Raw genomic sequence first — 56071 nt, 5'->3', positions numbered from 1 at the left:
CGGCGCGATGGGCGACATCCCAACCGGTGGTTGGTTCGCCGGCGGTATCTGCGCCGGCGTCGTGCAGGCGCTCCGCACGGGGAAAGGTGTCGTCGTCGACACGTCGCTGCTCAACGGCGCTGCGTGGCTTCTCGGTCCCGACCTCGCGTACACCTCGGCCACGGGTAAGGAAGCCGCACGCGGCACCCCGGCGGCCGACAAGATGAATCCGCTCGCGTATCCGTACCTCACCAAGGATCAGCGGTGGGTGTTTCTGGCGATGGTCGAGTGGCAGCCGTACTGGCCGCGCTTGTGCCGGGCACTCGGCCTCGACGATCTCGTTGGCCGGTACACATTGGAGAAGACCGAGGACGGCGCGGCGTGGGCGGCGGCGAACGCCGCGATCAGCGGTGCGATCGGTGCGCTCACGTATGACGAGCTCGAGGAGCGACTGCAGGCGGAGCGGTGCATCTACGCACCGCTTCACGCGCCGCACGAAGTCCTCGCCGATCCCGCGGTGCTCGAGAACGGTTACGTGATGCGCCACCCGGAACATCCCACCGCGGTGCTGTCGGCCGCCCCCGCACAGTTCGACGACGAACTGCCGTCGATCCGCCGCCCGGGTCCCAAGCTCGGGGAACACTCGCGTGAAGTGCTCACCGAGCTCGGTTACACCTCCGCCGAGATCGACACCCTTGCTCGCGAGGGCGTTGTGCTCGAAGCTGAGTACTAGTCGCCCTTGAGGGCGACGGCGTTGGGGGTGACGTTCATCTTCGGCTCGTACTCGGCGACCTCGATGGTGCGTGCCTCACGGTCGAACAGGTCGTGGAGCTGGGCGCGGCACTCGGTGCAGATGCCGTAGAAGCGCATCGGCGCGGTCTGTCCGCAGCGCATGCACTCCATGTCGATCGGTGTGAGGTCGACCGGCTTGTTCTCTCCTGGCACTCACGCTCCTCTGTCACGCCGCTTTGGACCCTCGGCGAGCGGAGAGTGTGGCGCGCCCGGGGTCGTGGTTGGGGGATGGTCGTCCCACGGCTGCGTAGGGTGTCGGCGTGGCCGAGTCGTTCGAAGGTGTGTACTTCGCGTCGGCCGATCCCGCCGACCTGACATTCCTCACGGAAGCAGACCGCGCGGCAGCTGCACGCTCGCATCTCGACCTTGCCGCGCATCGAGCTCCCGGCGCCGAGGTGGTGCGGGTCGTCAACGCGACACGGGCAACCGAGGGATGGCAATCGCCGCACACCGTCGTCGAGATCGTCACCGACGACATGCCGTTCGTCGTCGACAGCGTGAGCGCGCTCCTCGCGCGCGCGGGCTACGAGATCCACCTGCTGCTCCATCCAGTTGTCGGCCGTGAGTCGTTCGTGCACGCAGAGATCGATCGCGAGAGCGATCGCGCGGTCCTCGACGCGCTCGCGGCTTCGATCGAGTCGGCCCTTGCCGATGTGCGCGTTGCGGTAGACGATTGGCAGGCCATGCGCGATCGCGCGCTCGAGCTCGTGGCCGAGCTCCGCGACGCGCCACCACCGCCGATCGATCCCGGAGACGTTGCCGAGGCGGCCGCGTTCCTGGAGTGGCTCGTCGACGACCACTTCACGTTCGTGGGTGCCTGTGATGACACCGGTGGCGCCCCCCTCGGCATCGTCCGCAGGCGCGTGCCATCAGGCCTTCCGGGCAACGCCGCCGAGCCGTACGTCCTCACGCTCACGAAGGTGCTCGAGCGTTCCACGGTGCACCGTGCGGTCCCGCTCGACTTCGTCGGCGTGAAGCGCTTCGACGCACGCGGCGCGGTGGTGGGCGAGCAGCGCTTCTTCGGGCTCTACACGGCCACGGTCTACAGCGAGCAGACGAGCGAGCTTCCCTTCGTGCGCCGGAAGGCCGAGGAGGTGACGGCCCGTGCCGGCTTCCCCCCGACGAGCCACGACGGTCGCACACTCGCCAACGTCATCGAGACGATCCCACGCGACGAGATGTTCCGACTGTCGACGGATCGCCTCTTCGGTCTGGCGATGGGGATCATGCATCTCGGGGATCGGCGCCGGGTCCGCCTCTTCGTCGGAGGCGACGACTTCGGCCGGTTCGTGACCTGCCTGGTGTACCTGCCGCGCGACCGGTACACGACGCCCGTACGCGTCGCGATCCTCGATGCCTTGCAGCGTGCGTTCCGCGGGAACGAGATCGACTTCACGGTGCTGGTCAGTGAGACGGTGCTCGCGCGGCTGCACGTTGTGGTGCAGACGCCGCGGACGCCAACGGTCGACGAAGCCGCGCTCGAGTCCGAGCTCGCGACGCTTGCACGGGCGTGGCCCGACGACCTGCGCGACGCGCTCGTCGCCGCGCGGGGTGAGGAGCGGGGGCTCGACACCTTCCGGGTGTGGAGGAACGCCTTTCCACCCGCGTACCAGGCGGACGTCGCCGCGGTCGACGCCGTCGCCGACGTCGCGGTGCTCGAGCAGGGCGATGACCTCGCGATCCACCTCGACCATGCGGCGAACGGCGACGGCGTCGCGCGCCTGCGGCTGTACCGCGCGGGCTCGCCCTTCCTGCTGTCCGACGTGATGCCCGTCCTCGAGCACCTCGACGTGATCGTCGTCGACGAGCGCCCCTACGCGATCGTGCCCGCCGGTTCGCCACCCAAATGGATCTACTCGTTCGGGGTGCGCGCCGCGTTGGGCGACCCCCTCGCGGAACCCGACGCGCAGGTGCGTGCTGCCGAGCTGTTCCTCGGGGTCTGGGCGGGCGAGATCGAGAACGACGGACTCAACCGCCTCGTGCTGCGAGCGGGGCTCAGCGCTCGTCAGGTGGTGGTGGTCCGCGCACTCGTCAAGTATCTGCATCAAGCCGGGATGCGCTTCACCGAGGCGTCGTTCGCGGACGCGCTTGCCGCGAACCCGCGCCCGGCGAAGCTGATCGTCGACTTGTTCGAGGCGCGCTTCGAGCCCGAGCTCTCCGATTCCGACCGCGTCATACGTGTCGAGGGGATCGACGCCGAGCTCGAGCGTGAGATCGACTTGGTGCGGAGCCTCGACGAGGACCGCATCCTGCGCGCTCTCGTCGAGGTGGTGCGGGCCGCGGTGCGCACCAACGCGCGCCGGAGCGGCGCGACGGCAGCTCTCTCCGTCAAGCTCGACCCCACCAAGCTCTCTTTCCTCCCCGCCCCGCGTCCGCGGCACGAGATCTGGGTGTACTCGCCGCGCGTCGAGGGTGTGCACCTCCGCGGGGGCGACATCGCGCGCGGCGGCCTGCGCTGGTCCGACCGGCGTGACGACTTCCGCACCGAGGTGCTCGGGCTCATGAAGGCGCAGACCGAGAAGAACGCCGTGATCGTGCCGGTCGGCGCGAAGGGCGGGTTCGTCGTGAAGCAGCCTCCTTCCGACGCCGCGGCACTGCGCGAGGAAGTGCTCGCGTGCTACCGCACGTTCGTGCGTGGCCTGCTCGATGTCACCGACAACCTCGTCGACGGTGCGGTCGTGCCTCCGCCCGGCGTCGTGCGCCACGACGATGACGATCCCTATCTCGTCGTTGCCGCCGACAAGGGCACGGCCACGTTTTCCGACGTCGCCAACGAGCTCGCGGCTGAGTACGGCTACTGGCTCGGCGACGCCTTCGCGTCGGGGGGATCCTCGGGCTACGACCACAAGGAGATGGGCATCACGTCGCGCGGGGCGTGGACCTCGGTGCGCGCGCATTTCCGCGCGATGGGGATCGACGCGGACGCGGCCGAGCTCACCGTGGTAGGTATCGGCGACATGTCGGGCGACGTGTTCGGCAACGGCATGTTGCGCTCGCAGCATCTGAAGTTGGTCGCAGCTTTCGACCATCGCCACGTGTTCCTCGATCCCCACCCCGATCCCGAGGCGAGCTACCGCGAACGCGCTCGCTTGTTCACGCTCCCGACGTCGTCGTGGGCCGACTACGACCCCGCGGCCATCTCGGTCGGTGGTGGCGTGTACCCGCGCGACGCGAAGTCGCTCCCGATCTCCACGGAGGCGAGGCGTGTGCTCTCGCTCGACGTCGAGACGCCCACCCCCGACGAAGTGATCTCGGCCGTCCTCCGCGCGCCGGTCGACCTGCTGTGGAGTGGGGGTATCGGCACGTTCGTGAAGGCGACCACGGAGGCCCACGCGGAGGTCGGCGACCGTGCCAATGACGCAATCCGCGTAGACGCGACCGCACTGCGGTGCAGGGTGGTCGCGGAGGGCGGGAACCTGGGTCTCACCCAGCGCGCGCGTGTCGAGTTCGCGCTTACGCCATCGCCGTTCAGGCACGGAGCCGGTGGGCGCGTGAACACGGACGCGATCGACAACTCCGCCGGGGTCGACTGCTCCGATCACGAGGTCAACATCAAGATCCTCCTGCGGGCCGCGATCGTCGCCGGGCAACTCGCCGAAGCAGACCGGGTACCGCTCCTCACGGCCATGACCGACGACGTCGCCGCGTTGGTGCTCGCCGACAACGAGGCGCAGACGAATGCGCTGGAGATCGCCGCGGTCGAAGCGCCCACCCTCGTCGGTGTCCACGCGCGCCAGATGGAGCGCCTCGAGCAGACCGGCCTCCTGGATCGCGCGCTCGAACGGCTGCCCGACGCCAAGGCGCTCCAGGAACGGCACTCCGCCGGTTGGGGACTCACTGCGCCCGAGCTTGCCGTGCTCCTCGCGTTCACCAAGCTCGATCTGCAACGCGCGCTCGTCGGTTCCGACGTCCCCGACGATCCGTACTTGAGGCGCGAACTGCACGGTTACTTCCCTCCACCGCTGCGCGACCGCTTCGGCGAGCTGATCGACGCGCACGCCCTGCACCGCGAGATCACCGCCACCGTCGCCGCCAACGCCGTCGTCAACCGTGCCGGTATCAGCTACCTGTCGCGCTTGGCCGATGAGACCGGCGCGAGCCTTCCCGTGCTCACGCGCGCGCACATCGTCGCTCGCGACGTCTTCGAGATGAGCGACACGTGGTCGGCGATCGACGCGCTCGACCTGGTCGTTCCTGCTGCCACGCAAGACAACATGTTCCTCGCGGCGACACGGCTCGTCGAGCGCGCGGCGCGTTCGCTGGTTCGTTACGGTGGGAACCTCGATCTCGGGCCCACGGTGGCGCGCTACCGCGAGCCGGTCGCCACGGTCGTCGCCCGGTTGTCGGATCTGGTGATCGGCGCCGACGCCGAACAGCTGGTGGCGGAAGCCGAGCAACTGCGGGCCGACGGCGTGCCCGCGGAGCTCGCGACCCGCGTTGCCGGTTTCAATGCCGCGATCGCGGCGCTGGCGATCGCCGAGTTGGCCGCCGCCCGAGGTGCCGACGTCGAGGAGATCGCCAGGGTTCACTTCGCGGTGCTCGACCGATTGCGGCTCGACTGGCTTCGCGATCGCATCGCCGCGCTGCCGCGTGCGGATCGCTGGCAATCGGAGGCGCGAGCCGCGCTGCGTGACGACGTTGCCGACCTCCATCGCGCCATTACCGAGGATGTGCTCCTGACGACCGAGCCCGGCGCGGCGCCCGCGGCCCGCGTCGACCAGTGGGTCCGCGGCCACCCCGACGCGGTGGGGCGTTACCTCGAGGTGCTGACCGATATCGAGGCAGACGGTGTGTTCGACCTCGCGACCCTCGGCGCGGCCCGCCGCGAGCTCCGCGAGCTCCGCGGCCCACGCGAGCCTGCCTAGCTGTAGTGACCCGCGCTGAAGACTCGGCGTACGCGGTCGGCGAACAGCGCGGCCCGCGCGGCGTTCGCGCCACACGCGCCGTGGACGCCGCCGCCGGGGTGCGCGGACGCCGAGGCGAGGAACAACCCGCGCACGGGGGTCTCGGCTCGGCCCAACCCCGGCACCGGCCGGAACACGAGCTGTTGGGAGAACGCCATCGTGCCGCCCCCGAGCGCGCCGCCGACCAGGTTGGCGTCGCGCGCTTCGAGCGCGGGGGGCGGCAGGAGGTGCCGGGCGGTGATGAGCGCGCGGAAGCCGGGCGCGTGCTCTTCGATCACCGTTTCCATCCGGTCGGCGAACAACTCGGCGTCGCGGTCGTCCCAGGTGCCGGTGAGCTCGGCGCCGGCGTCGCCGCGCGGTGACTGGGGAACGTGGGTGTAGGCCCACACCGTCTCGGTGCCGGGCGGTGAACGAGTGGGATCGGCCTTGTTCATCTGGCCCATCAGCACGAACGGGTGCGCGGGGATCTGGCCCCGGGCGAGGTCGGCGGCGTAGGCGATGACGCGGTCCATGCTGTCGCAGAGGTGGACCGTGCCCGCTCGTGTCGCGGGCTCGGCGCGCCAGGGGATCGGTCCCGACAGCGCCCAGTCGATCTTGAACGTCCCGTGGTCCCACTGGAAGCGGTCGAGCGATCGCACGAATCGCGCCGGGAGGTGGTCTTCGCCGACCAGATCCCGATAGAGCGCGGGCGCGGCCACGTCGGCGAGCACGCCACGCGGTGCGTCGATCGTGTCGCCGTCGGCGAGTTCCACCGCGACCGCGCGCCGCCCGTTCACCACCACTCGCACGACCGGTGACGAACACCGGATCTCACCACCGCGCGCAACGAGGCGGCGGACGAGCGCGGCGGTGAGCTGCCCCGCGCCCCCCTCGGGTACGGGGAAACCGTGCTGTTGACCGATGCAGCTGAGGAACCAGCCGAGGTAACCGCTCGGTGGCGAGTCCGGATCGACGTCGCTGTGCAATGCGTTCCCCGTGAGCAGGAGCGCGCCACCCTCCCCGCGGAACTGCTCACGTGCGAGGCGGCGCACGGACAGGAGGGCCGTGCGCGAGAAGTCGAGGAGGCCGCGCGGGCCGAGCGCGAGCGCCAGGCGCGAGGCCGCGCGCACGGGTGGCATCGGCGTGAGCATCGCGTCGAGCAGCGGGTCGGCGATCCGCTCGAAGCTCGCGTAACAGTCGCGCCAGGCGTCACCGTCGCCATCCGAGTACGTCTCGAGCGACTGCGCGGTCTCACCCACCGCGGTGGACAGCACCGCGCACCTGCCGTCGGCTGTGGGGTGCGCGAGCGCGAGGGGCGCCTTCCGCCACCGGAGTCCGTACTGGGCGAGGTCGAGCGACCGCATCACCGGTGACGAGATCCCGAGCGGGTAGAACGCGCTGAACACATCGTGGACGAAGCCGGGATGCGTGAGCTCCGCGCTGCGGACCGCGCCACCGGGCTCGGGCTGGGCCTCGAGCACCAGCACCTTCCATCCCGCGTCCGCGAGCAGGTTTGCGGTGACGAGCCCGTTCGGCCCCGCCCCGATCACGACCGCGTCGGCTTGCACGGGAGCGACGGTACTTCAGCCCTGGTGGCGGGGGCGTATCAGACCGTAGAGTCCTCTTCTGACCGTTCGAGTCGTGAACGGGCGAAATGCGCCTCCCCCGGCTGTAGACATCGCGGGCCCGACCACTACCTTGCCGGCCGGAGCACACCACCCGTGCAGCCCCCGGGCCGGCGTTCTCCTTCCCCCAAACCCAAACCGTCTCTCCGCGCGCGCGCGGCGAGGCACCGACAACCGAAAGGAACACGACCGATGCGAAAGCGGACGTTGCTCATCGTTGCGCCGCTCTGTGTCGTGGCGCTCGCGGCCGGCGTTGCCGTCGCGGCACCATCGAGCAGAGCAAGCGCCAGCGATCCAAGACTCGACAACCCCAATGCGGTGCGGCCGATCGCCGCTTCCGCCAGTGCGTTGGAACTCAATGCGCTCGGCGCGATGTTCGATCAAGTCGTTGCCTACGCGCTCGACGTTCAACTTCACGAGCTGGTTGCCTTCCTCGATGGCCTTGCCGCCGATGAAGCCGCCGCTCGAGCTCAGCTCACCGTCACACGGCCCTTTACGCCGGCTTCGGTGGGCAACGGTGACTTCCTCTCGTGTGTGAAGCAACGCGAGAGCGGTGGTGACTACACCATCCACAACACCGGCGGGTCCGGTGCATCGGGCGCGTACCAGTTCATGCCGGGCGCCTGGAACTCGATCGCCGGCTCTGTTGGTCGTGACGACCTCGTCGGCACCGATCCGGCGGCAGCATTGCCGGCAGACCAGGACGCCATGGCGGCTGCCCTCTACGCCCAGCGTGGTGCCGGGCCCTGGGGTGGCGGCTGCTAGCCCGCACCTTTCAGACCGGCCCGCGCGCGTGAGCGCGGGCCGGTCCCACACATGGGTCGCTCGCTGCTCGCCGGGTTACCCGGCTCGCCGCCGCTCGCTCTGCGGCCTCGAAACCGGCCGGTAGCGTGGCGTGCGTCATGACCACGCCCAGCGCTCTGCCGGACCCTTCCCCCGATCTCGAGTTCGGTTCGTTCAGTGAGTGCGGTCCCTGGGTCCTCGACCCCGACGAGATCCCGTGGCGCTGGGAGATCGACCGCCTCCGTCGTGGCACGCGCCGGGAGGTCCCACGACTCCTTGCACCGGGGCGGCTCCCCCCACTGGGTCGTCTCGCGCGCACGATCACGGAGATCTCGAGAGCGCTCGCGGGGTGGTTCGTCTTCGAGTACCGCCGTCCGCAATCCCGTGCCGGGATCTCCCGGCGGCTGCGCCGCGCGTTCGGGCACCTCGGCTCGAGTTATGTGAAGCTGGGTCAGATCATCTCGGGCGGCGAGGGGCTCTTTCCCGACGAGCTGGTCACCGAGTTCAAGCAGCTCCGCGACCGCGTGCCGCCTGAATCGTTCGACGACGTCAGGGCGGTCGTCGAGGTCGACCTCGGGGGCACGCTCGAGGAGCTCTTTGCCTCGTTCGACGAGGTCCCGATCGCCGCGGCCTCGATTGCACAGGTGCACGCGGCCCGGCTCGTTACCGGCGAAGAGGTGGTCGTCAAGGTGCAGCGCCCGCGGGTGGCGCAGCTGTTCCGCGACGACATCGCCGCGCTCTCGTGGCTGGCACCTCGCCTCATCGGCCGCATCCCGGTCACCGCACTCGCTAACCCGCCCGCGCTCGTCGAGCTGTTCGCGGAGACCGTCATCGAAGAGCTCGACTTCCGCCTCGAGGCAGAGAACATGCTCGACATCGCCAACGTGCTCGCGCGGACACAGCAGCGGGGCATCATCGTCCCCCGGCCGCACCCCACGATGGTGACCCGGCGCGTCCTCGTGATGGAACGGTTGCGCGGGTTCGCATACGACGACGTCGAGTCGATGCACGCGGCCGGCATCGACACGCACGCGATGTTGCAGGCCGGGTTGATCGCATCGCTCGAGGGCGCGCTGATCTTCGGCGTGTTCCACGGCGACCTCCATGGCGGCAACATCGTCGTGCAGCCCGACGGCCGCACCGCGTTGTTCGACTTCGGCATCACCGGTCGTCTCGACGAACCGCAACGGCTGGCGTTCTTGCGGCTGCTCGTGCTCGGCACCACGGGCGACGTGCGCGGGCAACTCGCGGCGCTGCGCGACCTCGGCGCGTTCCCGCCCGACGTCGACCTCGACGTTGTGGTCGCCGACCTCGACCTCGACGGGCCGGTCAAGGACCCCGCGCAGATGTCGGCCGACGAGCTGGTGCGCGAGATGCGCGAAATCACGAAGAAGCTGCTCGGCTACGGCGCACGCGCGCCGAAGGAGCTCATGCTGTTCGTGCGGAACATGATGTTCCTGAACAGCGCCACCGCGATCCTCGCACCCGACCTCGACATGCTCCAGCAGATGGTCTCGATCTACATGTACTTCGCGCAGACACACGGCGAGCAGATCATGCGAGAGGTCGGTGTCGACGCGAAGTTCGCCACGCCCGACCCCGACGCCCTCCGTGCCACGTTTATGGTGGATCCCAGCGTCGAGACGCTCACGTTTCGCGACCTCCAGGAGCGCCGCCAAGACATCCGCCAGAAGATGCAGCAGTCCCGTCGCGGGTCACGTCGCCGCGGCCGCGCCGGGTAGCCACCGATGCCCGAGCTGCCGCAGATGCAGGCGCTGGCCGAACGGCTCGACGTCGAACTCGCGGGCTCCGCGCTCGAAGCGGTGGAACCACTCGGTTTCTCGGCGCTGAAGACGGTATCGCCGTCGCCGGACGCGCTCGTCGGCGCGACGCTCGAGCGCGTCGGCCGGTACGCGAAGTACCTCATCCTCGATTTCAGTCCTTCTCCCCGTTCAGGCACGGAGCCGGCGGGTCGCATCCTCGTGCACCTGTCACAGGCGGGGCGGCTCGACATCGAGGAGCCGCCGAAACGCACGAAGGGCAAGGGCTCGGTGGTGCGGTTCCGGTGGTCGAACGGGAAGGCCACGCTCGTGCGCGAGTACGGCCACGAGCGCAAGGCCGCGTGGTGGGTCCTCGCACCGGGCGACGACGGTCCGCTTTCCACGCTCGGTCCCGAGCCGGCGTCCGACGAGTTCGCCGAGTTCGTCCTACACGGCGACGACCGTCGCCGCGTGCACACCATCCTGCGCGACCAGCACACCGTCGCCGGTGTCGGGCGCGGCTACGCCGACGACGCGCTGTGGCGCTCGCAGCTGTCGCCGTACGCGTCGCTCGCGTCACTCGACGACGACGAGCGGGCGCGCCTCCTCGACGCGATCCGCGGCGTGCTCGCCGACGGCCTCGAACTCGAACGCGGACGCGAAGGTGGTCTGTCGCAACCGAAGCTCGGCGACCACTTCGAGGTGCACGCCCGCTACGGCACGCCGTGCCCGCGCTGCGGCGAGACGCTGCGCCGCGTCAGCTACGAGAGCCACGAGGTCGCGTACTGCCCCAAGTGCCAGACCAACGGCAAAGTCCTCGCCGACCGCAGGCTGTCCAGGTTGGTGAAATAACAACGAACCTGCGTCGTTCGTGGGCGCTCTACGACCATGAACGACGCAAGGTCTAAGGATTACTCGATCGACAGCTGGATCGCGCACGCGACGTCGTCGCCCGCGATCCGCGCCGCCACCAGCAACGCCGTGTCGATTCCCGACGACACCCCTGCGGCGGTGACGATCTTGCCGTGTTCTACGACGCGCTCCGCGACCGGGATCGCGCCCAAGCGACCGAGGTGTTCCATCGCGAGCCAATGCGTTGTGGCGGGCACACCCTGGAGGATGCCGGCGGCTGCGAGCACCAATGACCCCGTGCACACCGACGTGGTGTACCGCGACGTCCGCCCGGCACGAGCACGATGTCGGGTGCCAGGACATCCTCGAGCACCGTGTCGGCGACGATCGCGAGCGAGCCGTCTTCCGTGCGCTTCACACCAGGCTCGGCGGCGGCGAACCGCACGGTCATTCCGGGCACGCGCTGGAGCACCTCGTACGGCCCGACCGCGTCGAGCGCGGTCACCCGGTCGAACAGCAGCACGGCAAGCTCTGTCGCTACCACGCTGTCACCACCCCCTCGAGCCAGGGCCGCCCTTGAAGGGCCCCACGATCTTCGACGTGATCCAACCGCCATAGAAGCGGCCGGGTTGCGGCACGACAAGGTCGTCGTCGACGAAACACGCATCCATGCGTCCCGCGTAGAACGCGACGTAGGTGGCGATCGACGCGAACGCCTCGTTCGGACGTTCGTAACCCCATGCGGCTTCGTGCGCGACCTCGGTGCCGCCGCGCACCGTGAAGTAGTGGGCGCGGCCCTTCCATTCGCAGAACGACACACCCTTCGCGGGATCGAGCGCCCCTGCCGCGACGTCGTCGGGCGGGAAGTAGTAGTTGGGTGGGTGGCTCGTCTCGAGCACGCGGTACCCACGCGTCGTCTCCGCGATCGTCTGGCCGCCGAACACCACCACGAGCCGTGCGGTCACCGGCTCGAGCCGCGGCGGCCGCGGGTAGTCCCACACCGACTCCTGGTCGGGACCAGCGCGCTCGGGTTCGGGTCGCGTCGAGAACATCGACGTCGATCGTACGGCGAGGCCGACCGGCTCAGTGGTGGAGAGCACCCCTACTTGTCCACCCCTACGATGCGAGGTCGTGCTCGCGTCGATCCCGAGCCCCGACAGCGGGAACCTCGGGCCCTTCCACATGTACGGCGTGCTGCTTGCCGTCGGCGTTCTCGTTGCCGTGCTCATCGCGGAGCGACGGTGGCGCCGGCGCGGCTACGGGTCGCCGGGAATCTCCGACATCGCCTTCTGGGTCGTGATCTGGGGCGTCATCGGAGCGCGCCTCTACCACGTGATCACCGACTACCAGAGGTTCGACGACGACCCGCTGCGCGCGTTCCAGATCTGGAAGGGCGGGCTCTCCATCTGGGGGGCCGTCATCGGCGGCGCGATCGCGGTGATCGTCATCACACACCGACGGCACATGTCGACGCTCGTCGTGATGGATTGCATGGCGCCCGGCATCCTCATCGCGCAGGCGATCGGGCGCTGGGGGAACTGGTTCAACCAGGAGTTGTTCGGGAAGCCCACAACGCTCCCGTGGGGTCTCGAGATCTCGCCCGCGCACCGGCCGTTCGGGTACGGGCAGTACCCGACGTTCCACCCCACGTTCCTCTACGAGTCGCTCTACTGCATCGCGCTCGTCGGCATCCTGTTGCTCGCGGAAAAGAAGCTGCCGCTGAAACAGGGGCAGACGTTCGCGCTCTACGTGATCCTCTACACCTTCGGCCGGTTCTGGTTCGAGAACCTGCGCATCGACCCCGCGCACGACATCGGCCCGTTGCGCGTCAACGCGTGGGTGAGCGTTGCCCTCTTCGCGTTCGGGATCGGGTGGTTCTGGTGGCTCGGCCGTCACCAGCCGCCCCAACGCCGCCCCGGTCAGGAAGTGTCAACGGCCGAGTCTTCGGAACCGACCGCGACAAAGTCGGAAACTAGGGTGTCACGGTCCTCCCCAACCGAGGAGTCTGCGTGACCGAGACGACCACCGCTCCCCACACGAGCACTGCGGCGCGTACTGTCGACGCGTCCAAGATCTATGGCGAGGGCGAAGCCGAGGTGCGCGCGCTCGACGGTGTGTCGGTGGACTTCGAGTCGGCGCGCATGACGGCCATCATGGGTCCGTCCGGATCGGGCAAGTCCACGTTGCTGCACTGTCTGGCTGGTCTCGACCGGCTCACCTCCGGCCAGATCTTCCTCGGTGACTCGGAGCTCAGCTCGCTGAACGAGAAGCAGCTCACGCTCATCCGGCGCGACAAGATCGGTTTTGTCTTCCAGTCCTACAACCTGATCCCCACGCTCAACGCGCTCGAGAACATCACGCTCCCGATGTCGCTGGCGCGCACGAAGCCCGATCCGGAGTGGCTCGACACCGTGGTGAAGACGGTTCGCCTGAGCGACCGCCTCACGCACCGGCCGGCCGAGCTCTCGGGTGGGCAGCAGCAGCGCGTCGCGGTCGCGCGCGCGTTGCTCGGCCGGCCCGAGATCGTGTTCGCCGACGAGCCCACCGGTAACCTCGACCGGCGCTCGGGTGCGGAGATCCTCACGTTCATGCGTCGAGCGGTCGACGACCTCGGTCAGACCACGGTGATCGTCACGCACGACCCGGTCGCGGCAGGTTACGCCGATCGCATCGTGTTCCTCGCCGACGGCAAGGTCGTCGACGAGATGACCGACCCCACAGCCGAGCGCGTGCTCGACCGGATGAAGAACCAAGGCGAGTAGCGCGCGGAATGTGGCGCGTCACGATCAAGGGGCTTCTCGCCAAGAAGCTCCGGCTCGTCCTCACGTCGATCGCGGTCGTGCTCGGAGTCGCGTTCATCTCGGGCACTTTCGTGCTTACCGACACTCTCGGCAGCGTGTTCGACAACCTCTTCACCGAGGCCACCAAGGGTGTTGACGCGATCGTGCGGTCGAAGCGCGAGCTCAGCAGCGATCGCGGCTTCGCGCCGCGGAACCCGGTACCGAACAGCGTGGTTCCGGTCGTAGAGGGCGCGCCCGGAGTGAAGCTCGCGCGCGGCAACGTGCAGGGCTCGGCCTCCGTGGTCGACGAGGACGGCGACGTGGTCACGAACGGAACCGGCCAGTCGTCGGGGTTCTCGTGGCAGCAGTTGCCGTTCGGCCAGGCGAACCAGATCGCCAAGGGGCACAAGCCGGAGGCGCCCGACGAGGTCGTGCTCGACGAGAACACGGCTGACAAGTCCGGGTACCGCCTCGGCGCCGAGGTGCCGATCGTGTTCCGCGAGGCCACGCCGGAGAAGTTCACGCTCGTCGGCGTGTTCACGTTCGGCGACAGCAGCAGCCCGCCGGGTACCCGCGCCGGGTTCACTCCGGCCACCGCGCAGCGGGTCGTCGGCCGGCCTGGCGAATGGGACTCGATCTACGTCGCGGCGAAGCCGGGGGTGTCGCAAGACGAGGTGGCGCGCAACGTGCGGGAGGCCATCGCCACTGCCGAGCAGTCCGAGTCCTACGAGGTGCTCACGGGTAAGCAGTTCGCCGACGAGAGCGCGAGCAACGTGAAGGACCGTCTCGGCTTCCTGAACACGTTCCTGCTCGTTTTCGCGTTGATCGCGCTGTTCGTGGGGTCGTTCATCATCTACAACACGTTCTCGATCATCGTGGCACAACGGTCACGCGAGCTCGCGCTGCTCCGTGCATTGGGTGCGTCCGGGAAGCAGGTCACGCGATCGGTCGCCGCGGAGGCGTTCGTGGTAGGGCTGCTCTCGTCGATGCTCGGGCTCGCGCTCGGCGTGCTCGTGGCGATCGGGCTGCAGAGTCTGCTCGCCGCGTTCGGCTTTGCACTGCCCACCGAGTCTCCGGTCATCCTGCCCCGCACGATCATCGTCGCGGTCTTCGCGGGCACAGTGGTCACCTTCGTGTCGGCTTTGTCGCCCGCGCGCAGCGCGGCGCGCGTCCCCCCGGTTGCCGCGATGCGCGACACCGCCGTCATCGCGTCGAGCGGATCTCGCCGGTACCGGATCGGTGGTCTCCTCACGATCATCGGGATCCTCCTGTTGGCGCTCGGCCTGTTCGGCGATGTGGGCTCGGATGCGGTACCCGGTGGTGCCGCAGGGCTCGTGGGCTTCGCCGCGTTCCTCGTGTTCATCGGCGTCGCGATGCTCAGCCCGCTCGTCGCACGGCCGGTCTCGCGATTCCTCGGCTGGATCCCCGCGCGTTTGCGCGGCATGTCGGGCGTTCTTGCACGCGAGAACGCGATGCGGAACCCTCGCCGCACCGCCACCACTGCGTCGGCGCTCATGATCGGCCTCGCGTTGGTCACGCTCGTCGCGATCATCGGCGCGTCGGCCAAGCAGTCGTTCAGCGACATCATCGACAACAGCGTGCGCGCCGAGTGGCTGATCCAGGGCAAGGGTTTCTTCAGCCGTGGCTTCTCGCCCGAAATCGCGAAGTCGCTCGATCAGGATCTCCCAGGCGCGCAGATCGTCGAGTTCCGCAACGGCGACTTCGTGGTCGACGGCGACCAACGGCAACTGTTCGGCGTGAGCCCGAACGTCCAAGACGTTATCGACATCAAGCTGCGTTCCGGCGCGAACCTCGACGCCTTCGCCGACGGTGGTGTGCTCGTCAGCACCGACACCGCCACGAACAAGGGGTGGAAGGTCGGTGACACCGTAGATATTCAGTTCGAGAAGACCGGGGTGCAGCGCGAGAGGATCCAGGGGCTCTACGCAGAAGATCGTGCCATCGGCGCCTCGTATTTGATCTCGCTGACGTCATATGAGAAGAACTACACGGATCAGTCGGACTCGCTCGTGGCCGTGCGGCAGGCATCCGACTCAGATGACGCCAAGACCCGCGCCACGATCGAGCGAGTGCTGAAGCCGTATCCCACCGTCGAGGTGCAGGACCAGACCGAGTTCAAGGACTCGCAGATCGCTCAGTTCGACACGATCCTCAACCTGCTCTACGTGATGCTGTTGCTCGCAGTTGTGATCGCGCTGATCGGCATCGTGAACACACTCGCGCTGTCGATCTACGAACGTACCCGTGAGCTGGGTCTGTTGCGCGCGGTGGGCATGACGCGCGCACAGGTTCGCACGATGATCCGTGACGAGGCGGTCATCATCTCGATCTTCGGGTCGCTGCTCGGGCTTGTCATCGGGCTCGCGTTCGGCCGCGCGCTGGTCAGCGCGGTGAGCGACGAGGGCATCACGTTCGTCCTCCCCGTGACGCAACTCGCGATCTTCGTGATCCTGGCCGGGGTCGCCGGCTTCCTCGCCGGAGCCTGGCCTGCCCGCCGCGCGGCCCGTCACGACGTGCTCGACGCCATTGGGGCGGAGTAGGCCAGTTGGAGTAGGCCGGTTGGAGTAGGCCAGTCGGAGTAGGGCGGGTCCGAGCGGGCCACCCCCCGAGTGGGGCATCTTTACCGAGTCTTAGAGGTGCTCTGGGGCCGACTTGGGGAACGGGGGCGTACCGTACGGATCAAGCAGGCGCCGTATCCCGCCCGCACCGGGATGCGACCCCCGCGGAAGACATGCCCCGAGCGGGCGGACGGCCCCCCCGCCCGCACGGTGCTGTCCTGGAAAGCTCGAGAAATCAAGGCCCCTCTGAAGGTCCCGTCCGCTGCCCGGCGGACGGGACCTTTGTCTCCCTTCACGGCCGCTCGGCTCTGGGTGTCCTTGCGTAGCATCCGGCCCCATGACATACGAGAACGTGCTGCTCGAGGTCCGCGACGGGATTGCCCACCTCACGCTCAACCGTCCCGAGGCGGCCAACGGCATCAACATGGGCCTGGCGCGTGACCTCATGGCGGCGACGATCGACATCAGCCTGGACGACAGCGTCCGAGTGGTGCTCCTCTCGGGGAGCGGTGCGCGCTTCTGCGGCGGTGGCGACGTCAAGGCGTTCGCCGCACTCGGTGACGATCTCCCCGCCAACATCCGTGCGCTCATTCCCGCACTGCACACCGCGATCACGATGCTCGTGCGTGGCGATGCGCCGGTCGTGGCCGCAGTGCACGGCAGCGCGGCGGGCGCAGGCCTGGGGCTGGTGGGCGCGTCCGACCTCGTGATCGCGGGCGAGTCGACGAAGTTCGTGATGGCGTACACGGGTGTCGGTCTCACTCCCGACGGTTCGTCGAGCTGGTTCGTGCCGCGCCTCGTTGGCGTACGCCGGGCGCTCGAGCTGACGCTCACCAACCGGGTGCTCAGCGCAGCCGAAGCACTCGAGTGGGGCCTGATCACGAGCGTGGTCCCCGACGACGACGTCCACGCGGAAGCTGCCGCGCTCGCGGCGCGCCTCGCCGACGGTCCTGCTCGCTCGCTCGCCGCGGCGAAGCGGCTCGTGCACACGAGCCTGGAGGATTCGTTCGAGACGCACTTGGCGCGCGAAGCCGACGCGATCGTGGCTGCGGCCGGGGATGCCGAGTCCACGGAAGGCATCACCGCATTCGTCGAGAAACGCGCGCCGAACTTCCCCCGCTAGCCCGGACTACTCGAGCTCGTCGCTGAGCTTCGCGTCCTTCTCGCGGACGGCATCGGCGAGGCCCGCCTGGAACTCTTCCATCCGCGCGCGCAGCTTGTCGTCGTGCACCGCCAGGATCCGCACCGCGAGCAGCGCGGCATTGCGCGCCTTCCCCGTGCCCACCGTCGCAACGGGGATGCCGTCGGGCATCTGCACGATCGAGAGCAAGGAGTCGAGCCCGTCGAGATCCGCGAGCGGCACCGGCACTCCGATCACCGGCAACGGTGTGAGGGATGCGGTCATGCCGGGGAGATGCGCCGCGCCACCCGCGCCCGCGATGATCACGCGCAGCCCGCGAGACACGGCGGTACGCGCGTACTCGAACATCCGGTCGGGTGTGCGGTGCGCGGAGACGATGTGCACCTCACGCGGCACGTCGAACTCGTCGAGCGTGTCGATGGCGGGCTGCATCACGCGCAGGTCGGAATCACTTCCCATGATCACCCCCACCAACGCCGTTCCGGCCATCAGGAGAGCCGCGCCTGCGTTCGTTCCGACGCGAGGTCGGATTCGTACATCATCGTGACGAGTTCCTCGAAGGACATGCGTGGCGTCCACCCGAGCTTCTCGCGCGCCTTGGTGGCGTCGCCGATGAGCACGTCGACCTCAGCGGGACGCTCGAAGCGCGGGTCTTTCTGCACGTAGGGCGTCCAGTCGTCGTAGCCGGCGGCGCGGAACGCGACGTCGAGGCACTCACGAATGGTGTGCGTCTTGCCCGACGCGACCACGTAGTCGTCGGGCTCGTCCTGCTGGAGCATGAGCCACATCGCCTCGACGTAGTCGCCCGCGTACCCCCAGTCGCGCGCGGAGTCGAGGTTGCCGAGCGAAATCGAGTCCTGGAGGCCCAGCTTGATGCGCGCGAGCGAGGTGGTGATCTTTCGCTCCACGAACTCGATGCCGCGCCTCTCGGAACCGTGGTTGAAGAGGATGCCCGACGATGCGTGCAGGTCGTACGACTCGCGGTAGTTGACCGTCATGTGGTGACCGAACACCTTCGCGACGCCGTAGGGCGAGCGCGGATGGAACGGCGTGAGCTCGGTCTGTGGGGTCTCCCGAATTTTCCCGAACATCTCCGACGACGACGCCTGGTAGAAACGGATCGGATTGCGCTGCGTGCCGCCCACGATCCGCACCGCCTCCAGCATGCGGAGCACACCGAGCCCGGTGATCTCGGCGAACAGCTCGGGTTGCGACCACGACAGCTTGACGAAGCTCATGGCGCCGAGGTTGTACACCTCGTCGGGTTGCACCTGCTCGACCGCGGCGATCAACGACGACAAGTCGCGGAGGTCGCCGTCGACGAGCTCGAGCGACGGCGTCTCGTCGAGGACGAGCTGGCCCTTCGGGTTGTTCTGGCCGCGGATGAGTCCGAACACCTGATAGCCCTTGCCGGTGAGGAACTGGGCGAGGAATCGGCCGTCCTGCCCGGTGATCCCCGTGACGAGGGCTCGCTTCATAGCGAGAAATTAGTCGGCTTCGTGGGGATCGAGACGATCCCAAGCCGGCTCGAGCTGGTGCAGGAACTCGTCGCAGCGAACTTCTTCGTCGATCTCGCCGATGGCGGCCGCCGACCGCCGCAGGCCGTCGAGCGCGCGCAGGAACCCGCGGTTGGTCGCGTGCTCCCAGCGCACGTAACCGGAGCCACGCCATCCCGACTGGCGCAGTCGGTCGAGCCCGCGGTGGTAGCCCACGCGGAAGCACGCGTAGGCCTCCACGTGGTCGCGCGCGAGCTCGCCGAGCCGCGCCCAACCATCGAGAGCGCGTGGCCACCGCGCGACCACCGCAGCGACGGCGTTCCGGCGATGCGCTTCGGGCGCGCCGAGCGCATCGCGGAGCGCGCGGACGGCGTCGGGCGGCTCGGGGTCGATCACGGTCTCGGGGATGCCGTGCGGCGAGAAGCTGACGGGAAGATCGGCCATGTCAGGAATGTAGGTCCGGGAATGTAGGGCCGCTCGAAGGCAGCGAACCTGGCACCGGTACGATCGTCGGCGTGACCGACACCGTCGCGGCTGAAGTGGGCGCTCCGGAAGCCGAGAAGCCGAAGCCGCCGCCGTCCACGGTGCTCCTCCTCGCGCGTCACGCGGTCACCGCGGAGACGGGCTCGATGCTGTCGGGTCGCAAACCCGGGATCGACCTGTCCGACAAGGGACGCGAGCAGGCCACGTCGCTCGGTGAGCGGTTGGCGGCACTTCCGATCGCCGCGGTGTACGCGAGCCCGATCGAGCGCACGATGCAGACGGCCCATGCCGTCGCCGCGAAGCACGGTCTCGAGGTGCGCGAGCTCCCCGGGGTACTCGAAGCCGACTACGGCGAGTGGACGGGCGGCAAGCTCGGGGATCTCGCAAAGGAAGATCTCTGGCGCACGGTGCAGCGCGCGCCGTCACGCGCGCGCTTTCCCGAGGGTGAGTCGCTCGCGGAGATGCAGGTGCGCATGGTGGCGGCGCTCGAGCGCGTCGTCGCCGACCACCCGGGGGAGATCGTGGTCGTGGTGTCGCACGCCGACCCGATCAAGTCGGCCATCGCGCACTACAACGGGACGCACCTCGATCACTTCCAGCGCATCATCGTGTCGCCCGCGTCGGTGACGGTGTTCCAACTCTCGGCCCACGGCGCCGCGATGGTGAAGTGCAACGACACCGGTTCGCTCGAGGAGCTGATCCCGCGCCCGGCCGAGGAGTCGACGAGTGAGTCGAAGGGGGAAGCCGGCGCGTGATGGGCGAGATCATCGAGCTCGAGGATGTCGACGGTCTCGGGGCCGGAGCGATCGGAGAACCGGGGAAGCGCGCGTTCTACATCCAGGCGCGTACCGAGCACGCGCAGCTCACCGTGCTCGTCGAGAAAGAGCAGATTGCGCTGCTCGCCACGGAGGTCGTCGCGTTCCTCGATCGCATCGCCGGCGACTACCCGGAGACGTCCGCTTCGGTGCCCGACGCCGAAACCCAGCTCCGTGAGCCCACCGTTCCCCTGTTTCGCGCGCGTCTGATCGGCCTCGGCTTCGATCCCGAGCGCGAGCTCGTTCTGCTCGAGCTGCGCGAGCGCGCCGCTGCCGAAGACGACGAAGACGACGAGGACGACGAGGACGACAAGGACGACAACGCGCCGTCCGCCGAAGGTGCCGAAGACCCGGGCTACGTGGCGCGGATCCACGCGACGCGCGCGCAAGTGCGGGCGATGGCGGCGCGCGGTGCGGAGGCGGTCACCGGAGGGCGACTCCCGTGCCCGCTGTGCTCGATGCCGATGGATCCTGCCGGGCACCGGTGTCCCCGCTGGAACTGACCCCCGACGAGCTTGCCGACGTGCTCGGCGCCGCCGAGCTCGAGGTGGTCGGGCGCATGCGCTACTCCTCGAACGCGACCTTTCTCGTGGAGGCGCGCCTCGACGGCATGGAGCTCTCTGCCGTGTACAAGCCCCGGCGTGGCGAGCGCCCGCTGTGGGACTTCCCGCACGGCACTCTGTGCAACCGCGAGGTCGCGGCGTACGAGCTGTCGCGCGCGCTCCACTGGGGTGTCGTGCCCGTCACGATCCTGCGCGACGGTCCGCTCGGCGAGGGCGCGGTGCAGCGGTTCGTCGAGCACGACCCCGACGAGCACTACTTCACCCTGCTCGACGGGCACGAGGGCCGGTTCCGGCAGTTCGCCGTCTTCGACGTGCTCGCCAACAACGCCGACCGGAAGGGTGGTCACTGCCTCCACGACGAGGTCAACGATCTGATCGTCGGCATCGACCACGGACTCACGTTCCATCCGGCGTGGAAGCTCCGCACCGTGATCTGGGACTTTGCCGGGGAGCGAATCCTCGAGGCCGACACCGACGACGTGTGCCGCGCGCTCGCCGAGCTCCACGACGGCCCACTCGGCGAGCGGCTCTCCGAGCTCCTCACCGCGGTGGAGGTCGAGTCGATCGCGTACCGGGCCAAGGGCCTCCTGGAGCTTGGCTTCCCCTACCCCGACGACGGCTACCACAGCACCCCCTGGCCGCTGGTGTAGCCCCCACGAGGGTTACTTGCGGGCGTAGATGGCGACGCCGTCGATGGTGCGCACGTAGTGGTACTGCTGCTTCAGGATCTTCGCGAACTCGGGGAATTTCGAGATCGGGTAGTACTGCGCGCCGCGCAGCTTCGATGGTGACGTGTCGAGCACGTACTTCGGCGGCGCGGCGGTGAAGTCCTCGAAGAAGTACTTCCAGTTCTGCGCGGTGTTGTCGTCGGGTTCGACCTCGTCTTCGGGACGACCCGGGTGGTTGCCCGTGAGGAACGTCCCGGTGGTGAGGAAGCGCGTCGCCGGGAGCCGGTTGGAGGCCCAGTAGATCTCCGGCTCACTGCCCCAAACGAGGATCTTGTCGTCGGGATGCGTGTACGCAGCCACGTATCGACTCACCGACTCGTACATCGGCTCGGGACCGAAGGGGTGCATGAAGTAGCCGGCCGCGGAGTACACCACTGCGAGTACCGCCGCCGCGGCGATCGTTGCGCTCACTGCTCGGCGTCCACTGCGTGCCAACGCGCCCGCGGCGAGCAGTGCGAGCGGCGGAACGAGCTGCATGTAGTAGTGCCCGAAGAACCGCAGCCCGATCGCCACCGAGAACGCGGCCGAGAACAGCCACAGCCAGAGGTCGGTGTCGCGCTCGCCGTCGAGCGCAGGTTCGCGACGCTCGTGCCACGCGCCCGGCAGCTTCCACAGCAGTGGGAGGTTGCACGCGGCGAAGCCCAGCGTCATCAGCACGAACATGGCGATGACCATCACCGACCCGCTGTTCACGCCGAGGTACGAACCGTTGCCCAGCACCGCCCAATGGAGGAGCTGGCTCGGGCCGACGGCCAGCGCGACGGCGGCGATCGGCACGCTGAACCCCAGCGCAACCGCGCCGACGCCACGCTTCCCGCGCGCACGCGCGAGCAGGTACACGACGGGAAGCAGCGTGGCCGCGCCGGTCTGTTTCGCGAGCGTCGCGACGGCGACCGCGACTCCAGCCGCCGCGCCGCGCCCGCGCCGCGCGAACAGGATCGCCGCCGTCATCGACGGCAGCATGAACACCTCGAAGTTCGCGGCCTGCCCGTCTTGTGGCGCGAAGGCCACCATCGCGAGCACGAACAGCACTCCGGCGATCCATCCTGCGCGCGCGCCGTACCTGCGGCGGGCTTCGACCGCGAGCAGCAGCGCGGTGAGGGCCACCGCGAGCATCGCGACGACGCGCACCGACCACAGCGCCGAGGTCTCGAAGAACGCGAACGTGGCCGCGTAGATGTACGGCACGAGCGGTGGCTTCCGGTCGGCTGCGTCCTCGTAGAGCTCGCCGCCCTGCTCGATCACGTGCGCCTGGGTCGCAACGAACGTCTCGTCGGAGTTGAACACCGGCACAAAGAACGCCGGTAACCGGAGCACGAACGTGATGGCGAGGAGCACGAGGAACAACCGGGCCAACTCCCGGCGCGCGGAAACCTGTGCACGCGCCTCGACCGGCGCTTCGGGCTGGGTCACCGCCTCCATACTGATGTGCCCATATTGCTCGATAGTGAAAGGGCCCGACGACCCCTCAGACGGATTCGAGCTCGTCGGCGTGGTAGCGGTCGCGGCACAGGGAGCGCTGGAGCTTGCCCGACGACGTCTTCGGCAACGTCCCCGGCCGCACGAGCACCACGTCGACCGGAGGAACGCCGACGGCATCACACACAGTGGTCACCACCGCGTCGCGCACCGGCGCGGTGTCGTCGGCCGTCCGGGTCTCGGCCACCACGATGATCGATTCGCGCCCACGGCGACGATCGCTGCCGAACGCGATGACATTCCCGGCGCGTACACCTTCGACGGTGCTCGCGGCGCGCTCGATGTCCTCCGGGAACACGTTGCGCCCGCCGACGATGATCATGTCCTTGAGGCGCCCGCAGACCACGAGCCGGCCGTCGACGAGGTATCCGAGGTCGCCGGTGCGGAACCAGTCGCCGTGGAACGCGGCCTTCGTCGCGTCCGCGTTGCCGTAGTAGCCGGGCGTAATCGTTGGGCTGCGCAGTTCGAGCTCGCCGACTTCCCGGTCGTGGAGCACGTCACCCGACTCTGGATCGCAGATGCGGAGCTCGAACCCAACGAGTGGACGCCCCAGCATCGCGAGCCGGCGCGTGTCCGCGGTGCCGCCCGACGTGGGCGCTGCGTACCGCTCGTTCTCGAGCGCGATGCGGTCGACCGTGTCGACCTCCATCCCGACGCCGACGTCGGGGAACGTGACACCGAGGGTGGCCTCCGCCATGCCGAACACCGGGAACGCGGCCTTCGCATCGAACCCGTGCGGTGCCGCGGCCGCACAGAACGCTTCTACGGCGGCGGGGTCGACCGGCTCCGCTCCGTTGAGCGCGAGGCGCCACGACGACAGGTCGAGGCCGTGCGCCCGTCGCAACGCGCGCGCCGCGAGCGCGTACGAGAAGTTGGGACCGGCCGAGATCGTGCCGCGATACTCCGAGATCCACTCGAGCCAGATACCCGGCGACGAGAGGAAGTCGGTCGGCGCGCCGAGCACGAGCTCGAAGCCGGTGAGCATCGGCGTCATCAGCAAGCCGATGAGCCCCATGTCGTGGTAGAGCGGCAACCACGACACTGCGCGGTCCGCCGCCGAGATCCCGAGGGCCCCGGCGATCGCGTCGACGTTGGCGCCGATGCAGCGGTCGGGGAGCATCACGCCCTTCGGATCCGCGGTGGATCCGCTCGTGAACTGCAGGATCGTGAGCCGGTCGGGGTCGTCAGCGGGGCGGAGCAGGCGCGCCGCCGACAGCCGGTTCGCCTCCGCGGTGAGATCGTCGAGGCGGACGACTGCAACCCGTGTAGGCGGCGGATCGAGGAACGGCGCGAGGTCGGGGTCGATGACGACGATGTCGACGTCAGCGTGAGCGATCCGTCGGCGCGTCTGCTCGACGAACTCCTCGACGGACCCGAGGCGCATCGGGAGCGGCAGCGCGACGACGGCACCACCGGCAAGCCAGGTGGCCTGCAATGCGGTGACGAGCGCTCGCGACGTCGGGCCGACGACGGCGACGTGTGACCCGGGAGCCACACCCCGCGCCTGGAGCGCGGCCGCCATGGCGCGGGCGTCCTCGTGCAACCGGGCCCACTCCACGCGGTCGACGCGCGCGTCGCCCGCGGCGCCGCCGACGAAGGTGATGGTCCCTCGACTGTCCGCGGCGGCTTCGAGGCGCGCGCAGACGGAAATCACGGCGGGTTCGACTCCCACTCGGTCCCGAGGGTTACCGGGTCGCACCCCACTCGTCCCAGTAGGTGATCTCTTCGACGGGTCCGCGCTTCGCCGGCTTGAAGTCGGTGCCCACCGTGTACGCGACCGGCAGGAGCGCCACCTGGCTCACCGACTCGTACGGGATGCCGAGCAGCTTGGCCGCTTCCTCCTCCCGCTGAAGGTGCAACGTGGTCCACACCGAGCCGAGCCCGCGGGCGCGCAGAGCGAGCATGAAACTCCACCCGGCCTGCATGATCGAGCCGTAGAAGCTCGCGCCCGAAATGTTGTTCGCGTTCCCGACGCGCCCTTCGATACACGGGATCACGTGCACGGGCACGCGGTCGAGGATGTCGAGCAGGTAGAGGGCCGAGTCGTACACCCGGAGTGTCTGCGGGTCGTCGGAGATATCGCCGCGTGCCCCGGCTTCCAAATACGGCCGTGCGGTGCCGCCGTAGAGCTCCGCGAGCGCCGCGCGCTTCTCCGCATCGGTCACGATCATCCAGCGCCAGTTCTGACTGTTGCTCGCAGTGGGGGCCTGTACCGCGAGCTGCACGCAGTCGAGGATCACGTCACGGGGTACCGGGCGATCGAGGTCGAGGCGCTTGCGGACCGCGCGGGTCGTCGACAGGAGCAGGTCGGCGTTTTCGAGGTCGATCGGGTTCTCGGACATGGCCGGGAGTCTGTCAGTTCTCGAAGGACAGCGCCGCGGCCGGATCGCGGAAGAACCGGGAGCGGGGGAGCACCACGTCGGCGCCCTGCGCGCCCGCCCGGGCGAGCAGTTCGTCGTCGACGTGGGGACCGAACCCGACGATGCGTGCATCCGGCGCGGCTGCACGCACGGCCGGGATCGTGTCGCCGTGTCGCGCGAGGTCGACGACGACCACGTCGGCGCCAGAGCAGGTGCCCGGATCCGCGGTGAACACGACGTTGCTCAGGGCGGCGGAGAGGCGGGATCGATCCATGAGATCTCCGACGAGCGCGACGACCTTCACATCTACTGGCACGCCTACTTCGCGGCGGTCTTCGCGGGCAGGAGCCGCGGCGCCTCGATCGCGAACTCGGGCCACCGCTTGCGTGATTTGATCGACAGCTTGTGCATCAGCGCGATCGCGTCGGGGTCGTCGTCGCCCGGTCGGGTCTCGAGCCAGCCGTCGCGGATCATCCCCTCCATCAACTCGCGACCGACGTCGGTGCGCACGATCGTGAGCGTCCAGTCGTTGAACTTGCCGATTCCCCCCGTGGAGATGTCGGCGTGCTCGGCAGCGAAGTCGGGACAGAGCTTGCATCCCTCGCGGGTCCAGGCGTGGCACTCCTTGAGCGGCACCTCGTGGAAGTCACCGTTCTTCATCCAGATCTGGAAGACGCCCTTGATGTTCATCTTGCGCATCTCGGACTTCTTCAATCCGTACTTCGCCTCGAACAGTTCCTCGAAGATCGCGTCGTCGAAGGTCTTCGAACACAGCAGCCCGATGTTGAGCGACAGCCGGCGCGCGACCTTGCCGGCCTTGCGCTGCTTCATCACCGGCGGTACCGACGACTGGCAGCTCATCCCGACCAACGCGATGCGTTCGGCGCCGCTCTCTGCCGCCTCGGCATATGCCATCGGGTTCGCGGAGTAGGTGTAACGACTCCCGGCTGAGGCGATGATGTCCTCGCGCGTGCTCGCGACGCCCGGTATCGCCTTCCACGTGGAGCCGTCGCCTTCGAGGTAGCTCACGAGCGCGGCGTCGATGATGTCGTGCTCGAGCGCGTACAGCAGGATCGCGGAGACGAGCCCACCATCTTGGCCCACCTCCGCGAGCACCGGGTCGGTCGCCCGCGCGAGGAAGATGTCCTTGTAGACGCCCGACGGCTCCGAGGCCTCACGCGCGCGGCCGAAGAGGAACTCGTCCACTTCGGGCTCCCAGGCGCGGAATCTCGGGCAGGCGCGCGTACACGACGTGCAACCCCGTTCGCCGTGGCTACAGTTGTCGGGCGCATAGCCGTCCTCGAGCTGGAAGGGCCGGTAAACCCCGTCGGTGTCGCGGTAGCCGAGGACGTCGTGGGGGCACGCGATCACGCAGCCCGCACACCCGGTGCAGAGCCCCGAGGTGACCACCTCCGAATACAAGTGGCTCCACTGCAGCTTTTCGGGCGGCATACGACGACGAGTCTCGCATAGCAATCCGCCGGAGGCACAGCCCGGCTCGTTCTACCCTGATGCGATGCCCCCGGGCTCCGACACCTCCGATCTTCGTGCCCTGGCGAGGGTGATCCTCGACCAGGAGGACCTCGAGCAGTCGGCGGGTCGCGAGCCGCGCTACGAGCTCCGTCCTGTGTACCGCCGGTTCGTCGAGGGAGTACGCGTCGGAATCTTGCTGGGCGTCGCCCTCGGCTTCGCTTCCACCGGCGCCGGTACCGCGACCACCTTCCGCGAGCCCGCGTGGTTCGCGTACTTCGCACTCTTCACGGTCGCCGGCACCGCCTTGGGTGCGATCGGCGGAGCAGCCGTCGGTCTCGGCGTGCGCTGGTCGCAGCGACGCGGTCTCGATGCAGAGCTCGCATCGCTCGTCGGGAACTCACCAGGGTGAAGATCCACGAGAACCTTCGCAACGGCACGAGCTATTCGTTCGAGTTCTCGCCGCCGCGCGACGACGAGATGGAAGCGGTGCTCGCCCGCACCGTCCGTCGCCTCGAACCGCTCCATCCGTCGTATGTGTCGGTCACGTACGGCGCCGGAGGCTCCACGCGCGAGCGCACGCACGACCTCGTTGTCGAGATCAACCGCAACACGTCGATGACTGCGATGGCGCATCTCACGTGTGCCGCGCACCGGCGCGACGAGCTGGTCGACATCATCAGCCGCTATCGCGACGCAGGTATCGAGAACATTCTCGCCCTCGGTGGTGACCCGCCGAAAGAGCTCGACCTGCCACCCGGGGAGCTGTCGTATGCGATCGACCTCGTGCGGCTCGTGCGCGAGCACGGCGACTTCTCCGTCGGGGTCGCCGCGCACCCGGAACCGCATCCACGTTCGGAGAGCCTCGAGTCGGACCGCCGCCACACGGCCGAGAAGTTGCGCGAGGCCGACTTCGCGATCACACAGTTCTTCTTCGACGCTCGCCACTACTTCGATCTGGTCGAGAGCCTGCATGCGCTCGGCGTCGACAAGCCGGTGATCGCGGGGATCATGCCGGTCACGAGCCTGCGGTTGGTCTCGCGCATGGCCGAGATGCAGGGCTCGGAGTTCCCGCAGTGGCTCGGCGAGAAGCTCGAGGCGGTGGGCGACGACCCCGCCGCCGTGCGCGCGGTCGGCGTGGAGGAGGCAACGAAGCTCTGCCAGACCCTGCTCGACGGCGGAGTTCCGGGGCTGCACTTCTACACGCTGAACCGGTCGAACGCGACCCGGGAGATCTACGAGCAGCTCGGGCTCACCTCCGCCCGCTGACCCTCGCGTGAGTGCTACTATGTAGCACATGGAGACGGTGGGAATCCGGGAACTGCGACAGCACGCCAGCACCTGGGTCCGTCGCGCAGCCGCCGGCGAGGTCATCGAGGTCACGGACCGAGGGCGACCCGTCGCACGGTTGGGTCCCATCCCGATGGAAGAAACCGGGCTCGCCGCGCTCGAGGCAGCCGGCCGTATTCGTCACGGCCGAGGTCGGCTCTCTGATCATCGGCCGCTCCCGCTGAAGCCGGGAAGCCGGCCACTGTCAGAGATCCTCGAGGAGATGCGTGCCGAAGACGACGAACGGTGAGCGCGTGGTACCTCGATACGTCAGCGTTCCTCAAGCTGGTCGGTGAGGAGCCCTCGAGCGACGCGATGCACGCTTGGGTGCTCGAACGCGAGGCCGATGCCGATCGTCTGTTTTCGAGCGACATCCTGCGCACCGAGGCCGTGCGCGCGATCAGGCGTACGGGTGACGAGGATGCTCTCGGAAGAACGTACGCGACGCTCGCCGATGTCGCATTGATACGCCTCACTGCCGAGACGTATGACGCGGCGGCGCTTCTTGATCCTCCATCTCTCCGTTCACTCGACGCGATCCACATCGCCGCGGCCCAAAGCCTGGGTTCAGAGCTCGGCGGCATCGTCGCCTACGACAACCGCCTGATCGACGCGGCTCGCACAGTCGGCATCACGAGCGTGAGCCCCGGGCTCGATCCCTGAGGCTTCATGCGCGACCACGGGCGGCGCGGAGCGCGTTGCGGAGCGACTCGTCGGCCACTTCGTCGGCTTCCTCCCACGAGAACCAGCGCGCCTCCTGGCTCTCGCCCGGTGCGGGCGCGGGGTCGTCGTCCGGCGCGAGCAACACGTATCGCAGATCGAGGTGCAGATGCCCACGCGGTGCGTCGTGGACGTCGACGTGCACGAGCTCGGGCCCGCCGTCGGGATGGCGCACGGGTAGCCCCGTCTCTTCGACGCTCTCGCGCACGGCTGTATCCCACGGCGTCTCACCGGCCTCGATGTGCCCACCGGGTTGGAGCCATCCGCCGATGCGCCGGTGCACGTGCAGCACCGTGCCGCGCGCGCCGACGACGATGGCCGACGCGGTCACGTGGGTCGGGTCCGCGTCCTCCGAGAACGGGAACGGCAGGCGTTCCAACTCGGCGAGGAACCGTTCCCGTGCGTCGACCTCTCGGTCGTCGGCCGGAACCCGCCTGGACACCGAGCCGTGTACGGCAATCCAGCGGTCGTCGCGTTCCACGTGCGCACGCTACGCGCTCAGCGCGTGGCGTCGACCTTGGGGAACAACGCGTGGAACATGACCATAGGCCGCGCCCCACGACGGCGTACTGACTTCTCCGCGTACTCGTCGACGAGCGCCGACAGTCGATCGCGCAGCGCACGCGCCTGAGCGGGTGTCAGGATCAGATCGGTCGTAGCGGTCGCGACGAAACCGTCCTTGCGATCGCGCACGTCGGGATCGGTCATCGCCGCATCGAACTGACGCGCCGCGGAGGCGAACGCCCGTTGCGGCTGACTTCCGAACGCGGCGAGCGCGTCGCCCTCGAGCCGCGACGTGAACCGATTGGCGGTGAGCCCGTAGAGCACCTCGGTGTTGCTGCCGACCCGGCGCGATTCGACGGGTACGACGAAGCCGTGCTGCTCGAGCAACCGGAGGTGGTAATAGAGCCTGTGCGCCGGCTGTTCGAGCCGTTCGGCGAGATCGTTCACCGACGCCGGTTCCGTCAGCGCCTTCAGGATCTCCTGCCGGAGCGGGTCCCAGAAGACCTTGATCGCTTCGGGGTCGTCGATGTCGAGGGTGGTGCGGGGAGCGCGGGCTGTGCGCGCGTGCCACACAAAGGAGGAGGGTTCCGCCTTGGGCATAGAGTTGAGAATAACAAATTCAAGTCAAGCGTCAAGACCTTGACGCCGAAGAGGCCGGGCAAGCGTTGCCGCGTCACATGCCCGCGGCGAGGCTGTCCTGCCGTGCGTCGGCGCCGCCGTGCCAGTAACCGTCGACGGGCAGCACGATCTGGCCGGCACCGAAGGGGACCACGTCGGGCGCCAAGACCGCATGACCGAGCGCGCGGAGCTCCGGCGCGAGCCCGACCAGCCCCGCTTCGAGCGCGAGGTGGGTGCCGCCGACCCAGTGCCAGCGCGGCGCGTCGATTGCGGCCTGCACGTCGAGCCCGCACGCGAGGTGGTGGACGACCTGCACGTGGCCCTGCGGCTGGAACTGGCCGCCGGTCACGCCGAGTGCGCCCCACCGGCCGCCGCCACCCCGGCGGACCAGCGCGGGGATGATGGTGTGGAACGGACGCCGTCCGGGCGCAGGGTTGTTCGGATGCGCGCCGGGGGTGAGTGCGCGGAAGCCCGCGCCGCGGTTCTGCAGCACGAAGCCGCCCTCGTCGACGACGACACCGGAACCGAAGAACGCGTAGTTCGAGCTGATGAGCGACACCGTCGTGGTCGCGTCGGCCACCGCCACGTACACGGTCCCGCCCGGCAGTGGAAGCGCCTCCGCCGGTGGCGTCGTGGCGTGATGGCCCAGCGCGCGACGGGTTGATGCCGCCCAGTCGGGATCGCACAACTGCCCGGTCGTGCCGCCGGCGTTCGGGTCGCCGATGCAGGCCGCCGCCTCGGTGAACGCTGCCTTGACGGCTTCAGCCTGGCGGTGCACGCGCCAGGGTGACAACAACTCGAGTGGCGCGTCGTCGCCCGCGAGCACCGTGAGCGCGCCGACAACAACAGCACCATCACCGTTGGGCGGTAGCTCGAGGACCTCCCAGCCCGCGTAGCGCGCGGCTGCGAGGGGCTCGACCCATTCGCCGCGATGAGTGGCGAGGTCACGCATCGCGAGCGCGCTCTCGTGGTGCGTGGCCGCGCGCACGATGGCCTCGGCGGGCCACCCTTCGTAGAACGCGCGCTCGCCGTCCGCGGCAATTGTTTCGAGTGCGCGCGCTTGCGCGGGGTTGTCGAGCACCTGCCCGGCCGTAGGTGCGTGCCCGCCGGGAAGGAACATCTCGTGCGCATCGGGCGCGAGCTTGCGGGCTTCCGACGCCCACTCGGCCGCCTCTTCGATCCCGAGCGGGAAGCCGTTTCGAGCCAGACGGATCGCCGGCTCCAGACACGCGCCGACATCCAGTCGCCCGAACCGGCCGTGTAACGCGGCCCACGCTTCGACCAGGCCCGGAACGGTCGTCGTCGCGCCGCCCTTTGCCGGCATGGGGCCGTCGGGCGGCACGAACCCGGCCGGGAGCGCGCCGGAGCCGTTGTACCCGTGGATCTCGCCGTTGTGCTCGACCAGCACGAAGCAATCGCCGCCGAGTCCGCTGCGCATCGGCTGGACCACACCGAGCGCGGCATCGGCGGCGATGGCCGCGTCGACGGCGTTGCCGCCACGACTGAACGTCTCGAGCGCAGCCGCGGTCCCGAGCGACGACGAGGTCGCCACCATGACGTGTGGCGCGACCGCGGGCGACCGTGTGACGGCGAAGCGGGCCGAGATCATGGAACCTTGCGAGGGGGGCGGCCCGTTGTTACAACTGGTAGATCCGGATCGCGTTGCCCGCCATGAGCGCGTGCTTCTCGTCGTCCGGCACGTCGGCGAAGGCTTCCTCGATGTACTTCTGCGAGTGCGGCCATGTGGAGTCGGAGTGCGGGTAGTCGGTCGACCACATCATGTTGTCGACACCCACTTCGTGGCGGATACGGATCGCGGTGGTGTCCTCGATGAAGGTGTTGAGGACCTGGCGACCGATGTACACGCTCGGGTCTTCGGTGAGCGGCGACTGGCTCCAGAACCGGTGGCGATGGAAGACGATGTCGGCGCGCTCGCGGAAGTACGCCAGCCACGAAGCTCCCGCCTCCGTGAACACGAAGCTGACGTTCGGGTAGCGGGCGGGGATGCCCGCGAAGAGGATGATCGCCAGGGTCTCCATGAGCCCGATAGGAGCGAGGCTGATGAAACTCAGCGCGGTGCCCTGTTCGTTCGGCGCGAGCGAGCCCATCGTGAATGCGTTGCTCCGCGGCTGGCCGATGTGGAAGTGGATCGGGTAGCCGAGATCGTTCGCGAAGGCCCAGAAGGGCTCGTAGGCCTCGTCCCAGTACGGGATCTGGGGGAAGGCGTCGAAGAGAAAGGCACGGATGCAGGGCAGCTTCGCGGCGCGCTTCATCTCCTCGAGCGCGAGCTCCATGTTCTGGAACGGGACCGTGGCGGGGCCGATCAGACGCTCCGGGGCTTGCGACGCGAACTCCGACAAGAAGTTGTTGTAGCTCTGCATCACCGCTCGCTGGAACTCCACGTCGATGCCCTCACCGGTGGGCGTCGCGCCGCCGGAGATCAACACCTCGGCGTCGACACCGTCGAGGTCCATGTCGGAGAGCCGCGCTTCGGGCTCGAAGGCGCCGGGCCGGATGGCGGACTCGTCGATGTCCTTCTCCTGGTACTCCTCGAACGGCCGTCCCGCCATGTGCGCCAGGCCCATGCCGGCCATCTTGAGTTGGTCCTTCTGCATGGTTTCGACCCGCTTTACCCACGGGTGGTCGCGGTGCTTCGCCGGGAGATACCGCCCGAAGTACCCGGGCGGCAGCGAGAGATGCGAATCGGACGAGATCAGGCGGTAATCCATGGCCCGCCTCCCTACTGGTTGCGCCAATCGGATAGACAAGTGCTCCTCGCGTTGTACCACAGGTTTCAACCACGCGTCAGCGTGGGGTACGCAGAGCACCGATGAGTTCCGGGTTGCCGGGCGGTCCAAGCTGTGTCGAGAGCGTCGAGAACCTCGAAGGAGCCTGCCGTGCCGCAACGTGACTCAGCCCCGATCGGTGCCCCCTGTTGGGTCGAACTGTTCACCTCCGACCCGGAGAAGAGCCAGGTGTTCTACGGCGAGCTGTTCGGTTGGACGGCCGAAGAGGCCGGCGAGGACTACGGCGGCTATGTCAACTTCTTCATGGACGGGCTGCCCATCGCGGGCTGCATGCTCAACGGCGATCGGTCGGGCTCGCCCGATGTCTGGTCTGTCTACCTGGCTACGCACGATGCCCAGGCCACCGTCGATGCCGCGGCTGCGAACGGCGGTCAGGTGGAGCTTCCCCCGATGCCGGTCATGGAGCTCGGCACCATGGCACTCGTGACCGACCCGGGTCAGGCGGGGATCGGTATCTGGCAGCCCGGCCTCCACAAGGGTTGCGCCATCCTGGGTGAGCCCGGCACGCCTACCTGGTTCGAGCTGCACACTCGCGACTACGAGGCCTCGGTCCAGTTCTACCGCGACGTGTTCAAGTGGGACACTCACGTCGCGAGCGACACCCCCGAGTTCCGCTACACGACGCTCGGCGAAGGCGACGACCAGTTGGCCGGCATCATGGACGCTGCGGCCTTCCTGCCCGACGGGAGCCCGGCGAACTGGTCGATCTACTTCGGCGTTGACGACGCTGACGCGGCTCTGGCCAAGGTCGTCGACCTCGGCGGTTCGATCGTCATGGCCGCCGACGACACCCCGTTCGGACGCTTGGCCCAGGCGGCCGATCCCACCGGAGCGCTCTTCAAGCTCGCCGCCGGTACATGAATAGCATCGGCCGCGCATGACCGACACTGCGAAGCTCGACCCCACCGCTGTCGAGCTGGGTTTCGAGCAGCACCGAACCGAGTTGACCGCGTACTGCTACCGGATGCTCGGATCGGCATTCGAAGCCGAAGACGCGGTGCAAGAGACGTTGGTGCGCGCGTGGCGCAGCTTCGATCGGTTCGAGGGCCGCGCGGCGGTGCGGTCGTGGCTCTATCGCATCGCGACCAACGTGTGCTTCGACATGCTGAAGGGACGCCGGCGGCGCGCGCTCCCTATGGACTTCATGGCCGTCGGTCGGGCCGACGGACCGGTCGATCCGCCCCTTCCCGAGCTCACGTGGGTCGGACCCGTTCCCGATGGTCGCGTCATGACGGCCGCAGGAGATCCGGCCGAGGAAGCCGAGACCCGCGAATCGGTGCGGCTGGCGTTCGTCGCTGCGTTGCAGCATCTCCCGCCGAGCCAGCGCGCAGTGTTGATCCTGCGAGAGGTGTTGAGATGGAAGGCGAACGAAGTCGCGGAGCTACTCGACACGACGGTGGTGTCGGTGAACAGCGCGCTCCAGCGCGCGCGGTCGACACTCGCCGACCGCAACGTCACCACGCGCAACGTGCTGCCTCCGATCGACGACGCGCACCAAGAACTGCTCGCGCGCTACGTCGACGCGTTCGAACGGTTCGACATCGAGTCGCTCGTGAAGTTGCTCCACGACGACGCGACGATGTCGATGCCGCCGTACGCGCTGTGGCTGCGAGGCTCGGGAGAGCTCGGCGCGTGGCTCCGCGGGCCGGGCAGTGCGTGCCGCGGGTCGCGGTTGGCTCCGATCGCCGCGAACGGGGCACCGGCATTCGCACAATGGCGGTCGAGTCCCGTCGGCGGCTTCGAGGCGTGGTCGATTCACGTCCTCGAATTGTCAGCCGGTCGCATCACCGGGATCGACTTCTTCGTCGACCAGAGGTTGTTCCCGCTCTTCGGCGTGCCGATCCGGCTCACCGGCTGATCGAGCGAATCCGGCTGACTCGACGACCACCGGCAACACGTCGGAGAGCCCAACCAGGGCGAGAAGATCCACGAGCTCTCCACGCGCACCGTGCAGCCGGATCGAGATGCCCAACCGATGCGCGGTCAGTTGGAGGCGGGTCAAGGTCTCCAGCGCGAGCTCGTCCGGATCGGCGAGCGCGCTCACGTCAACAACAATGGCGATCGATCTCGACGGCGGCAGGGGCTGCACACGAGAAGTGACCGTCGGACCGAAGGGAAGTCACCGATGAGCACCGGAGGATTGTCCAAGGCTCGGCTCGAGCGCATGCACGACGTAATGACCGGCTATGTGGAGCGCGGCGAGGTGCCCGGTCTCGTCACGCTGGTCAGCCGGCGCGGGGAGGTGCACGTCGATGCGATCGGTATGAAGGCCCTCGGCGGACGTGACCCGATGCGGCGCGACACGATCTTCCGTGTCGCCTCGATGACCAAGCCGGTCACGGCCGTGGCGACGATGATCCTCGTCGAGGAGTGCAAGCTCCGGCTCGACGAGCCCGTGGACCGGCTGCTGCCGGAACTGTCTGGCCGCAAGGTCCTGAAGCGCCTCGACGGGCCGCTCGACGACACCGTGCCTGCAAACCGGCCGATCACGGTGCGCGACCTACTGACGTTTCGTTTGGGCTTCGGCATCGTCATGGCGCCGGACGGTCCGTATCCGATCGAAGAGGCAATGGACGCGGCGGCGCTCGGGCAGGGCGCGCCGAGCCCGTCGACCCCGCCTGGACCGGATGAGTGGATCCGGCGCGTCGGCACGCTGCCGCGCGGGCCAACCGTTCGAGACGTTCCTGCGCGAACGGATCTTCGAGCCGCTCGGAATGCACGACACCGGTTTCCACGTCGCCGCGAGCAATCTCGATCGGCTTGCTACCAGCTACTGGACGAATTTCGAAACCGGCGCGCTCGAGTTGGCAGACGCGCCTGTCGGCGGACAATGGAGCGCGCCGCCCGCGTTCCCGTCGGGCGCAGGCGGTTTGGTCTCGACCGTCGACGACTTCCTGGCGTTCGGTCAGATGATGCTTACTTCCTGGTATGCGGACCCCGGCGAGGACATGGTCACGATCCTGATGACCCAGCGCGGCTGGACTTCGGCCAGTCCTCCGAACGTCTGTCTCGACTTCTGGACCTCGGCCTACCAGGCCATCGACGACTGAGCGAGCCGCGAAGTACCCGCGGCTTCGCGGTGAGCGGAGGGAGTGGGATTTGAACCCACGGTGGGTTGCCCCACAATGGTTTTCGAGACCATCCGATTCGGCCGCTCTCGCATCCCTCCGCCGGGCATTCTACCGATCGCGCTACGGGCGCCGATCGGCGAAGAAATCCTTCAGGAGTGTCGCGGCCTCGTCCGAACGCACGCCCGCGTGCACCGCGAACTCGTGATTGAGACGCGAGTCGGCACCGAGGTTGTAGAGGGTCCCGAGCGCGCCGGCCTTGGGATCGGCCGCGCCGAACGCAACTTCGGACACGCGAGCTGCCACGGCTGCACCGGCGCACATCGGACAGGGCTCGAGCGTCACCACGAGCACACAACCGTCGAGTCGCCAGCTTCCTCTCGAAGTCGCCGCGTCGCGCAACGCCAGAATCTCGGCGTGGGCGGTGGGATCCGCCAGCAGCTCGCGTTCGTTGTGACGCCGCGCCACGAGCTCACCGGTAGCGAGCTCCGCGACGACGGCGCCCACCGGCACGTCGCCATGCTTCGGCGCGGCGCGCGCCTCGGCGAGCGCGATGCCCATCAGCGCGTGCAGGTCGACGGCCATCACGAAGCTGCCAGCGCGTCGCGCAGCATGTGGTCAACGGTGCCGCGGTCGATGCCCTGCTCGCCGAAGCGGAACACCTCGTCGTAGTACGAGCGCAGCAGCGGGAGCGGTGCGTCACGCGCCGGTAGTGGAGCAAACCGCTCGCCGACCGGCGCATCGAGCCAGGTCTGCACCACCGAGCCCGGACCGACCTGCGTGGTGAAGGCGCGCAGCGCGCGCGACTTCCGGGCGATCTCTTCGGCGGAGAAGGGCCGATCGGCGACGACTGGATACAGTCCCGGGTGGAGCCAGCCGTAGCCCGGTATGCCGTGGTCGTCGAGCGCGTACAGCGCGTAGCACGTCCAGCGGAGCCGCGGGTCGGCGAGCGAGTTGCGCGCGAGCTGCGCCGCGACGTACACCCCGTCGTGGTCGGGATGACCGCTCTGGAACGCGGGCACGTACACGGCATCACATTCGAGCTCGGGAAGGAGCTCCGCGAGCGCGCTGGCTACTTCGGCGGTCCGAAACCACACTTCCTGATCAACCGCGTCGAGCGTCACGAAGCGCTCGACGCGCGCACCGAGCGCCGCGCACGCGTCACGGCCCTCGCGGTCACGCGCGGCGCGCATCGAAACCGCGGCATCACCGCTGACGCTCGCGGGTACGCCGTCGGTCACGTGAACGACGATCGCGTCGTGCTCGACGAGCACCGACGTGCAGCCGAGCACCTCGTCGTCGGGGTGCGGTGCGAGCACCGCGACCCGGCTCATCCGTGCCGGCTCATCCGTGCAGGCGCGCCGCGAGCCGGAGGCCGAGGTCGGCCACGTACTCCTCGAGCTCGGCGACCGATGTCTTGCGGCGGGCTCGGCGTTCCGCGTGCACGAAGAACGGGCACACGAGATCGTTCACGATCCGGAAGAGGTCCGGGTGCGGCGACCGGACCCGGCGCACGGCGTCGGCGAGATGATCGCACCACATCTCCGCGACGTCGTCGTCGCTCGCGTCACCGAGCGCGAGCCAGGATTCGAGCTCCGCGTCGGCTCCTACGTGCTGGAGGATCACGTCGACGTGGTCGGTTTCGATCCCGCCGTTCCGCGGCCACTCCCAACCGTCCCAGTAGCGCTCCGGCCAGCACACGTCGGGACGGTCGGCGGTGGGTAGCTCGCCGAGTGCTCGTAGCACGGCCGTTGCGACCTCGACCATCACCCGTTCGCTGTTCCCTTCCTTCGACGGATGCTCGGGCGCAACCAGCGACACCTGGCCGACCGGAACACCGGCTCCGAGCGCGGCGAGCGTGACCATGATGTCGATGCCGTAGTCGTCGGGGAGCGCGTCGACATCGAGCCGTTCGAGGAGCGAGCGGTGCAGCAGCATGTGACCGGCGAGCGGCTGGCGGATCCGAGCGCGGTGCGTCGCGTACACCAACGGCGAGGCGAGATAGTTGGTGGTGTTGCCCTGCCCTTGTGGCCGGCACCACAACGGCAACACGAGCGAGTGACAATGTCGTTCTGCCGCGTCGATGACGCGCAGGAGGTTACGCGGGTCGTAGTCGCCGAGATCGGCGTCGACGAGGAGGAGGAAGTCGTCGTCGTCTCCCAGCGCGCGACGCATGAGCAGCTTGACATTGGCGCCCTTGCCCACGAGTGTGCGTGGCGATTGCAAGACGACCTGCGGGATCCTGCTGGAGCGGGCCGTGAAACGAGCGAGGGTGTCATCGTCGCTGGTCTGGTAGGCGAGCGCGAGACGGGTGTCGTACGAAGCGTCGAGCATCGCCGCGCCGGACTCGATGCGACCCGCGAGCTCCACGATCCGCTCCGCTTCGTTCCGGGCCGGCACCCCGATCAGCAGGCGACTCATCTTCCTCCGCGACTCGAGACCGCGCGCCGCGGAAAGAAGACGACGATCCGGGGGCGGTAATCTGCGGAGCAGGTTAGTGCCGTTCGTGGTTCGGCCGTTCGGCCGCAACGGCAGCAGGAACGCCCGACAATGGGAGACTGGCGGTGCAGGTGCGGATCCTGCGCCCGGGTGAGCTCGGCACTGCCGAACGCGACGCCTGGTGCGCCTTCCAGCGCGACGATCCCACCGTCGCGAGCCCGTTTCTCACTCCCGAATTCGCTACCGCGGTCGACGCCACGCGCGACGACGCCCGCGTCGCCGTGATCGAGGACGCGGGCGAGATCGCCGCGTTCTTCGCCTTCTCGTCGGCCGGCGACGGAGCGGGCGCGCCGATCGGCGCCACCATCTGTGACGCGCAGGCGCTCGTCGCGCGCGCTGGCTTCGACTGGGACCCGGCCGCGTTGGTGCGCGCTGCAGGATTGCAGTCGTGGAGCTTCGACCATCTCGTCTCGACACAACAGCCTTTCGCACCGTTCCACCACTCGCGCCACCGCTCGCCGACCGTCGACCTGTCCGCCGGTCACGACGCGTATCTCGCGCAGGTACGCGCGAGCTCCAAGGACGTGCTCGCGCAGGTGGCTCGCAGGCGGCGCAAGCTGGCCAGGCAGATCGGCGACGTCGTCGTCGAGTGGCAGACCGACGACGGCCGCGCGCTCGACGCGTTGTTCGACTGGAAGTCGGCGCAGTACCGCGAAACAGGGGTGTGGGACCGGTTCGACCAACCGTGGATCGTCGACGTCGTGCGCGCGCTCGCCGCCACCGCAGCTGACGGGCTCACCGGCCTGCTCAGCACGCTGCGCGCCGGTGATCATCTCGTTGCCGTGCACTTCGGGCTGCTGGGTCGGGATCGCCTGGTGTGGTGGTTCCCCGCCTACGACGCGAGCTTTGGGAACTACTCACCCGGCCTGATCCTGCTCCTCGACCTGATCGCCGAAGCGGCGGCGCGCGGCATCACGCTCGTCGATCTCGGTCGCGGCGAGCCCCACAACAAGCTGCGCGTCGCGAACGGCGAGTACGACGTTGCCGAAGGAGTGGTGCCCGCCGCGCGGTAGTCAGTGTCGTCTGTGTCGCGTCACGGCTGCACGCGTCAGTCGACGAGGCGGTACGGCACACCGAGCCGTTCGTAGGTGGCGGATGCGCGTGCATCTCGCGTGAGCAGCGTCTCGTCGTGGGCTGCGGTGGTGAGCGCGATGATCCCGTCGTAGGCGGACCCGCCGTCGACCCCCGCTGCTGCGAGACGGGCGAGCAGCGAGCCCGTCTGCGCGCGATCGAGTTCGAGGATCCGGGACGGCGGGAACCAGCGCCCGAGCAGCTCGGACGCGGTCGAGCTGTCGAGGCGGTGCGGAGCGGGCAGTCGGGTGAGTACCGCATACGACTCGAGGAGCGCGTGCGCGGGGATCGATGCACCTGACGCGGCGTGGCGGCTGGGCTCATGTGCCTCGTGCCACGTCGCGAGGGCCGGCACGACGACGCTGGTGTCGACAGCGGTCAACGGCGAGTGCGCTCGAGCGTGGTCCGGACGTCGTCGTCTGTCAATGTGGGCAGCACCTCGATCGGGACGGCGACCGGCCCCTCCGGCGTGTCGACGATGCGCACCTCCGCCGGCGCGGCGCGGATCTCGATCACACCGTCGTGCTCGACCACGTCGACCTGGGACCCGCCGAAGAGAAGCAGCCGGTCGCGCAGGACCTTCGGAACCACGAGGCGACCGGCAGCATCGATGGCAGTTCTCATGGCAGCCATTCTACCATCTAGATCGCCATACGCTACAAGCCGAGTGTCAGCGTCTGAGCGGGCGGAAGCGGTAGAGCGCCGGACCCTCGCCCGTGTCGTGGAAGACCACCTCCACCGCCATTCCCACCTCGACTTCGTCGGGTTCGCATTCGACGACGTTGGTCAGCACGCGCGGGCCCTCCGCGAGCTCGACGTACGCAACGATGTAGGGGACCGAGCGGTCGTACGGCGCCGCGCCGCGCCGAATGATCGTGAAGCTGTAGACCGAGCCGAGTCCGCTCGCAGGGAACCACGTGGTCTCCAGGCTCCCGCACGCCGGGCAGAACGAGCGCGGGTACCAGATCACGGTGTCGCAGCGCTCGCAGCGAGGAAGCAGCAGCGTGCCGTCGGCGGTGGCCGACCAGAACGCAGCGGTCTCGGGTGTCACCTCGGGGACGGGGGTCGGCAGTGGTTCGCTCATCGACATCGGCCCGTGGACTTCACGCGTCGTCCCGTCCGAGCACGAGCGTGGCGCTGCCCATACGCGTGGAGAGCGAGCCGCCCGTGCCGTGCGCGATGGCGAGCGCGCAGTCGGGTACCTGGACCGCGGGATGGGTCTCGCCACGGAGTTGGCGTACCGCCTCGATGATCTTCGTCATGCCGCCCCGGTTGCCGGGGTGGTTGTTGCACAACCCGCCACCATCGGTGTTGAAGGGAAGTCGGCCACCGGGCGCGACGAGCGCGCCGTCGAGCACGAAAGTGCCTCCTTTGCCCTTCTCGCAGAAGCCGAGATCTTCGATGCACTCGAGGACGGTGATGGTGAACGAGTCGTAGATCGACGCGTAGTCGACGTCGGCAGGCCCGATTCCCGCTTCGGCGAATGCACGCGCGCCCGACCACACCGCGCCGCTGTACGTGAGGTCGACGCGTCCGTTGTCGGTGTGCTTCACCGCTTCGCCGTGACCGAGCACCTTTACGCTCGGGCGAGCGAGGTCACGCGCGACCTCAGAGCGCGCGACCACGACCGCGCCACCACCGTCGGTGACTACGCAACAGTCGAAGCGGTGCAGGGGGTCGGCGATCATGGGTGAGTCGAGCACTTCCTCGACCGTCACCGGGTCTTGTAGCAAGGCATTGGGATTGTGCTGTGCGTGCAGCGACGCCGCGACCTTGATCTCCGCGAGTTGCGCGCTCGTCGTGCCGAACTCGTACATGTGTCGACGGGCGGCGATCGCGTAGTTCGACACCGGGCCCGTCAGCCCCCAGATGTTCTCGAATGGTCCCTCGGGGAACGCGCGGCCGGGGCGCCCGCCGCCGCCCAGCGTCGCGATGCCGGCCAGGCTGACCAACGCGATCGAGCACTTTCCCTCCGCGATCGCGGTGGCCGCGTGGCCGACGTGCGCGACGTACGACGAGCCGCCGATCTCGGTGGAGTCCACGTACCCCACGTGCAGGCCGAGGTACTCGACCATCGAGATGGGGCCGAAACCGACGGTCGAGTCGCAGAAGAAGCCGTCGACATCCGACAGCATCAGGCCGGCATCGGCCAGCGCGCCGGTGATCACCTCGGCATGGATGCGTGGCAGGGTCGAATCGGGAAGCCGCCGCGCCGGGTGCTCGTAGGCGCCGACGATGTGTGCCTTGCCGCGGATCGTCATGCCGCGCGCGTCCCACGGACCGTGCCGCCGCCGATCTTCACCCGACCACCGGACCTACCACGGCGCGCACGCTACCGCGGTCGGTCGCCGCGTCATCACCCACGACGAAGAACCACTCCGCCACTCACGATGGACCCCACCAAGGACTACCAACCCCGCGGAAGACCCTGGTCAGCACTTGTCCGCCTCCGCGTATGACCGCTCCGGCGACGACCATCGCGTCGACGGTGTCGTTGCTTCGCGACGCTGTTCGGTATCCGGAGACGGGCCCGCGTGCCGGGTCGGCCTGGACGAACGAAGGAGAACCTCGTAGATGCCCGCCACCCACGCTCGCGGCGGACGCTAGCATGAACGTATGGCGACAACCCGCACGACGTTCACCCTCGACGACTCCTTGGCGGAACGCGCCCGCCAGCTCGGGATCAACGTCTCGGCAGCAGCTCGCGACGGTGTTGCGGCTGCCGTGCGCGCGGCATTGGCGCAGGCCGACCGAGCCGCCTATGAGCGCCAGCCCGAACGAGCCGACTCGTTCTGGACCGAAGCCGAAGCGTGGACCGAGGAGTGAACCGGGGTGAGATCTGGTTGGCCCAAATCGGCGGCAAACGCAGGCCCGTCTTGGTGTTGACGCGACCCCAGGTGATCGACGTGCGCCAGCTCGTCACGGTCGCTGAAGTCACAACCTCGATCCGAAACATCGCGGCCGAGGTGGACTTCGAGCACGACCGTGCCGGCCTCGACCGCGCCTCGGTCATCAATTGCGACGGCATCCATACGGTCGCCCAGGCGTCGCTCACTACCCACGTCGGATCCGTGACTGAGGACACGATGCGGAGGGTCTGCTCGGCGATCAGCTACGCCCTCGGCTGCTGAAACGTCGCTCAGCCGCCCTCGGGAAGCGCCCTTCTCTCGAACCAGCCCTGACCAGGGACGACACGTGACCAGCCGGGTCGCTGCGGAACTTGTGGGACGCCTTTTGAACAGACCTTCAATCGCTCGACGCGTGGGCTGACGACACGGCCGGTTCGGTGGCCGACGATCGCCCGGCCGCGAGGATCATCGGGCGGGGGTGTCGGCTCCCATCAACGACTTGACGATGGTTCGACACGTCCACCGGGACCACGTCTTCGACCTCGTCGTCGTCGAGATGGCAGAGGTCCCGCAACACGATCTGCGCCTCGATGCCGACCGCAACTGCAAGCGCCGCGACGGCCCGATCCAGCGCGTGCTGGTCCATCTGCGATCGAAGCGGTTCGAGGACGGTGCGCAGATATGCGAAGCGGGTGCCACGTCCGACGCTCGTCGTCTCGATATCGCTCGTCGCCTCGGCACGCTGTTCGAGCGCCAAGCCGAGCGCTACTCGCAACGACGACGAATGGTGCTGGTGGCTCGCCCATGTCGCGCAGGGGCTCGCGGAGCTCTGAGCCCGACGCTGCGGACCTTGTGCACCAGCTTTCGAACCCGGGAATCCCGCCGGGGGCGCCAAGTTGGGACTTCCGGCCCGTGCGCAGCGGCTCGAAGCCGTGCATCGTCGACTCGACCGATTCGCCAATCCGAGGAAAGCAGCGTCCGATGAACGAGACCTCGGCCATCACGCCGGCCGCTCGGGCAACCGCAGTCTTCGAGTCCGAGCCCCAACCGGCACTTCGGTGCTCGCACTGCGAGTCCGTCATCACCGATGATGACGCCGACTGCCCTACGTGCGAGTCGCCGATCGACTGGGGCGCGTCCATCGGCGCGCTGCGCGCATGGCAGCACAGCAGTGCCGGAGGTTCACCACCCAGTTGACCGGCAACGGCGATGTCGATGCGGCCCGTCGGCCCCATCAGGAGGGATGGCGTGACGCCAATGCCCCAAACGACCGGGCCCGCACGCGTGTCTTGCTCGCTCGTGCCCTCCTCCAGCAGGGCGAAATGAGCCGCGCGCAAGGTGAGCTGCATGCCGCCCGCACCGCGTTCGAGTCCCTTGGGGCTCGCCTCGAGCTCGCCCGTCTCGCTGAGGTCGCCGCCCGCAACCCCTCTTCGAACCGCATGCAATCAGGGGGAATGCCGAGCTCCCGAGCCGCCAACAGGAAGATGCACCAACCTGGCTTGACGTATCGAACACACTTGATGTAAAGTTCGGGCGTGACGGTGCAACACGCTGTTCTGGGCATGACCCCGCCCGAGTTCCTTCAACTGGCGGGCCATCCGCTGCGTTGGCAGCTGCTGGGCGAGCTGGCCAGAAGTGACCGCACCGTGCACGAGCTGACGGGCCTGGTCGGCGAGGCGCAGAACCTCGTCTCGTACCACCTGGGCCAGCTCCGGGAAGCCGGCCTTGTCTCGACGCGCCGCAGCTCGGCCGACGGCCGCGACGCCTACTACACCGCCGATTTAACCCGGATCAGTGAGCTGCTCACGGCGACGGCCGGGGCTCTTCACCCCGGCCTTCGCCTCACCCCGCCGTCAGGTGGCAGCGACGGGCCAGGCACGGCGACGGTCCTGTTCTTGTGCACGGGCAACAGCGCCCGGTCGCAGATGGCCGAGGCGCTGACCCGCGATCGTTCCGGAGGAGCCGTCCAGGCCTATAGCGCCGGCAGCCATCCCAAGCCGTTGCACCCCAACGCGGTCCGGGTGATGCGAGACGAGCACGGCGTCGACCTGGCCGGTCACGAGTCGAAGCATCTGGGCGTGTTCGCCGACCAGCACTTCGACTGGGTGATCAGCATGTGCGACCGGGTCCGCGAGGTGTGCCCCGAGTTCCCCGGCGACCCCGAGACCATCCACTGGAGCATCCCTGACCCGGCGGCCGGCCAAGTCGATGACGAGGCCAGCTACCCGGCATTCCAACGAACCGCTGCCGAGCTCGAAACCCGCATCGGGTTCCTGCTCGCGGTACTCACCAACGGCACACCCGCGTCCTGACAACGAGGAGGAGCAATGACTGAACCGAGTGGGACGGTGAACGTCCGCTACATGGTTGACGACGTCGAAGAGGCCGTCGCCTTCTACACCAAAGTCCTCGACTTCGAGGTCCTCAACAACTTCGCACCCGTGCTCGCCGACGTCGCCCGCGGCAACCTACGGCTGCTGCTCAGCGGACCGACCAGCTCGGCAGGCAGGCCGATGTCCGACGGCGCCAAGCCAGGACCCGGTGGCTGGAACCGCATCCACTTGATCGTCGACGACATCGACGCCGAAGTCGCTCGTCTCCGCGACGCCGGCGCCCAGTTCCGCAACGACATCATCGAAGGACCCGCCGGCAAGCAGATCCTGCTGCAGGACCCTTCCGGCAACGTCGTCGAGCTCTTCCAATACGCGCAATGACCGCGCCCGAGCCGGCCCTTCCCGTCGCGCCCCTCGGCCGCTTCCGCCCGGGCGTGGGAGCGATGGCGCTCGACGGCTCTCGCTCGGAGGTGACGTTCATCGTGACACGGACAGCACTGACGTGCTCGTGCACGCGGATTCGCACCGCCGTGTGCCCCGAACACGGCAAGGAACACCAAGGAGGAACCGAGATGCCACAGCGCCACGCATCTGCCCATGAGCTACGTCAACTACCGCCGTTCGCGCACCTGTCGAAGCAGGAGCTCCGCTGCCTCGAGCGGCTCCGGGCCAACATCTCGGTGCGGCCGGGCAAGGTCTTGGCTCGGCAGGGGCACCTACGCCTGGAGTTCGGGATCGTGATCGAGGGCACGGCACTGGTGACCCGCGACGGGCACGAGATCGCCCTCCTCGAGTCTGGACAGCACTTCGGCGAGATCGGGATCGTTCGTGCCGTCCCCAACCCGGTGACGATCGTGGCCTGCACTCCCGTGACACTGGAGGTCATGAGTGCTACGGAGTTCCGCTCGGCGTACACGACGATGCCTGCGCTACGAGACCACATCGATAACCAGATCGATCGCCGGATCGCGACGTGGCTGGGTCCGAGGCCATCCGATCCCGCGACCCAGCTGGTTCGGACGCTCCTGCCTGCGCACGAGGTGGGCTACACCCTGGCGTCATGATGCAAGTTCGCAGGATTGTGGGCGCGAAGCCCGCGACGTCGTTCGGGCCAACGAAGCCGACTTCTGCCGAGAGCTCGCGACACCTCCCGCCTCGAGCCAACCATCAGATCGGAGCCGCCGTGACAGCATCCCCTGCACTCGACCACATAGCCCTGACAGTGCCGAACCTCGACGACCAAGTCGAACGGCTGACCACCGCCTTCGGCATGGTGGCTCAGTTCCGTTCAGAGCACTTTGCTGTGGTCGTTGACCCCGGCTCCGATTTCAAGCTGGAGCTGAGCACGTCTGACGATGGCGAAGTCCACCTGCGCCATCTGGGGTTTCGTACCGACGATGTCGACGCGGCGCACGCAAGCCTTGTCGCAGCGGGCATGGAAACAAGTGCGGCACCGCATCGACAGGATTTCGCGAGGATGTACACGTCGTTTCTTGAGCAGCCCGGCGGCGTGGAAGTCCAGCTCGTGAAGTACGACTGACACGCACGCGCGAGCTTTGGTACCACTCGACCAACAGTTTCGACCTGCACTTCCGCGGGTTCGAGCTCGTCACCGGCGGACACCGGCTGCACCGCTACAAGCACTACGTAACTGCCCTCGAAGGAAGCGACATCGCGCCGTTCGAGTGCTATCTCGGGGCGTTCCGCCACGCCATGCCGCCGCACGGCGGCTTCGCCATCGGGCTCGAGCGGTGGGTGGCGCGGCTGGCCGGCGCGACGAACGCGAGAGGTGACGCCGTTCCCGCCGACCGCCATCGCCTGACGCCGCAACCAGCCTACGAGCAAAGAGTGCGACCTGCCGGTTCGGTACGCGCGAAGAGCTCGGTACCTCGGCGCGAAGTCTGATCTGAGACGACGAGAGCGCTGACGTCGATACCGATCTGCCTGATGCGCGCCGGACTCCGATTACGGGCTGCGCGCCATAACGCGCGCTCATACGATCCCAGAGTGAATCGCGCCACCAATCACGCGTTGTCGGCCGCTGGTTCGGCACTTCTGGGCCCAGGGCGATCGGACGCCCGACTGGACACTCAGAATGTGGTCTGACCAGGCACGATGTTGTCGCAACGACAACGTTTGCGGACCTAGTGCACCGTCTTTCGAACCTTGAACCCACGCTGATCGAGATTCTTGCGCTGCGACGGTGACGGGAGCGGCGCAGATGCAGGTCGGCGCCGGCGGAGCGCGCTCTGTGCTCAAGGGCGGGCCTCGTCGGTCGATCATGTCACGAGTAGGTTCGTGGTTGCCACGGGATGTGCGCAAGGACAAGGTTCGGTGACCCGAGGGAGGCGGCATGAGCGATACCGAGATCCAACAGGTGATGGAGGCGGCCTTCGCCGAGCACATGGACGCCGAACTGGGCGGTGACCTCGGCAAGACCCTGGCGACGATGACCGAGAACCCGCACCTCGTCAACGTCCCGACAATGGTGGGGGGAGCGGGCGCCGAGCAAGTACGTCAGTTCTATGCTGACCGCCTGATCGGGCAGTTCTTCCCGCCCGACGTTGAGTTCACTGCCGTATCCCGGACCTATGGGGATGGCGGCCTCGTTGACGAATTGGTCATCGACTTCACCCACACGACGAAGATCGACTGGATGCTCCCGCACGTCGAACCCACGGGCCGCCGGGTGTCAGTCGCGTTCGTCGTCATCGTCGGCATCGAAGGCGACAAGATCGCCTATGAGCACATCTACTGGGACCAGGCCACCGTGCTCGTCCAGCTCGGCTTGCTCGATCCCTCCGGTCTCCCTGTCGCGGGAGCGCAGGCGGCGTCGAAGGTGCTCGATCCGACGATTCGCGGGCCCCACTTCTAGCTCTACTCGGACGACCCGACGCCGACTCGGCCGCTCGCTCATCGGGCCACGGTGTCTTCTCCCGTGGCGCCGGTCGTGGGGGCGGCGCCGGCAGGTCCACGTCGTGAGCAGCCAAAACACGCCGCACCGTCGAGGGCGCGGCCCAGGGCCGCGATCAGCTCGACGACGTTCTTTCCGACCACGTCGGCGGGTTCCGCGAACCCGAACATGTCGATGAACGCCTGGTCGGCATCGAGCACGATGCCGTCACCATGAACCAGCGCGCCCTCGGACGCCGCATCGGCGAGGTAGCGGCAGCAGACTGCTCCGAAGCAGGGCACCCAGGTGCCGCACCGACCTCCCGAGTCGCGCAGTGCCGCGATCAGCCCGTGTCCTGCGGGCAGTGTTGGCGTCATGTTGTGGAGTTCACCGGGGCGTCAACGTCGCGCGGGCGAGCAGTGCGGCGGTGTCAACACCGGCTGCATCTTGACCGCTTCGCACCGGTGAAAGTTGATCGAATGGTTGGTCCAGAATTGACTCGGAGTACGCGTCGAATTCCAGTGCTGGGTTGTTCTGTTTGCGCTACGTGTTCAGCGACACGAAGGGTCGTGGTGAGCCGGTCGTCGAGCGCGGGCGTTCCGCGAGCAGTTGGTCGATCATGCCGGGTTCGGCGGGCTTCGCGAAGAGGAATCCCTGTGCGTGGTCACAGCCCAGTGCGAGGAGTGCGTCGCGTTGGCATCTCGTCTCGACGCCTTCGGCGACACAGAGGAGGCCGAGGGTGTGGCTCATATTCACGATGGCCGCGACGATGGCTGCGTCGTTGTTGTCGTGTCCGAGCCCGTCGATGAAGCTGCGGTCGATTTTGACCTCGTCGACCGGGAGTCGTTTGAGGTAGCTCAGCGACGAGTAGCCGGTGCCGAAATCGTCGATCGCGAGGCTCACGCCGAAGTTGTGCAGCTGGGTCGCGGTGTGTGCGACGTCGGTGTCCATGAGTGCGGTCTCGGTAAGTTCGACCATGAGCTTCGCGGGGACGATCCCCGCGGCTTCGATTGCGGCTCGGACCTCGTCGACGAAGTTTGGGTGGTGCATTTGCTGCGCCGCGACGTTCACCGAGATGCGGGGGGCGCCCGCCTCGAGCTGCGTGTCCTGCCACGCCCGCGCCTGTCGGCAAGCCTCTCGCAGCACCCAGTCTCCGATCGGGACGAGGAGCCCCGCCTCTTCTGCGACATCGAGGAACTCCTCGGGCAGGAGCAGGCCCCGCATCGGGTGCTCCCATCGCAGCAGCGCCTCGACGCCCTCGAGGACGCCGGAGCACAGGTCGATGATCGGTTGGTAGACGAGCCGGAATGCCCCGTGGTCGATCGCGTGGTGCAACTCGGTCTCGATGCCGAGCCGGGTGAGCGCGCGTGCGTGGAGGCGCTTGTCGAAGAACTCGAAGCGGTTTCTGCCGCGCTCCTTGGCGTGATGCATCGCGGCGTCGGCGTGGCGTAAGAGCTCGTCGCCGCTCGCTTTGCGGTCGCCGAGCGCGATGCCGACGCTGACGGTCACGGTGATGGGTTCCCCGTTCGCCTCGCGGAGCGGCGCGGCGAAGGCATCGACGAGGCGCTTGGCGAGCGCGCCCGGTTCTTGCTCGCCGTGGAGGCCCTCGCGAAGTACCACGAACTCGTCGCCGCTCAATCGTGCCACCGTGTCGCCGGGCAGCGCGAGTTCCAGGAGACGTGCGGAGACCGCCACCAGGAGGTCGTCCCCGGCCGCGTGTCCAAGCCCGTCGTTCACGACGTTGAAGCGGTCGAGGCCGAGCAACAGGACTCCGACCGACGCGGTGCGGGGACGGGCACGGCCGAGCGCGCCCTCGAGCCGGTCGGCGAGCAGCGCACGGTTGGCGAGACCGGTCAGCGGATCGTGCAGCGCCTGACGGGCGAGCTGCTCCTCGTAGCGTTTGCCGTCGGTGATGTCGACGTGGTGCACGACGACGCCGCCGGTCTCGGTCCGCAACGGTGAGACGCGCATCACGAACCAGCGCTCGTCGTCCGGCAGGGGCATCGGGTAGTCAAACCGGAACGTGTCCTGCGCGCCCGAGAGCACCGCGCGCACCCCTGTCGCAGCCTGCTCTGCGCCAGGGACGGCGTGGGACGCCGCGCCGTCGCACAAGGTCAGATAGTTGGCGCCGATCGACGCGATCTCGGGCTTGCCGCCGCTCGCCCGGGCCATCAGCGCGGTCCAGTCTTGGTTGACCCGCAGGATCGTACCTTCGGCATCGAGCACGGCGGCCGGGCCGCTGATCGATTCGAGCACCGAGCGTGAGAGCAGCTCCCGCTCGCGGATCTCGGTCTCCGCGCGCACCTGCTCGGTGATGTCGCGGGCGATGCCTTCGGCGGCGACCATGCGCCCCTCGTCGTCGAAGATGGGTACGGTGCGATGCTCGGTCCACACCCATTCCCCGTTGTTGTGGCGCCAGCGGAACCGCACCCGTTCCGCGGCAGTCCGGGGATCCTTCAGGTGCGTGATCGCCGTGCGTCGATCATCGGGGTGCACCCGGCGAATCATGAGCTCGGGATCGGCGTAGAACTCCGCGGGCGTGAACCCGATCATGGTCTCCGCGGCGTTGCTCACATACTCAAAGCCCGGTTCGGGCGCGATGCAGTAGCGGTAGATCATGTCGCTGGCCCGCTCGGCGAGAAAGCGGAACTCGGCCTCGCTCTTTGCTCGTTCGCGCTCGGCCTCGACCAGTTGGGTGATATCGCGGCCGTTCACGATGATGCCCCCAACTGCGGGATCGTCGAGACAGCTGGTCATCACTACATCGAAGTGGCGCCAACTGCCATCACAGTGACGAACGCGCAACTCGACGCGAACCGATTGCTCGGGCTGCTCGAGCACTCGGGCGCCTGCCGCTTGCGCTCGCTCCCAGTCGTCAGGGTGCACGAACTCGAGCGTGTCCGTGCCGACCAACGAGCCAACTGGATAACCCAGAACCTGATTGGGCGTGAGATGGAGGAGCATGCCCTGCGCGTCGGTCACCGCGACCATGTCGGTCGAGTAGCGCAGCAGCGCGTCGTTTTTCCGTTCGTTCTGGCGGAGCGCCTCTTGGGTCTCGAGCTGCTCGGTGATGTCACGGGCGACCGCGACGAAACCCCCGACTGCGGGATCGTCACGTAAGTCGGTGAGGACGCACTCGATGCTGCGCCAGGAGCCGTCTCGATGCCGGATGCGAAGCACGCGACTTCGGCGAGCCGAGCCGAGAGGGAACTGCTCGAAACGGCTGAGCGCTTCGGGCAGGTCGTCGGGGTGGAGGAGCATGAGCACGTTCTCACCGAGGAGCTCAGCCGGCTCGTACCCGAGGATCTCGCGCACGGAGGGACTGACGAAGACGAGTCGGGCCTCGTCGTCGAGCCTCAGCACGATGTCAGCGGAATGATGCAGCACCGACCGGAACTGCTCCTCCGCGTGACGGAGCCACTCGTCTCGCTCGCGTTGGTGGCGTTCCCTGACGCTGAGCAGTAACGGCCCGAGCGCGCCGAGCGACGCGAAGCGAAACCGGGCGACCCGATCCGGGAGGGTCGGGAAGCCGACCGCAATCAGCCCCAGCCGCTCGGCGTCACACACCAGGGGGATCAGTCCGATGCTGACGAGCCCTTGTTCGCGCGCGATCCAGCGCAGGATGAACGCCTCCTCGGGAAGGTGCGCGGTCTCGAGGATCACCGGCTCCTCGAGACCGGCGAGGAAGGTGGCGAGCCAGCTGTGTCGACCCGGCGAGACCGCGGGGACGTCCGCCGGGACCCCGACCGGGGTCCACGCATGGGCGATCGTGAAGCCCAGCGGGCTGTCGTCGTCGGGCACCAGTACAAGCGCTCCTCGACTCCCGACGAACGCCGCGGTGCGGCGCAACGCGTCCTGAACCGCCGTATCGGCTCCCTCATGTGTCGCCGCGATCACCAGCCGGCTCAGCTCGAAGACGTGCTGCTCGGCGGCCTGACGGCTCACCTCCGCGGTGACGTCCCCGATCACGACCATCACCTCGTCGGCGCCGCCGCGACGGAACCGGCCCTGCCAGAACGAGCGGGCACTGTCCATGTCGCGTCCGGCCTGCCAGACACAGGACACGACCTCACCGGTCTCCAACGCCCGCGTGACGCCCTCCATCACCCGAACCGTTGATTCCGGCGAAAGGAGGTCACCGACCTTGACCCCGATGACGTCGCCCGGCCGCATCCGCGATTCCAGATCGCTCGCCCAACCCAGCCAGCAGTCGAGCACCCTGCCGTCACCGCTCAGGTGGACGAGCGTGTCGGGAAGCGCCCCGACACCCTCAAGGTGGCGAGGCGATCCCGTCGGCTCGACCCACGGCAGGGTTTCGACCATGCCACAACGACGAATAGATACCACGCAACGTGACTATATACCCACGCTCAGTGGTAGCATGCAGGTCATGCCTGCGACATCCTGGCGAGGGACTGTGATCGGGAGGTGGGATAGGAGACCGCAATGGACGAGACTCCTGGGCTACACCTCAGCGAGGTCGAGCTGGAAACCGCGCGCGACAGCGTCCGGCGCGGCGTTCAGGGCGTGCCGATCGCGCAGCTCGCGCAGGAGTGCATCGCCGGTGAACGTCGAGGAGGTACCGCGTGCTCTCGAGCGACAGGCTTGCGAGGAGACCGAAGTCTTGTCGGAGCTCGGGCTCAGACGAGCGGTAACTCGTGCTTCAGAGGGCAACTCCGATGGTCGAAAGACCCTGGAGAGGGCATCTCCCTGGGGGTCGGCGCAGCACGGGCCGGGCTGAGCTGCGGACGGGAGGTAGTCATGACCCAACGTCGGGGTATCGAGGCCACGGAGGCCGAGTGGGGCGAGGCTCAGGCGATGGCGGAGCGGCTCGCGGGCGTGTACGCGTTGGCCGGTACCGCGCTCGCCGTCGGGTTGAGCATGGTCGCGGCGTTCGTCGCGACAGTCGTAGTTTCGGGTGGCGATCGCTATCTGGTTGTCGGAGGCTTGATGGCTCTATTCGCGGCCCCTGTAGCGACCGCGATGTCGTTCAGCAGCGTCAAGCAGCAGCAGCGCAGCCACGAGTTCGCGAAGGTGCTGCAACGCCAGTTGGCCGAAGCGGTGAGCAACGCCGAAGGCGAGGCTGACCGGCGCGAGGTCCAGGTTCGACGACAAGAGTTCGAGGCCCGATTGGCCAATGCTTTAGAGATGGCCGAGGGTGAGCCCGAGGTCATCGAGGCAGTAGAACGCGCCTTCGTGTCGACGCTGCCGGAGTCGCCGGTCGAGTTGCTCCTCGCCGACAACAGTCATGCCCATTTGTCACGTATGGCAGCGTCATCGCCGACCGGTGACCCCCCGACTTGTGGCGTCGACTCGCCCGACCACTGCCCCGCCGCGCGCCGCGCCCAGGTGCAACGCTTTAGCGACAGCGAAGAGCTCGACGCCTGCCCAAAGCTGCGCGGGCGTGCACTCGGCCGGTGTTCGGCCGTGTGCGTGCCGGTGTCGATCATGGGTCGCACGGTTGGTGTGATCCACGCCACCGCAGAGCCCTTCGCGGTCTTCGGCGAAGAGAAGATTGGGGATCTCCAGACGTTGGCCAACCTGGCCGGGGCACGGATCGGTCTCTTGCGGGTCATGGCCGAGACCCAGCTCCAAGCCGCCACCGACAGCCTCACCGGGCTGTTGAATCGGCGCGCGCTCGAGAACAAGGTGCGGCTGCTGCGCAACGACGTCACGCCATTCGCGATAGTGATGGCCGACCTCGACCACTTCAAGCAGCTCAACGACACCTACGGTCACGAGACCGGCGATCGGGCGTTGCGGCTCTTCGCGCAGACGCTGCGCGGGTCGCTGCGTGGCCAAGACCTTGTGTGCCGATACGGCGGCGAGGAATTCGCCATCGTCCTACCGTCCTGCACCGCAGTGGACGCGGGGGCGTCTCTCGAGAGCGTTCGGGCCAACCTCGACACCGCGGTGCGCGACGCGGGCTTGCCGAAGTACACCGCAAGCTTCGGCGTGGTCGATGCCAACGAGGACGAAGATTTCCCCACCCTCCTCGGGCGAGCTGACGCCGCAATGTTCGAGGCAAAGCTCAAAGGGCGAAACCGTGTCGTTGTCCACAACGCCCACGGAACGGCGGTCACACCCGAACCGCGAACTGCCGTGGCCCAGAACGGCAATCGAAGCCCCAAGATGAACGGTGGCCGCCGCCGACGCTCGACGGCGCCGAGCACGCTCCCGGCGGCGGGGAACGACTGAGCTACAAAACCATCGCGTGCAGTCGCACCTACGCGCCAACGAATGAGAATGCCAATATCCGTTGACCCTGGTGAGAGCTGCGCTCCCGAGCCGTGCCGGCGCCATGTGAGAACACCAACGGCGGGAGCGCGGAACCGGCAGGGCCTTGCTTCGCTCCACCGAACCTGCAGATGGTGCCCGCCCATAGCGGTAGATATTCCGGTGAACGAGGCAGCGCGCAAGAACGCGCGCCCGAGAACACGCGGGGCGCGTGTGGCGGCAGTGCAGAACGCACCTATGCGCTCTCGAGTGCGGACTCGCTATGAAGGGAATGTGCGTCCTTCGAACCCCATCCGACCAGGGGAAACGTTGTCAATCTCACGACGGTGCGGAACTAATGCACCGTCTTTCGAACCCGCGCCTACGGGCCACGATCCTTGCGTTGGCTCAGGATCTCGTCGCGGAGTGACTCGAGATACGGGAGCGCGTGGTCGTCCTTGGGCCGACCCGCGGTGCGCTTCGAGTCGATGATGTCGTCGAGTGCGGCGATTCGTACGACGAGACCGGGTCCGATCTCGGCCTCGATTGCGCCCTCGTCCCAGCCGTCGAAGCCGTCGAGCCGACCTGCCGGCGAGAAGGTGAGATCGATGTCGCCGTAGTCGGTCACCAGGTTCAGGATGAAGGGCATCGCACGCAGAAAGCCAGCGTCGATGCGCACATCGACCGGCCCGCCCTCGGTCCTCAGCCGTGCATGCAGGCGAACGAGCGCCCGCGCGAGTCGTTCAAGGTTCTCGTCATCGCGCGCAGGGACGATGTCGATGTCGGAAGTCGGGAGCGGAGAACCGTGGATCGTCGCGGCGAAACCGCCGATGAGCACGAATCGAACGCCTTCGTCTTCGAGCGCGGCACAGATGAGCCTTGGATCGAACGTCATCGAGCCAATGGCGGGGTACCTGCCTGCGTAAGGATCTCGCTCCAGACGGCGACGGTGTGGACCAGTCGTTCGACGCGCTCGGCGGGTGACAGCGCGAGGTGCTCCCTGATCTGCTGGCGGTCAACGCCGCGCTCGTCTTCGAGCATCGAGGCACCCACGACCTCGATCGTACTTTGACGCGGGCCCTCTCCGGGCCGGGAGCTCATGACCCTTCAGGCGGTGGATGGAATGCCGGTGCTCTCACGAAGCGACGGCGTGTCCTCCGCCACCAGCCACAGCGACAGCCTCCCGTCCGATGACTCGGCGAGCCAGATCACGTCGAGTTGCATCTCGTCCTCGTCGACCAAGCCGAGATGAGAGCCGGTAGTCGTTCCCAGCACCGCGACATTGGCGCCGGCCGTCGCGATGTGTCGTGGATAGATGACGTAGTCAGGAAAGGCCGAGAAGTAGCCGTTCCAAGCGTCGATGTTCGCATCTCGTCCGACCAGTGGTCGTTCGTCAAGCACAACAAGTCGATGATCGGCGCTCATCAAGGCGCCGAGACCTTCGAGGTCGCCGCAGTTGATGCAGTCGATGAACCGAACTACCGCGGCAGTCGGCGGTAGGGGCTGACGAGGCATTCCGCGATTCTCACACGACACCCGAGTCCAAGCACCGACATCGAAGTGTGTTTCGGGGGCGCGACCATCCCGAGTTCGACCCGCTTCGAAAGAGGCGAGGTCCTTCAGCGAGCGACTGGGCGCTCGCGTGGCACGCTCACCAGGGGGAATGTTGTGAATCCTGCAACGGCGGAGGGAGTGGCGGAGGGAGTGGGATTCGAACCCACGGTGAGTTGCCCCACACACGCTTTCCAAGCGTGCCGATTCGGCCGCTCTCGCACCCCTCCCGGGGTCGATCAGGGTACCCGGGTGAGTCAGACGAGCAGGTAGAAGACGTCGGTGCGCAGGCGCGCGGGGTCGTCGTCCCAGTCGCCGTAGATCTCCCAGAAGGTCCCCGCGAGCGCTCGGCCTTCGTCGCGGCACCACGCGCGGACGCCCGCATGCGCAACGCCGAGTTGGTCGTACGGTCCGACATGCGTGGCGCGCGCGACCGTGCCCGCCGGTGTCTCCGAGCAGACGACGACGTCGCCGTCCTCGAACGAAGTGTCGACCTGCACGCCGAACTCGATGAGTCCCGGGTTGGCATCGTCGTACACGAAGACGTTGTGTCCGGTGCCGAAGCCCGCCCCGCGCACGAACTGCCACACCTGGTCGAGCGCCGCGCCGAACCGAGACGCGATGTCGCCGGGTGTGACGCGCTCGCGCACCGCGGCGATCGTCTGTGACTCGACGGTCGCGAGGCTCACCTCGTAGTCCATCCGGGTAGCCTGGCACCCGACCGTGCTTGGCGGGGAGCTCGTGGGGCCCTGTACCCCAAACCCACGTATGGGGGGCTGAATTCCCGCCCGAGGCTCGGGCTGCAATGAGGTACGGCTCGTACGAGGCGTCGAGGGTCGGGTCCTGCGCAACGGGATCCTGTGAACCGAGTCAGGTCCGGAAGGAAGCAGCTCTCAGCGGGCCCTCCCGTGTGCCGCAGGGGTGCCTGACCCGAGCCAACGACGAGTACGACCTCATGGCGCCAGTGTCGACGGCGGGTGCACGGTCCTCACTATTCGCGCGCTCGCTGCGGCCGGGGATACCCCGGCCGCGGGCGCTCGCATGC

56 protein-coding genes, 2 tRNA genes, 1 other RNA gene and 3 pseudogenes (1 of these 62 only partly in view) are annotated in these 56071 nt (G+C 68.1%); 30 read left to right on the top strand and 32 right to left on the bottom strand.

Annotated elements, in window-relative coordinates; translation table 11 throughout:
- Positions 1-712 carry the 3' portion of a CoA transferase gene (locus tag WD271_08615; protein ID MEX1007890.1) on the top strand. The gene continues 506 nt to the left of window position 1, outside the view, so the window shows 712 of its 1218 coding nt (coding positions 507-1218); the start codon falls outside the window, past its left edge; the stop codon is at positions 710-712.
- On the opposite strand, the gene WD271_08610 is transcribed toward WD271_08615, so the two are convergent.
- Positions 709-924: a hypothetical protein gene (locus WD271_08610; GenBank protein MEX1007889.1), complete on the bottom strand. Its 216-nt coding sequence runs from the start codon at positions 922-924 to the stop codon at positions 709-711. The two genes, WD271_08615 and WD271_08610, sit on opposite strands and share 4 nt — an antisense overlap.
- Positions 925-1031: 107 nt before the next feature.
- Here WD271_08610 and WD271_08605 point away from each other — a divergent pair, with 107 nt between their 5' ends.
- Positions 1032-5636: an NAD-glutamate dehydrogenase gene (locus WD271_08605; GenBank protein MEX1007888.1), complete on the top strand. Its 4605-nt coding sequence runs from the start codon at positions 1032-1034 to the stop codon at positions 5634-5636.
- On the opposite strand, the gene WD271_08600 is transcribed toward WD271_08605, so the two are convergent.
- Positions 5633-7222 carry an NAD(P)/FAD-dependent oxidoreductase gene (locus tag WD271_08600; GenBank protein MEX1007887.1) on the bottom strand — a complete coding sequence of 530 codons (1590 nt, stop codon included), beginning with the start codon at positions 7220-7222 and terminating at the stop codon, positions 5633-5635. The genes WD271_08605 and WD271_08600 overlap by 4 nt on opposite strands.
- Positions 7223-7471: 249 nt before the next feature.
- Here WD271_08600 and WD271_08595 point away from each other — a divergent pair, with 249 nt between their 5' ends.
- The 3 genes from WD271_08595 (at position 7472) to WD271_08585 (ending at position 10674) form a co-directional block, all read left to right on the top strand.
- Positions 7472-8044 carry a transglycosylase family protein gene (locus tag WD271_08595; GenBank protein MEX1007886.1) on the top strand — a complete coding sequence of 191 codons (573 nt, stop codon included), beginning with the start codon at positions 7472-7474 and terminating at the stop codon, positions 8042-8044.
- A 137-nt stretch (positions 8045-8181) separates the two neighbouring features.
- Positions 8182-9804 carry an AarF/ABC1/UbiB kinase family protein gene (locus tag WD271_08590; protein ID MEX1007885.1) on the top strand — a complete coding sequence of 541 codons (1623 nt, stop codon included), beginning with the start codon at positions 8182-8184 and terminating at the stop codon, positions 9802-9804.
- 6 nt (positions 9805-9810) lie between these two features.
- The gene (locus tag WD271_08585) at positions 9811-10674 is read left to right on the top strand and encodes a DNA-formamidopyrimidine glycosylase family protein (protein MEX1007884.1); all 864 of its coding nucleotides are present in this window, start codon (positions 9811-9813) and stop codon (positions 10672-10674) included.
- Between the two features lie 71 nt (positions 10675-10745).
- Here the strand turns inward: WD271_08585 and WD271_08580 are convergent.
- Positions 10746-11218, bottom strand: a pseudogene (locus WD271_08580) (DJ-1/PfpI family protein).
- A 4-nt stretch (positions 11219-11222) separates the two neighbouring features.
- Positions 11223-11726 carry a DUF427 domain-containing protein gene (locus WD271_08575; GenBank protein MEX1007883.1) on the bottom strand — a complete coding sequence of 168 codons (504 nt, stop codon included), beginning with the start codon at positions 11724-11726 and terminating at the stop codon, positions 11223-11225.
- A gap of 79 nt (positions 11727-11805) precedes the next feature.
- Here WD271_08575 and lgt point away from each other — a divergent pair, with 79 nt between their 5' ends.
- The 4 genes from lgt to WD271_08555 all read left to right on the top strand — a co-directional run bounded on the left by lgt (position 11806) and on the right by WD271_08555 (position 17156).
- On the top strand, positions 11806-12687 hold the full coding sequence (gene lgt / locus WD271_08570) for a prolipoprotein diacylglyceryl transferase (GenBank protein MEX1007882.1): 882 nt from the start codon (positions 11806-11808) through the stop codon (positions 12685-12687).
- A complete protein-coding gene (locus tag WD271_08565) occupies positions 12684-13436 on the top strand; it encodes an ABC transporter ATP-binding protein (GenBank protein MEX1007881.1) in 753 nt (250 codons plus the stop codon). Before lgt ends, WD271_08565 begins: the two co-directional genes overlap by 4 nt.
- Positions 13437-13444: 8 nt before the next feature.
- Positions 13445-16015 (top strand): FtsX-like permease family protein, encoded by a 2571-nt coding sequence (locus WD271_08560; GenBank protein ID MEX1007880.1) that lies wholly within the window; start codon positions 13445-13447, stop codon positions 16013-16015.
- Positions 16016-16370: 355 nt separating this feature from the next.
- Positions 16371-17156, top strand: coding sequence for an enoyl-CoA hydratase-related protein (locus WD271_08555; protein ID MEX1007879.1), 786 nt, complete (start codon positions 16371-16373; stop codon positions 17154-17156).
- Between the two features lie 6 nt (positions 17157-17162).
- Here the strand turns inward: WD271_08555 and purE are convergent, their stop codons facing one another.
- Genes purE through WD271_08540 form a run of 3 tightly spaced genes read right to left on the bottom strand, consistent with a single transcriptional unit; the run spans position 17163 to position 19114 of the window.
- Positions 17163-17663 (bottom strand): 5-(carboxyamino)imidazole ribonucleotide mutase, encoded by a 501-nt coding sequence (gene purE / locus WD271_08550; protein ID MEX1007878.1) that lies wholly within the window; start codon positions 17661-17663, stop codon positions 17163-17165.
- Positions 17663-18652, bottom strand: coding sequence for a GDP-mannose 4,6-dehydratase (locus tag WD271_08545; protein ID MEX1007877.1), 990 nt, complete (start codon positions 18650-18652; stop codon positions 17663-17665). The genes purE and WD271_08545 overlap by 1 nt, the downstream gene beginning before the upstream one ends.
- A 9-nt stretch (positions 18653-18661) precedes the next feature.
- Positions 18662-19114, bottom strand: coding sequence for a DUF3151 family protein (locus tag WD271_08540; GenBank protein ID MEX1007876.1), 453 nt, complete (start codon positions 19112-19114; stop codon positions 18662-18664).
- A gap of 71 nt (positions 19115-19185) precedes the next feature.
- Between WD271_08540 and WD271_08535 the strand changes: the two genes are divergently transcribed.
- From WD271_08535 to WD271_08525, 3 genes are read left to right on the top strand one after another with little or no spacing between them, the layout of a single operon-like run.
- Positions 19186-19908 (top strand): MSMEG_4193 family putative phosphomutase, encoded by a 723-nt coding sequence (locus WD271_08535; GenBank protein MEX1007875.1) that lies wholly within the window; start codon positions 19186-19188, stop codon positions 19906-19908.
- Complete coding sequence (locus WD271_08530; protein ID MEX1007874.1) at positions 19908-20471, top strand: DUF3090 family protein; 564 nt, start codon at positions 19908-19910, stop codon at positions 20469-20471. The genes WD271_08535 and WD271_08530 overlap by 1 nt, the downstream gene beginning before the upstream one ends.
- Positions 20453-21181: an SCO1664 family protein gene (locus WD271_08525; protein ID MEX1007873.1), complete on the top strand. Its 729-nt coding sequence runs from the start codon at positions 20453-20455 to the stop codon at positions 21179-21181. The genes WD271_08530 and WD271_08525 overlap by 19 nt, the downstream gene beginning before the upstream one ends.
- 12 nt (positions 21182-21193) lie before the next feature.
- Here WD271_08525 and WD271_08520 read toward each other — a convergent pair whose 3' ends face one another.
- From WD271_08520 to WD271_08500, 5 genes are read right to left on the bottom strand one after another with little or no spacing between them, the layout of a single operon-like run.
- On the bottom strand, positions 21194-22672 hold the full coding sequence (locus tag WD271_08520) for a glycosyltransferase family 39 protein (GenBank protein ID MEX1007872.1): 1479 nt from the start codon (positions 22670-22672) through the stop codon (positions 21194-21196).
- Positions 22673-22727: 55 nt separating this feature from the next.
- Positions 22728-24410 carry an AMP-binding protein gene (locus WD271_08515; GenBank protein MEX1007871.1) on the bottom strand — a complete coding sequence of 561 codons (1683 nt, stop codon included), beginning with the start codon at positions 24408-24410 and terminating at the stop codon, positions 22728-22730.
- Between the two features lie 13 nt (positions 24411-24423).
- Positions 24424-25080: a nitroreductase family protein gene (locus WD271_08510; GenBank protein MEX1007870.1), complete on the bottom strand. Its 657-nt coding sequence runs from the start codon at positions 25078-25080 to the stop codon at positions 24424-24426.
- A 13-nt stretch (positions 25081-25093) separates the two neighbouring features.
- Positions 25094-25414: a DNA-binding response regulator gene (locus tag WD271_08505; GenBank protein MEX1007869.1), complete on the bottom strand. Its 321-nt coding sequence runs from the start codon at positions 25412-25414 to the stop codon at positions 25094-25096.
- 2 nt (positions 25415-25416) lie between these two features.
- Positions 25417-26550, bottom strand: a complete 1134-nt coding sequence (locus WD271_08500; protein MEX1007868.1) for a Coenzyme F420 hydrogenase/dehydrogenase, beta subunit C-terminal domain — start codon at positions 26548-26550, stop codon at positions 25417-25419.
- Positions 26551-26614: 64 nt separating this feature from the next.
- Here WD271_08500 and WD271_08495 point away from each other — a divergent pair, with 64 nt between their 5' ends.
- The 4 genes from WD271_08495 to WD271_08480 are packed head-to-tail and all read left to right on the top strand — an operon-like array spanning position 26615 to position 28560.
- Positions 26615-26980 carry a hypothetical protein gene (locus WD271_08495; protein MEX1007867.1) on the top strand — a complete coding sequence of 122 codons (366 nt, stop codon included), beginning with the start codon at positions 26615-26617 and terminating at the stop codon, positions 26978-26980.
- Complete coding sequence (gene metF, locus WD271_08490) at positions 26977-27837, top strand: methylenetetrahydrofolate reductase [NAD(P)H] (GenBank protein MEX1007866.1); 861 nt, start codon at positions 26977-26979, stop codon at positions 27835-27837. The genes WD271_08495 and metF overlap by 4 nt, the downstream gene beginning before the upstream one ends.
- Positions 27838-27865: 28 nt before the next feature.
- Complete coding sequence (locus tag WD271_08485) at positions 27866-28147, top strand: type II toxin-antitoxin system prevent-host-death family antitoxin (GenBank protein ID MEX1007865.1); 282 nt, start codon at positions 27866-27868, stop codon at positions 28145-28147.
- Positions 28144-28560, top strand: coding sequence for a type II toxin-antitoxin system VapC family toxin (locus WD271_08480; protein MEX1007864.1), 417 nt, complete (start codon positions 28144-28146; stop codon positions 28558-28560). The genes WD271_08485 and WD271_08480 overlap by 4 nt, the downstream gene beginning before the upstream one ends.
- A gap of 4 nt (positions 28561-28564) precedes the next feature.
- Here WD271_08480 and WD271_08475 read toward each other — a convergent pair whose 3' ends face one another.
- The 4 genes from WD271_08475 to WD271_08460 all read right to left on the bottom strand — a co-directional run bounded on the left by WD271_08475 (position 28565) and on the right by WD271_08460 (position 32468).
- Positions 28565-29098, bottom strand: a complete 534-nt coding sequence (locus WD271_08475; protein MEX1007863.1) for an NUDIX domain-containing protein — start codon at positions 29096-29098, stop codon at positions 28565-28567.
- A gap of 17 nt (positions 29099-29115) precedes the next feature.
- The gene (locus tag WD271_08470; GenBank protein MEX1007862.1) at positions 29116-29721 is read right to left on the bottom strand and encodes a helix-turn-helix domain-containing protein; all 606 of its coding nucleotides are present in this window, start codon (positions 29719-29721) and stop codon (positions 29116-29118) included.
- Positions 29722-29794: 73 nt separating this feature from the next.
- Complete coding sequence (locus WD271_08465; GenBank protein ID MEX1007861.1) at positions 29795-31348, bottom strand: gamma-glutamyltransferase; 1554 nt, start codon at positions 31346-31348, stop codon at positions 29795-29797.
- 28 nt (positions 31349-31376) lie between these two features.
- A complete protein-coding gene (locus WD271_08460; protein ID MEX1007860.1) occupies positions 31377-32468 on the bottom strand; it encodes an amidohydrolase family protein in 1092 nt (363 codons plus the stop codon).
- Between the two features lie 168 nt (positions 32469-32636).
- Here WD271_08460 and WD271_08455 point away from each other — a divergent pair, with 168 nt between their 5' ends.
- The 3 genes and pseudogenes from WD271_08455 to WD271_08445 all read left to right on the top strand — a co-directional run bounded on the left by WD271_08455 (position 32637) and on the right by WD271_08445 (position 35596).
- Complete coding sequence (locus tag WD271_08455) at positions 32637-33407, top strand: VOC family protein (GenBank protein ID MEX1007859.1); 771 nt, start codon at positions 32637-32639, stop codon at positions 33405-33407.
- Positions 33408-33423: 16 nt separating this feature from the next.
- Positions 33424-34404 carry a sigma-70 family RNA polymerase sigma factor gene (locus WD271_08450; protein ID MEX1007858.1) on the top strand — a complete coding sequence of 327 codons (981 nt, stop codon included), beginning with the start codon at positions 33424-33426 and terminating at the stop codon, positions 34402-34404.
- A 267-nt stretch (positions 34405-34671) separates the two neighbouring features.
- Positions 34672-35596: pseudogene (locus WD271_08445) on the top strand (serine hydrolase domain-containing protein).
- Positions 35597-35630: 34 nt separating this feature from the next.
- On the opposite strand, the gene WD271_08440 reads toward WD271_08445, so the two are convergent.
- The 4 genes from WD271_08440 to WD271_08425 all read right to left on the bottom strand — a co-directional run bounded on the left by WD271_08440 (position 35631) and on the right by WD271_08425 (position 38035).
- Positions 35631-35715: transfer RNA gene (locus WD271_08440), tRNA-Ser, on the bottom strand.
- Between the two features lie 22 nt (positions 35716-35737).
- Entirely contained in the window at positions 35738-36199 is a 462-nt protein-coding gene (locus WD271_08435) for a nucleoside deaminase (GenBank protein ID MEX1007857.1), read from the bottom strand.
- The gene (locus tag WD271_08430; protein ID MEX1007856.1) at positions 36199-36948 is read right to left on the bottom strand and encodes a PIG-L family deacetylase; all 750 of its coding nucleotides are present in this window, start codon (positions 36946-36948) and stop codon (positions 36199-36201) included. The genes WD271_08435 and WD271_08430 overlap by 1 nt, the downstream gene beginning before the upstream one ends.
- A gap of 10 nt (positions 36949-36958) precedes the next feature.
- Positions 36959-38035, bottom strand: a complete 1077-nt coding sequence (locus WD271_08425; protein ID MEX1007855.1) for a hypothetical protein — start codon at positions 38033-38035, stop codon at positions 36959-36961.
- A gap of 143 nt (positions 38036-38178) precedes the next feature.
- Here WD271_08425 and WD271_08420 point away from each other — a divergent pair, with 143 nt between their 5' ends.
- The gene (locus tag WD271_08420) at positions 38179-39126 is read left to right on the top strand and encodes a GNAT family N-acetyltransferase (protein ID MEX1007854.1); all 948 of its coding nucleotides are present in this window, start codon (positions 38179-38181) and stop codon (positions 39124-39126) included.
- 35 nt (positions 39127-39161) lie between these two features.
- Here WD271_08420 and WD271_08415 read toward each other — a convergent pair whose 3' ends face one another.
- From WD271_08415 to WD271_08400, 4 genes are read right to left on the bottom strand one after another with little or no spacing between them, the layout of a single operon-like run.
- The gene (locus WD271_08415) at positions 39162-39566 is read right to left on the bottom strand and encodes a PIN domain-containing protein (GenBank protein ID MEX1007853.1); all 405 of its coding nucleotides are present in this window, start codon (positions 39564-39566) and stop codon (positions 39162-39164) included.
- Positions 39563-39808, bottom strand: a complete 246-nt coding sequence (locus tag WD271_08410) for an antitoxin (protein ID MEX1007852.1) — start codon at positions 39806-39808, stop codon at positions 39563-39565. The genes WD271_08415 and WD271_08410 overlap by 4 nt, the downstream gene beginning before the upstream one ends.
- Positions 39809-39854: 46 nt before the next feature.
- Positions 39855-40268, bottom strand: coding sequence for a Zn-ribbon domain-containing OB-fold protein (locus WD271_08405; GenBank protein ID MEX1007851.1), 414 nt, complete (start codon positions 40266-40268; stop codon positions 39855-39857).
- A gap of 19 nt (positions 40269-40287) precedes the next feature.
- The gene (locus tag WD271_08400; protein MEX1007850.1) at positions 40288-41445 is read right to left on the bottom strand and encodes a thiolase domain-containing protein; all 1158 of its coding nucleotides are present in this window, start codon (positions 41443-41445) and stop codon (positions 40288-40290) included.
- 355 nt (positions 41446-41800) lie between these two features.
- Here WD271_08400 and WD271_08395 point away from each other — a divergent pair, with 355 nt between their 5' ends.
- Positions 41801-42010 (top strand): type II toxin-antitoxin system CcdA family antitoxin, encoded by a 210-nt coding sequence (locus tag WD271_08395; GenBank protein MEX1007849.1) that lies wholly within the window; start codon positions 41801-41803, stop codon positions 42008-42010.
- Positions 41995-42315, top strand: a complete 321-nt coding sequence (locus WD271_08390; GenBank protein MEX1007848.1) for a type II toxin-antitoxin system PemK/MazF family toxin — start codon at positions 41995-41997, stop codon at positions 42313-42315. The genes WD271_08395 and WD271_08390 overlap by 16 nt, the downstream gene beginning before the upstream one ends.
- Before the next feature lie 115 nt (positions 42316-42430).
- On the opposite strand, the gene WD271_08385 is transcribed toward WD271_08390, so the two are convergent.
- A complete protein-coding gene (locus WD271_08385) occupies positions 42431-42808 on the bottom strand; it encodes a hypothetical protein (protein MEX1007847.1) in 378 nt (125 codons plus the stop codon).
- 760 nt (positions 42809-43568) lie between these two features.
- Here WD271_08385 and WD271_08380 point away from each other — a divergent pair.
- The 6 genes and pseudogenes from WD271_08380 to WD271_08355 all read left to right on the top strand — a co-directional run bounded on the left by WD271_08380 (position 43569) and on the right by WD271_08355 (position 47241).
- Positions 43569-44345, top strand: coding sequence for an ArsR family transcriptional regulator (locus tag WD271_08380; protein MEX1007846.1), 777 nt, complete (start codon positions 43569-43571; stop codon positions 44343-44345).
- A 15-nt stretch (positions 44346-44360) separates the two neighbouring features.
- Positions 44361-44747, top strand: a complete 387-nt coding sequence (locus WD271_08375) for a VOC family protein (GenBank protein MEX1007845.1) — start codon at positions 44361-44363, stop codon at positions 44745-44747.
- Positions 44744-45430, top strand: a complete 687-nt coding sequence (locus tag WD271_08370) for a cyclic nucleotide-binding domain-containing protein (GenBank protein ID MEX1007844.1) — start codon at positions 44744-44746, stop codon at positions 45428-45430. The genes WD271_08375 and WD271_08370 overlap by 4 nt, the downstream gene beginning before the upstream one ends.
- 119 nt (positions 45431-45549) lie before the next feature.
- On the top strand, positions 45550-45906 hold the full coding sequence (locus tag WD271_08365) for a VOC family protein (GenBank protein ID MEX1007843.1): 357 nt from the start codon (positions 45550-45552) through the stop codon (positions 45904-45906).
- 29 nt (positions 45907-45935) lie between these two features.
- Positions 45936-46193: pseudogene (locus tag WD271_08360) on the top strand (amino acid--tRNA ligase-related protein).
- A 526-nt stretch (positions 46194-46719) separates the two neighbouring features.
- Entirely contained in the window at positions 46720-47241 is a 522-nt protein-coding gene (locus WD271_08355) for a hypothetical protein (GenBank protein MEX1007842.1), read from the top strand.
- Positions 47242-47279: 38 nt separating this feature from the next.
- On the opposite strand, the gene WD271_08350 is transcribed toward WD271_08355, so the two are convergent.
- Positions 47280-47636: a PAS domain-containing protein gene (locus WD271_08350; protein ID MEX1007841.1), complete on the bottom strand. Its 357-nt coding sequence runs from the start codon at positions 47634-47636 to the stop codon at positions 47280-47282.
- Between the two features lie 166 nt (positions 47637-47802).
- Positions 47803-51606, bottom strand: coding sequence for an EAL domain-containing protein (locus WD271_08345; GenBank protein MEX1007840.1), 3804 nt, complete (start codon positions 51604-51606; stop codon positions 47803-47805).
- Between the two features lie 414 nt (positions 51607-52020).
- Here WD271_08345 and WD271_08340 point away from each other — a divergent pair, with 414 nt between their 5' ends.
- On the top strand, positions 52021-53457 hold the full coding sequence (locus WD271_08340; protein ID MEX1007839.1) for a sensor domain-containing diguanylate cyclase: 1437 nt from the start codon (positions 52021-52023) through the stop codon (positions 53455-53457).
- 400 nt (positions 53458-53857) lie between these two features.
- On the opposite strand, the gene WD271_08335 is transcribed toward WD271_08340, so the two are convergent.
- From WD271_08335 to WD271_08315, 5 genes are all read right to left on the bottom strand, one after another.
- Complete coding sequence (locus WD271_08335) at positions 53858-54370, bottom strand: hypothetical protein (protein MEX1007838.1); 513 nt, start codon at positions 54368-54370, stop codon at positions 53858-53860.
- Complete coding sequence (locus WD271_08330) at positions 54367-54528, bottom strand: hypothetical protein (protein MEX1007837.1); 162 nt, start codon at positions 54526-54528, stop codon at positions 54367-54369. The genes WD271_08335 and WD271_08330 overlap by 4 nt, the downstream gene beginning before the upstream one ends.
- Before the next feature lie 54 nt (positions 54529-54582).
- Positions 54583-54990, bottom strand: coding sequence for a nuclear transport factor 2 family protein (locus WD271_08325; protein ID MEX1007836.1), 408 nt, complete (start codon positions 54988-54990; stop codon positions 54583-54585).
- Between the two features lie 178 nt (positions 54991-55168).
- Positions 55169-55256: transfer RNA gene (locus WD271_08320), tRNA-Ser, on the bottom strand.
- Positions 55257-55283: 27 nt separating this feature from the next.
- Entirely contained in the window at positions 55284-55727 is a 444-nt protein-coding gene (locus WD271_08315; protein ID MEX1007835.1) for a GyrI-like domain-containing protein, read from the bottom strand.
- A 20-nt stretch (positions 55728-55747) separates the two neighbouring features.
- Between WD271_08315 and ffs the strand changes: the two genes are divergently transcribed.
- Positions 55748-56011, top strand: an RNA gene (gene ffs / locus WD271_08310) — signal recognition particle sRNA large type.
- Positions 56012-56071: the final 60 nt, after the last annotated feature.

It is taken from the genome of Acidimicrobiia bacterium (assembly GCA_040880805.1).
Classification (GTDB): domain Bacteria; phylum Actinomycetota; class Acidimicrobiia; order IMCC26256; family DASPTH01; genus DASPTH01.
This window is presented reverse-complemented; position numbering and strand designations above follow the sequence as displayed.

What these genes read in the sequence shown, in the direction of transcription:
- purE (MEX1007878.1), bottom strand. Translation starts at nt 17,663, where the DNA reads ATGGCCGGAACGGCGTTGGTGGGGGTGATCATGGGAAGTGATTCCGAC.
- WD271_08540 (MEX1007876.1), bottom strand. Translation starts at nt 19,114, where the DNA reads ATGGCCGATCTTCCCGTCAGCTTCTCGCCGCACGGCATCCCCGAGACC.
- WD271_08400 (MEX1007850.1), bottom strand. Translation starts at nt 41,445, where the DNA reads ATGACGATCCGCGGCAAGGCACACATCGTCGGCGCCTACGAGCACCCG.
- WD271_08495 (MEX1007867.1), top strand. Translation starts at nt 26,615, where the DNA reads ATGCCCCCGGGCTCCGACACCTCCGATCTTCGTGCCCTGGCGAGGGTG.
- WD271_08395 (MEX1007849.1), top strand. Translation starts at nt 41,801, where the DNA reads ATGGCGACAACCCGCACGACGTTCACCCTCGACGACTCCTTGGCGGAA.
- WD271_08465 (MEX1007861.1), bottom strand. Translation starts at nt 31,348, where the DNA reads ATGATCTCGGCCCGCTTCGCCGTCACACGGTCGCCCGCGGTCGCGCCA.
- WD271_08575 (MEX1007883.1), bottom strand. Translation starts at nt 11,726, where the DNA reads ATGTTCTCGACGCGACCCGAACCCGAGCGCGCTGGTCCCGACCAGGAG.
- WD271_08585 (MEX1007884.1), top strand. Translation starts at nt 9,811, where the DNA reads ATGCCCGAGCTGCCGCAGATGCAGGCGCTGGCCGAACGGCTCGACGTC.
- WD271_08350 (MEX1007841.1), bottom strand. Translation starts at nt 47,636, where the DNA reads ATGACGCCAACACTGCCCGCAGGACACGGGCTGATCGCGGCACTGCGC.
- WD271_08595 (MEX1007886.1), top strand. Translation starts at nt 7,472, where the DNA reads ATGCGAAAGCGGACGTTGCTCATCGTTGCGCCGCTCTGTGTCGTGGCG.
- WD271_08435 (MEX1007857.1), bottom strand. Translation starts at nt 36,199, where the DNA reads ATGGCCGTCGACCTGCACGCGCTGATGGGCATCGCGCTCGCCGAGGCG.
- WD271_08510 (MEX1007870.1), bottom strand. Translation starts at nt 25,080, where the DNA reads ATGTCCGAGAACCCGATCGACCTCGAAAACGCCGACCTGCTCCTGTCG.
- WD271_08370 (MEX1007844.1), top strand. Translation starts at nt 44,744, where the DNA reads ATGACCGCGCCCGAGCCGGCCCTTCCCGTCGCGCCCCTCGGCCGCTTC.
- WD271_08460 (MEX1007860.1), bottom strand. Translation starts at nt 32,468, where the DNA reads ATGGATTACCGCCTGATCTCGTCCGATTCGCATCTCTCGCTGCCGCCC.
- WD271_08470 (MEX1007862.1), bottom strand. Translation starts at nt 29,721, where the DNA reads ATGCCCAAGGCGGAACCCTCCTCCTTTGTGTGGCACGCGCGCACAGCC.
- WD271_08430 (MEX1007856.1), bottom strand. Translation starts at nt 36,948, where the DNA reads ATGAGCCGGGTCGCGGTGCTCGCACCGCACCCCGACGACGAGGTGCTC.
- WD271_08590 (MEX1007885.1), top strand. Translation starts at nt 8,182, where the DNA reads ATGACCACGCCCAGCGCTCTGCCGGACCCTTCCCCCGATCTCGAGTTC.
- WD271_08315 (MEX1007835.1), bottom strand. Translation starts at nt 55,727, where the DNA reads ATGGACTACGAGGTGAGCCTCGCGACCGTCGAGTCACAGACGATCGCC.
- WD271_08530 (MEX1007874.1), top strand. Translation starts at nt 19,908, where the DNA reads ATGGGCGAGATCATCGAGCTCGAGGATGTCGACGGTCTCGGGGCCGGA.
- WD271_08500 (MEX1007868.1), bottom strand. Translation starts at nt 26,550, where the DNA reads ATGCCGCCCGAAAAGCTGCAGTGGAGCCACTTGTATTCGGAGGTGGTC.
- WD271_08410 (MEX1007852.1), bottom strand. Translation starts at nt 39,808, where the DNA reads ATGAGAACTGCCATCGATGCTGCCGGTCGCCTCGTGGTTCCGAAGGTC.
- WD271_08560 (MEX1007880.1), top strand. Translation starts at nt 13,445, where the DNA reads ATGTGGCGCGTCACGATCAAGGGGCTTCTCGCCAAGAAGCTCCGGCTC.
- WD271_08485 (MEX1007865.1), top strand. Translation starts at nt 27,866, where the DNA reads ATGGAGACGGTGGGAATCCGGGAACTGCGACAGCACGCCAGCACCTGG.
- WD271_08335 (MEX1007838.1), bottom strand. Translation starts at nt 54,370, where the DNA reads ATGACGTTCGATCCAAGGCTCATCTGTGCCGCGCTCGAAGACGAAGGC.
- WD271_08355 (MEX1007842.1), top strand. Translation starts at nt 46,720, where the DNA reads ATGAGCGATACCGAGATCCAACAGGTGATGGAGGCGGCCTTCGCCGAG.
- WD271_08325 (MEX1007836.1), bottom strand. Translation starts at nt 54,990, where the DNA reads ATGCCTCGTCAGCCCCTACCGCCGACTGCCGCGGTAGTTCGGTTCATC.
- WD271_08340 (MEX1007839.1), top strand. Translation starts at nt 52,021, where the DNA reads ATGACCCAACGTCGGGGTATCGAGGCCACGGAGGCCGAGTGGGGCGAG.
- WD271_08555 (MEX1007879.1), top strand. Translation starts at nt 16,371, where the DNA reads ATGACATACGAGAACGTGCTGCTCGAGGTCCGCGACGGGATTGCCCAC.
- WD271_08405 (MEX1007851.1), bottom strand. Translation starts at nt 40,268, where the DNA reads ATGAGCGAACCACTGCCGACCCCCGTCCCCGAGGTGACACCCGAGACC.
- WD271_08545 (MEX1007877.1), bottom strand. Translation starts at nt 18,652, where the DNA reads ATGAAGCGAGCCCTCGTCACGGGGATCACCGGGCAGGACGGCCGATTC.
- WD271_08425 (MEX1007855.1), bottom strand. Translation starts at nt 38,035, where the DNA reads ATGAGTCGCCTGCTGATCGGGGTGCCGGCCCGGAACGAAGCGGAGCGG.
- WD271_08450 (MEX1007858.1), top strand. Translation starts at nt 33,424, where the DNA reads ATGACCGACACTGCGAAGCTCGACCCCACCGCTGTCGAGCTGGGTTTC.
- WD271_08375 (MEX1007845.1), top strand. Translation starts at nt 44,361, where the DNA reads ATGACTGAACCGAGTGGGACGGTGAACGTCCGCTACATGGTTGACGAC.